Annotated in this window: 50 protein-coding genes (2 of these 50 running past the window's edge); 11 read left to right on the top strand and 39 right to left on the bottom strand. The window is 60.9% G+C overall.

Annotated features, from left to right (window positions below):
- On the bottom strand, positions 1–647 hold the beginning of the coding sequence (locus ACZCWR_RS35445; RefSeq protein WP_487306936.1) for an MFS transporter. The gene continues 715 nt to the left of window position 1, outside the view; 647 of the gene's 1,362 nt are visible here — the first part of the coding sequence; the start codon lies at positions 645–647; its stop codon lies beyond the left edge, outside the window.
- 218 nt (positions 648–865) lie between these two features.
- Between ACZCWR_RS35445 and ACZCWR_RS35440 the strand changes: the two genes are divergently transcribed.
- Positions 866–1,588 carry an alpha/beta fold hydrolase gene (locus ACZCWR_RS35440; protein ID WP_487306935.1) on the top strand — a complete coding sequence of 241 codons (723 nt, stop codon included), beginning with the start codon at positions 866–868 and terminating at the stop codon, positions 1,586–1,588.
- A gap of 836 nt (positions 1,589–2,424) precedes the next feature.
- On the opposite strand, the gene ACZCWR_RS35435 is transcribed toward ACZCWR_RS35440, so the two are convergent.
- Genes ACZCWR_RS35435 through ACZCWR_RS35410 form a run of 6 tightly spaced genes read right to left on the bottom strand, consistent with a single transcriptional unit; the run spans position 2,425 to position 10,558 of the window.
- The gene (locus ACZCWR_RS35435) at positions 2,425–3,366 is read right to left on the bottom strand and encodes a hydroxymethylglutaryl-CoA lyase (protein ID WP_487306934.1); all 942 of its coding nucleotides are present in this window, start codon (positions 3,364–3,366) and stop codon (positions 2,425–2,427) included.
- A 10-nt stretch (positions 3,367–3,376) separates the two neighbouring features.
- Positions 3,377–4,738 carry an MFS transporter gene (locus ACZCWR_RS35430; RefSeq protein ID WP_487306933.1) on the bottom strand — a complete coding sequence of 454 codons (1,362 nt, stop codon included), beginning with the start codon at positions 4,736–4,738 and terminating at the stop codon, positions 3,377–3,379.
- Between the two features lie 48 nt (positions 4,739–4,786).
- Complete coding sequence (locus ACZCWR_RS35425) at positions 4,787–5,599, bottom strand: enoyl-CoA hydratase-related protein (RefSeq protein ID WP_487306932.1); 813 nt, start codon at positions 5,597–5,599, stop codon at positions 4,787–4,789.
- The gene (locus ACZCWR_RS35420) at positions 5,596–6,747 is read right to left on the bottom strand and encodes a CaiB/BaiF CoA transferase family protein (RefSeq protein WP_487306931.1); all 1,152 of its coding nucleotides are present in this window, start codon (positions 6,745–6,747) and stop codon (positions 5,596–5,598) included. The genes ACZCWR_RS35425 and ACZCWR_RS35420 overlap by 4 nt, the downstream gene beginning before the upstream one ends.
- A 14-nt stretch (positions 6,748–6,761) precedes the next feature.
- The gene (locus ACZCWR_RS35415; RefSeq protein WP_487306930.1) at positions 6,762–8,510 is read right to left on the bottom strand and encodes a hydantoinase B/oxoprolinase family protein; all 1,749 of its coding nucleotides are present in this window, start codon (positions 8,508–8,510) and stop codon (positions 6,762–6,764) included.
- Between the two features lie 2 nt (positions 8,511–8,512).
- Positions 8,513–10,558: a hydantoinase/oxoprolinase family protein gene (locus ACZCWR_RS35410; RefSeq protein WP_487306929.1), complete on the bottom strand. Its 2,046-nt coding sequence runs from the start codon at positions 10,556–10,558 to the stop codon at positions 8,513–8,515.
- 181 nt (positions 10,559–10,739) lie between these two features.
- On the opposite strand from ACZCWR_RS35410, the gene ACZCWR_RS35405 reads away from it, so the two are divergent.
- Positions 10,740–11,678 (top strand): LysR family transcriptional regulator, encoded by a 939-nt coding sequence (locus ACZCWR_RS35405; protein ID WP_487306928.1) that lies wholly within the window; start codon positions 10,740–10,742, stop codon positions 11,676–11,678.
- A gap of 836 nt (positions 11,679–12,514) precedes the next feature.
- Here the strand turns inward: ACZCWR_RS35405 and ACZCWR_RS35400 are convergent.
- The 12 genes from ACZCWR_RS35400 to ACZCWR_RS35345 form a co-directional block, all read right to left on the bottom strand.
- Entirely contained in the window at positions 12,515–14,119 is a 1,605-nt protein-coding gene (locus tag ACZCWR_RS35400; protein WP_487306927.1) for an acyl CoA:acetate/3-ketoacid CoA transferase, read from the bottom strand.
- Positions 14,120–14,148: 29 nt separating this feature from the next.
- On the bottom strand, positions 14,149–14,610 hold the full coding sequence (locus tag ACZCWR_RS35395; protein WP_487306926.1) for a MaoC family dehydratase: 462 nt from the start codon (positions 14,608–14,610) through the stop codon (positions 14,149–14,151).
- 23 nt (positions 14,611–14,633) lie between these two features.
- A complete protein-coding gene (locus ACZCWR_RS35390; protein ID WP_487306925.1) occupies positions 14,634–15,479 on the bottom strand; it encodes a sugar phosphate isomerase/epimerase family protein in 846 nt (281 codons plus the stop codon).
- Positions 15,480–15,507: 28 nt separating this feature from the next.
- Entirely contained in the window at positions 15,508–15,996 is a 489-nt protein-coding gene (locus ACZCWR_RS35385; RefSeq protein ID WP_487306924.1) for a MaoC/PaaZ C-terminal domain-containing protein, read from the bottom strand.
- 15 nt (positions 15,997–16,011) lie between these two features.
- On the bottom strand, positions 16,012–16,812 hold the full coding sequence (locus ACZCWR_RS35380) for an IclR family transcriptional regulator (RefSeq protein ID WP_487306923.1): 801 nt from the start codon (positions 16,810–16,812) through the stop codon (positions 16,012–16,014).
- Between the two features lie 46 nt (positions 16,813–16,858).
- Positions 16,859–17,671, bottom strand: coding sequence for a shikimate dehydrogenase family protein (locus ACZCWR_RS35375; protein ID WP_487306922.1), 813 nt, complete (start codon positions 17,669–17,671; stop codon positions 16,859–16,861).
- Positions 17,668–18,504: a fumarylacetoacetate hydrolase family protein gene (locus ACZCWR_RS35370; RefSeq protein ID WP_487306921.1), complete on the bottom strand. Its 837-nt coding sequence runs from the start codon at positions 18,502–18,504 to the stop codon at positions 17,668–17,670. Before ACZCWR_RS35370 ends, ACZCWR_RS35375 begins: the two co-directional genes overlap by 4 nt.
- Complete coding sequence (locus ACZCWR_RS35365; protein ID WP_487306920.1) at positions 18,501–19,190, bottom strand: hypothetical protein; 690 nt, start codon at positions 19,188–19,190, stop codon at positions 18,501–18,503. The genes ACZCWR_RS35370 and ACZCWR_RS35365 overlap by 4 nt, the downstream gene beginning before the upstream one ends.
- The gene (locus ACZCWR_RS35360) at positions 19,177–20,499 is read right to left on the bottom strand and encodes an MFS transporter (protein ID WP_487306919.1); all 1,323 of its coding nucleotides are present in this window, start codon (positions 20,497–20,499) and stop codon (positions 19,177–19,179) included. The genes ACZCWR_RS35365 and ACZCWR_RS35360 overlap by 14 nt, the downstream gene beginning before the upstream one ends.
- 40 nt (positions 20,500–20,539) lie before the next feature.
- Complete coding sequence (locus tag ACZCWR_RS35355) at positions 20,540–22,147, bottom strand: acyl CoA:acetate/3-ketoacid CoA transferase (RefSeq protein WP_487306918.1); 1,608 nt, start codon at positions 22,145–22,147, stop codon at positions 20,540–20,542.
- Positions 22,148–22,310: 163 nt separating this feature from the next.
- Positions 22,311–23,462, bottom strand: a complete 1,152-nt coding sequence (locus ACZCWR_RS35350) for an epoxide hydrolase family protein (protein WP_487306917.1) — start codon at positions 23,460–23,462, stop codon at positions 22,311–22,313.
- A 63-nt stretch (positions 23,463–23,525) separates the two neighbouring features.
- Positions 23,526–24,410: a LysR family transcriptional regulator gene (locus ACZCWR_RS35345; RefSeq protein WP_487306916.1), complete on the bottom strand. Its 885-nt coding sequence runs from the start codon at positions 24,408–24,410 to the stop codon at positions 23,526–23,528.
- Positions 24,411–24,521: 111 nt separating this feature from the next.
- On the opposite strand from ACZCWR_RS35345, the gene ACZCWR_RS35340 reads away from it, so the two are divergent.
- Positions 24,522–25,493 (top strand): alcohol dehydrogenase catalytic domain-containing protein, encoded by a 972-nt coding sequence (locus tag ACZCWR_RS35340; RefSeq protein ID WP_487306915.1) that lies wholly within the window; start codon positions 24,522–24,524, stop codon positions 25,491–25,493.
- Between the two features lie 809 nt (positions 25,494–26,302).
- On the opposite strand, the gene ACZCWR_RS35335 is transcribed toward ACZCWR_RS35340, so the two are convergent.
- Positions 26,303–27,433 carry an IS481 family transposase gene (locus ACZCWR_RS35335; protein WP_487300626.1) on the bottom strand — a complete coding sequence of 377 codons (1,131 nt, stop codon included), beginning with the start codon at positions 27,431–27,433 and terminating at the stop codon, positions 26,303–26,305.
- A gap of 180 nt (positions 27,434–27,613) precedes the next feature.
- Positions 27,614–28,231 (bottom strand): flavin reductase family protein, encoded by a 618-nt coding sequence (locus ACZCWR_RS35330; RefSeq protein ID WP_487306914.1) that lies wholly within the window; start codon positions 28,229–28,231, stop codon positions 27,614–27,616.
- A 165-nt stretch (positions 28,232–28,396) separates the two neighbouring features.
- Between ACZCWR_RS35330 and ACZCWR_RS35325 the strand changes: the two genes are divergently transcribed.
- Positions 28,397–29,506, top strand: a complete 1,110-nt coding sequence (locus tag ACZCWR_RS35325) for an ABC transporter substrate-binding protein (protein WP_487306913.1) — start codon at positions 28,397–28,399, stop codon at positions 29,504–29,506.
- Positions 29,503–30,663 carry a CaiB/BaiF CoA transferase family protein gene (locus ACZCWR_RS35320; RefSeq protein WP_487306912.1) on the top strand — a complete coding sequence of 387 codons (1,161 nt, stop codon included), beginning with the start codon at positions 29,503–29,505 and terminating at the stop codon, positions 30,661–30,663. Before ACZCWR_RS35325 ends, ACZCWR_RS35320 begins: the two co-directional genes overlap by 4 nt.
- Positions 30,664–30,669: 6 nt before the next feature.
- Here ACZCWR_RS35320 and ACZCWR_RS35315 read toward each other — a convergent pair whose 3' ends face one another.
- From ACZCWR_RS35315 to ACZCWR_RS35280, 8 genes are read right to left on the bottom strand one after another with little or no spacing between them, the layout of a single operon-like run.
- A complete protein-coding gene (locus tag ACZCWR_RS35315; RefSeq protein ID WP_487306911.1) occupies positions 30,670–31,737 on the bottom strand; it encodes a Gfo/Idh/MocA family protein in 1,068 nt (355 codons plus the stop codon).
- Positions 31,734–32,915, bottom strand: coding sequence for an extracellular solute-binding protein (locus ACZCWR_RS35310; protein ID WP_487306910.1), 1,182 nt, complete (start codon positions 32,913–32,915; stop codon positions 31,734–31,736). Before ACZCWR_RS35310 ends, ACZCWR_RS35315 begins: the two co-directional genes overlap by 4 nt.
- The gene (locus ACZCWR_RS35305) at positions 32,912–33,757 is read right to left on the bottom strand and encodes an IclR family transcriptional regulator (protein WP_487306909.1); all 846 of its coding nucleotides are present in this window, start codon (positions 33,755–33,757) and stop codon (positions 32,912–32,914) included. Before ACZCWR_RS35305 ends, ACZCWR_RS35310 begins: the two co-directional genes overlap by 4 nt.
- An 18-nt stretch (positions 33,758–33,775) precedes the next feature.
- Entirely contained in the window at positions 33,776–34,987 is a 1,212-nt protein-coding gene (locus ACZCWR_RS35300; RefSeq protein ID WP_487306908.1) for an ABC transporter permease subunit, read from the bottom strand.
- Positions 34,984–36,516, bottom strand: coding sequence for a sugar ABC transporter ATP-binding protein (locus tag ACZCWR_RS35295; RefSeq protein WP_487307106.1), 1,533 nt, complete (start codon positions 36,514–36,516; stop codon positions 34,984–34,986). Before ACZCWR_RS35295 ends, ACZCWR_RS35300 begins: the two co-directional genes overlap by 4 nt.
- Positions 36,510–37,466 (bottom strand): sugar ABC transporter substrate-binding protein, encoded by a 957-nt coding sequence (locus ACZCWR_RS35290; protein ID WP_487306907.1) that lies wholly within the window; start codon positions 37,464–37,466, stop codon positions 36,510–36,512. Before ACZCWR_RS35290 ends, ACZCWR_RS35295 begins: the two co-directional genes overlap by 7 nt.
- 48 nt (positions 37,467–37,514) lie before the next feature.
- On the bottom strand, positions 37,515–37,970 hold the full coding sequence (locus tag ACZCWR_RS35285; RefSeq protein WP_487306906.1) for a MaoC family dehydratase: 456 nt from the start codon (positions 37,968–37,970) through the stop codon (positions 37,515–37,517).
- Complete coding sequence (locus ACZCWR_RS35280) at positions 37,967–39,184, bottom strand: CaiB/BaiF CoA transferase family protein (RefSeq protein ID WP_487306905.1); 1,218 nt, start codon at positions 39,182–39,184, stop codon at positions 37,967–37,969. Before ACZCWR_RS35280 ends, ACZCWR_RS35285 begins: the two co-directional genes overlap by 4 nt.
- Positions 39,185–39,343: 159 nt before the next feature.
- Between ACZCWR_RS35280 and ACZCWR_RS35275 the strand changes: the two genes are divergently transcribed.
- Positions 39,344–40,471, top strand: a complete 1,128-nt coding sequence (locus ACZCWR_RS35275) for a pyridoxal-phosphate-dependent aminotransferase family protein (RefSeq protein ID WP_487306904.1) — start codon at positions 39,344–39,346, stop codon at positions 40,469–40,471.
- Here ACZCWR_RS35275 and ACZCWR_RS35270 read toward each other — a convergent pair whose 3' ends face one another.
- The gene (locus ACZCWR_RS35270; RefSeq protein WP_487306903.1) at positions 40,472–41,224 is read right to left on the bottom strand and encodes a haloacid dehalogenase type II; all 753 of its coding nucleotides are present in this window, start codon (positions 41,222–41,224) and stop codon (positions 40,472–40,474) included.
- 245 nt (positions 41,225–41,469) lie between these two features.
- On the opposite strand from ACZCWR_RS35270, the gene ACZCWR_RS35265 reads away from it, so the two are divergent.
- The 3 genes from ACZCWR_RS35265 to ACZCWR_RS35255 all read left to right on the top strand — a co-directional run bounded on the left by ACZCWR_RS35265 (position 41,470) and on the right by ACZCWR_RS35255 (position 45,051).
- Positions 41,470–42,381 carry a LysR family transcriptional regulator gene (locus tag ACZCWR_RS35265; protein ID WP_487306902.1) on the top strand — a complete coding sequence of 304 codons (912 nt, stop codon included), beginning with the start codon at positions 41,470–41,472 and terminating at the stop codon, positions 42,379–42,381.
- A gap of 150 nt (positions 42,382–42,531) precedes the next feature.
- Positions 42,532–43,854 (top strand): MFS transporter, encoded by a 1,323-nt coding sequence (locus ACZCWR_RS35260; protein ID WP_487306901.1) that lies wholly within the window; start codon positions 42,532–42,534, stop codon positions 43,852–43,854.
- A gap of 39 nt (positions 43,855–43,893) precedes the next feature.
- Complete coding sequence (locus ACZCWR_RS35255; protein WP_487306900.1) at positions 43,894–45,051, top strand: mandelate racemase/muconate lactonizing enzyme family protein; 1,158 nt, start codon at positions 43,894–43,896, stop codon at positions 45,049–45,051.
- A gap of 23 nt (positions 45,052–45,074) precedes the next feature.
- Here the strand turns inward: ACZCWR_RS35255 and ACZCWR_RS35250 are convergent, their stop codons facing one another.
- The 3 genes from ACZCWR_RS35250 to ACZCWR_RS35240 are packed head-to-tail and all read right to left on the bottom strand — an operon-like array spanning position 45,075 to position 48,756.
- A complete protein-coding gene (locus ACZCWR_RS35250) occupies positions 45,075–46,586 on the bottom strand; it encodes an aldehyde dehydrogenase (RefSeq protein ID WP_487306899.1) in 1,512 nt (503 codons plus the stop codon).
- Between the two features lie 18 nt (positions 46,587–46,604).
- On the bottom strand, positions 46,605–47,993 hold the full coding sequence (locus ACZCWR_RS35245; protein WP_487306898.1) for an MFS transporter: 1,389 nt from the start codon (positions 47,991–47,993) through the stop codon (positions 46,605–46,607).
- A 31-nt stretch (positions 47,994–48,024) separates the two neighbouring features.
- A complete protein-coding gene (locus ACZCWR_RS35240; RefSeq protein ID WP_487306897.1) occupies positions 48,025–48,756 on the bottom strand; it encodes an enoyl-CoA hydratase/isomerase family protein in 732 nt (243 codons plus the stop codon).
- Between the two features lie 57 nt (positions 48,757–48,813).
- On the opposite strand from ACZCWR_RS35240, the gene ACZCWR_RS35235 reads away from it, so the two are divergent.
- Positions 48,814–49,575, top strand: a complete 762-nt coding sequence (locus tag ACZCWR_RS35235) for a GntR family transcriptional regulator (protein WP_487306896.1) — start codon at positions 48,814–48,816, stop codon at positions 49,573–49,575.
- Positions 49,576–49,638: 63 nt separating this feature from the next.
- Complete coding sequence (locus ACZCWR_RS35230) at positions 49,639–50,142, top strand: hypothetical protein (RefSeq protein WP_487306895.1); 504 nt, start codon at positions 49,639–49,641, stop codon at positions 50,140–50,142.
- Positions 50,143–50,480: 338 nt separating this feature from the next.
- On the opposite strand, the gene ACZCWR_RS35225 is transcribed toward ACZCWR_RS35230, so the two are convergent.
- The 6 genes from ACZCWR_RS35225 to ACZCWR_RS35200 form a co-directional block, all read right to left on the bottom strand.
- A protein-coding gene (locus ACZCWR_RS35225) for an IS5 family transposase (RefSeq protein ID WP_487306894.1) occupies positions 50,481–51,292 on the bottom strand; the annotation gives its coding sequence in 2 pieces (ribosomal slippage) (positions 50,481–50,953 and positions 50,953–51,292; 813 coding nt in all).
- A gap of 653 nt (positions 51,293–51,945) precedes the next feature.
- Positions 51,946–53,259: an MFS transporter gene (locus ACZCWR_RS35220; RefSeq protein WP_487306893.1), complete on the bottom strand. Its 1,314-nt coding sequence runs from the start codon at positions 53,257–53,259 to the stop codon at positions 51,946–51,948.
- Positions 53,260–53,305: 46 nt separating this feature from the next.
- Positions 53,306–54,490, bottom strand: coding sequence for a porin (locus ACZCWR_RS35215; protein ID WP_487306892.1), 1,185 nt, complete (start codon positions 54,488–54,490; stop codon positions 53,306–53,308).
- A gap of 126 nt (positions 54,491–54,616) precedes the next feature.
- A complete protein-coding gene (locus ACZCWR_RS35210; RefSeq protein WP_487306891.1) occupies positions 54,617–55,480 on the bottom strand; it encodes an isocitrate lyase/PEP mutase family protein in 864 nt (287 codons plus the stop codon).
- Positions 55,481–55,522: 42 nt separating this feature from the next.
- Positions 55,523–56,956 (bottom strand): aldehyde dehydrogenase family protein, encoded by a 1,434-nt coding sequence (locus tag ACZCWR_RS35205; protein ID WP_487307105.1) that lies wholly within the window; start codon positions 56,954–56,956, stop codon positions 55,523–55,525.
- Positions 56,957–57,051: 95 nt separating this feature from the next.
- Positions 57,052–57,671 carry the end of a GMC family oxidoreductase gene (locus ACZCWR_RS35200; RefSeq protein ID WP_487306890.1) on the bottom strand. 1,135 nt of this gene lie beyond the right edge of the window, so 620 of the gene's 1,755 nt are visible here — the last part of the coding sequence; its start codon lies beyond the right edge, outside the window; its stop codon occupies positions 57,052–57,054.

Genomic DNA, 57,671 nt, shown 5'->3' with positions numbered 1-57,671 from the left:
AACAAGGTCACGAGACCGAGCGCCACCGCAGGCAGCGCCTCGACGATATACAGCCATTGCCATCCCGCCATGTTGGCGACGTGCGCGAGTTGCGTCATCGCCCAGCCGGACACGGGACCGCCCACGAGCCCCGCGACAGGAAACCCGACCATGAAGCACGCGATGATGACCCCGCGCCGCTTCTCCGGAAACCACGAACTGAGATAGAAAATCACGCCCGGAAAGAACCCGGCTTCGAAGACGCCGAGCAGCAACCGGACCGCGTAAAACTCATTCACGCTGGTCACGAACGCCGTGCACATGCCGACGATACCCCAGCAAATCATGATGCGCGCAATGGTCTTCTTCGCGCCCATTCGTCTGAGCAGCATGGCGCTCGGCACTTCGAGCAGGCAATACGAAAGAAAGAAGATTCCTGCACCGAGACCATACACGCTATCGCTGAAACCTAACGCGTCCTGCATTTGCAATTTGGCGAATCCCACGTTGATGCGGTCGAGAAACGCCACGACATAGCACGCAAACAGCAACGGCACGATTCGAAGCGTCACGCGCAGATAGAGCGCCCTTTCCTGCGCGCTGGACGTCGCCACATCGAGCGTCTCGCCGGATGCCGCCGGCTCGGGTTCAACAAAGGTCTGATTCACTGATGTCTCCTTCGTTCGATCGCGTCTCTTTCGATCGGCGGCTGCCATGCGGATCGTGGACCGATTCAGTGTAAAGATTCATCGGGCCACGCAGCTAATGAAACCTTCCGATCAGGTGAGACGACTGAGTTATATCGGTGATAACCAGTATCGAAGCGGCGCGGCGCGCATCGGAGAATGCAGCGAACGTAACGCTAACTTAATCGGAGTCCGCATCGATGCATGAATCAACCTTTGTCCTCATTCACGGCGCATGGCATGGTGGATGGTGCTGGCGTTATGTAGCAGATGAACTGCGCGCGCGCGGCCATCGCGCGTTTGCCCCGACGATGACGGGTCTCGGCGAGAAGCGGCATCTGCTGGCGGCGGCGACATCGCTCGATGTTTGCATCGAGGACATTGTGAATCTGATCGAGGCTGAAGAACTTTCGGACGTTGTGATGGTGGGTCACAGCTTCGGCGGACTGGTGGCTTCGGGTGTCGCGGACCGTGTGCCGCAAGCAATACGTTCGCTCGTTTTTCTCGATGCATTGCTTGTCGAGAACGGTCAGGCCGCGTTCGATGTGCTGCCGCCGGATGTTGTGCGCGAGCGCATGGAATCCGTGGCATCGAGTGGTCAGAAGCTCGCCATGCCCGTCAACGGGCTGAAGGGCACTGGCATTCCCGAGGATCATCCGCAAGCGGAATGGGTGCGTCGACGGCTTACGCCGCATCCTTTGGCGAGCTATACCACGCCGCTTGTGTTGCGGCATCCGCTTGGGAATGGGTTGCCGTGTACGTATGTGCATTGCGTGAATCCGTCGTATGAGACGCTTGCGCCTGTGCGCGAACGCGTTAAAGCATTGCCCGGTTGGGACTGGGAGACGATCGATACGGGACACGATGCGATGGTTCTTGCGCCGGATTTGCTCGTGGATTTTTTGGAGCGGATGGGGCGATAGTCGGGCTATCGGGCGGTGTTTTTTTCTTGCGTGCAAAGGGCTGCTTCTGGTTGTGTCTTTATTGCAGTAGCCGCCTCCCCGGCGGGGGGGTAACTTTCTTTGCTGCTGCAAAGAAAGTCACCAAAGAAAGCAGCTTTTTACCCCATGCACGATGGCTGGAGAGTGTTGGTCTGGATTAACGGATGCAGTGGCCGCAATAGGACTTTCCACGCATAACAAGCCGCTTAGGCAACCTCGCGATTGCGTGCTTGAGTAATCAACGCTTAGTGGACCGCATTCATTCATTCGGCCATGCGCTGCGCGCGCCGAGAACGTAAGAACGGAATCCCGCAGCCTATCAGCGCCCAGCCACATCACGCTTCCCCGTAAGATTGCTATTCGGCCCTACCGTGGTTAGTGCTCCGACTAAAAGGTGAATTGCGTTGGTGTGTGCGCTTTGCCCAGAAGCGCTTACCAAGGTAGGACCCAATGGGAGAGGTGCGATGCGGTGTGATGTGGCTGGGCGCTGATACGCTGCGGGATTCCGTTCTAAAGCTCTCGGCGCGCGAAGCGCATGGCCGAAACAATGACTGCGGTCCACTAAGACCAAAGGATTCGAGCGCGAAACCGCCAGGTTGCCTAAGCGGCTCGTTATGCGTGGCAAGTCCTATTGCGGCCACTGCATCGATTAATCCAGACCACCCTCTCCAGCCATCGAGCATGGGGTAAAAAGCTGCTTTCTTTGGTGACTTTCTTTGCAGCAGCAAAGAAAGTTACCCCCCCGCCGGGGAGGCGGCTACTGCATAAACAACACCAACAAGAAAAGCCCCTTGCACGACAAAACAACAACCTAAACCTCACAAAGCCAAAGATGGCTCAGGCATCCGCCGAAACGTCTTCGGCAACCCCGCCCGCGCAATAGCCCCCGTAAAAGGCTCCCCCGGCAGCCAAGCCGCAATCATCTCCCGCACCCCCAACAACTTCCCGATATCAATCCCCGTAGCCATACCCTGCGCCTCCAGCATAAACACCGTATCTTCCGTATTGATATTGCCGGTAGCATTAGGCGCAAACGGACATCCACCAAGACCGCCCAGCGATGCATCAAACGCCCGCACACCTGCATCGAGCGCAGCCATCACATTGGCAAGCCCTAAACCACGCGTATCGTGAAAATGACACGCCACGGGCAGCGCGCCCGCCAGCGCCACAACCTGACGCATCAACGCATACACCTGCGCGGGATTCGCATAACCGACTGTATCCGCGATAGTGATCTCCTGCGCGCCCGCCTCGATCAGCGCCTCCACCAATCCGAGCACGATGCCTTCATCGACCTCGCCCGCAATCGTGCAGCCGAAAGCCGTCGCCACGCCCGCGCCCAACGCAACGCGCCGGTCGAGTTCATCGCGCGCCGCCGCGATCCGCACAAAATCCTCGACCGATTCCGCCGTGCTGCGCCGCACGTTCTTGAGGTTGTGCTCGTTGCTCGCGGACAGCACGTAGTGCACCTTGTTCAAACCGACATCGAAGGCCCGTTGCGCGCCCTTCAGGTTCGGCACCAACGCCGCCGCGCACAGTCCATCGATGGCCAGCGCGCCCGCCGCCACCTCGCTTGCATCGGCGAATTGCGGCACGATCTTCGGCGGCACGAAAGACGTGACTTCGATATCGGTCACGCCCGCATCGACCATGCGCGCGCACCATTCGAGTTTCTGTTCCGCCGTGAGAATGGTGCGCACCATTTGCAGGCCGTCACGCAGACCGACCTCACGAATCTGGATTGCCGCTTCCTTCATTTTTTCTCCTTCAGATGGTGGCATCCGCCACGCGTTCGCCGCCTTCGTTCGCGCGCGTTTCATCGACGAGGACAGCCGACGTGGACGGCGCGAACTTCACCGCCGCGATGGCGCCGAGCACCATCAGACACGCAATCGCGCCGAGTCCGCCCGTCATGCTGTGCGTCATCGTCTTGATCGAGCCGATAATCATCGGGCTGACGAAGCCGCCGAGCAGACCGACGCAGTTGATGACCGCCACGCCACCCGCCGCGCCGCTGCCGCGAATGTAATCCGTCGAAATCGCCCAGATGAGCGGATTCGGCGCGAGAATGCCCGCCGTCGCCACCGACAGCGCAACGAGCGACAACGCGAGATTCCCCGTCGTGAAGCCCGCGACCACGAGCCCCGCCGCACCGAAAATCATCGCGATGGCGCAATGCCAGCGGCGCTCCATCGTGCGATCCGAATGACGGTTCAGCAGGATGAGCGCGACCCAGCTCACGAAGTACGGAATCGCGGAATAGCAGCCGATCTGCAACGCGCTCGACACGCCCGCGCTCTTGATGAGCGTCGGCAGCCAGAAGCCGATGGCGAACACGCCCGCGATCTGCGTGAACCACACGAATCCCATCACGTACACGCGAAAATCTCTGAGCGCGCGCGCGAAGGTGTGCTCCGTGTGCTTGGCCGTCACGCTCGAACTCTTGCGGATATCCGCGAGCACGACGGCCTTTTCGCTTTCCGTGAGCCACTTCGCCTGCTGCGGGCCGTCATCGAGAAAGAAGAACGCGACCACGCCCAGCACGCTCGCTGGCAAGCCTTGCACGATGAACATCCACTGCCAGCCGTGCAGGCCGAAATAGCCGTTGAAGTAGGTCATCAACGCGCCCGACAGCGGCCCGCCGAACAGGCCTGCAATGCCCGTCGCGCACGTGAACAACGCGATGACCTTGGCGCGCCGCTCGACCGGATACCAGCGCGTGAGATAGAAGATCACGCCCGGATACAGTCCCGCTTCGGCCAGCCCGAGCAGAAAGCGCACCGTGTAGAGATGTGAAGGCAGCGTCACGAACGCCGTGCCCGCCGCGATCAATCCCCAGAGAATCATGATGCGCGAGAACGTCCGCTTCACGCCGATACGCGCGAGCAGCAAATTGCTCGGCACTTCCATCAGCACATAGCCGAGAAAAAAGATGCCCGCCCCCACGCTGTACGTGAGATCGCTGAAGCCCACGTCATGCTTCATGTCCAGTTGCGCAATCCCGATGTTGATGCGGTCGAGAAACGCGAACACGTAACACAGGAACAGGAACGGAATAAGCCGCCGCGTGATCTTGCTGTAAGTGGCTTCGGCCTTCGGCATGTCGAAGCTGCCGATGTCAGGGGTCATGTCTGTCTCCTCCGGTGGTCCGGGTGTAGGTATGGGCCGATTCGGCGCTCAGCAGCCCTTGAATCGCGGCGAACGCTTTTCGTTGTACGCGCTGATGCCTTCCAGACGGTCGGCGGTCGGAATCAGCCGGTTATAGGCTTCGATTTCCAGATAAAGCCCGGTACGCAAGTCGCCCTGCATGCCGAGGTCGATCGCCTTCTTCGCCTGCGCCACGGATAGCGGCGCGCTCGTGCAGATGTCGCGAGCGGCGTCGATGGCATCGGCGAGTACGCGCGACGGTTCGCACAAACGATTGACGACGCCCCACGCCAGCGCTTCCTGCGCGGTGAATTTCGCGCCCCGGAAGATCAGTTCCTTCGCGCGCCGCGTGCCGATGGTGCGCGGCAACTGCTGCGTGCCGCCGCCGCCCGGCATGATGCCGCGCTTGACTTCGGTGAAGCCGAACACGGCGTCCCGCGCCGCATACGCGAAATCGCAGGCGAGCAGCAGTTCGAGGCCGCCCGCGACCGCCGCGCCGTTCGCCGCGCAGATGATCGGCACCGGGCAATACGTGATCGCGCGGTTCATCCGCTCGAACAGATAGTGCTGCACGCCGAACTGTTCGTCGCTCATGCCTTCGCGTTCCTTGAGGTCCGCGCCGCCACAAAACGCGCGCTCGCCCGCCCCTGTCAGAACCACGCAGCGATACAACGCCGGGTTCACTTCCAGCGCCCCGAACACGCGGATGATGTCGTGGCCCATCTCCGTGCTGATCGCGTTCGAAACGTTCGGCCGGTTCAGCGTGACGACCAGAATCTCCTGATCGATTTCTTCGAGCGTGAGCGTGCCGGGTGCATCCCCGAGTTGCGATGCAAGTTTCAAGATGTCTCCAATGGCGTCTTGGCCAGTAGATGATTGTGTTCGCCGAGCTTCGGCGTCACGCCGGTATGCGCGGGCCGCGCGCCGCCGAAGGAAATCGGCAGGCCGACCACAGTGGCCGCGCCATCGTCGGTCGTGCGCAAGAGGTCGAGCGCCTTGGTCTGTTCGTGCTCCACGACCTGATCGATGCTTTGAATCGGTCCGCACGGAATCCCGGCTTGGTCGAGCGCATCGAGCCAATGCGCCGTTCCCTGCTTGCGGAACTCGATATGCAAGAGATCGATAAGCTCGACGCGATGACTCACGCGCGCGCCATTGGTCACGAAGCGCGCATCGTCGGCGAGGGCGGGAACAGACAGGACATCGCACAGGCGGCGGAACAAACGGTCGTTGCCTGCAGCGACCATGATCGTGCCATCCGCGCATTCGAACGCCTGATGCGGCACGATCGCCGCCGTCCCCGAGCCCCAGCGTCCCGGCAGCACGCCCGAGGCGAGATAGTCCGCGATCTGCACACCGGCCCAACTGATCGCCGTCTCATACAGCGATACCCCGACGATCTCGCCCTCGCCGCTCGCCTGACGCCGGAACAGCGCGGCAAGCACACCGATAGCCGCCCACAGTCCCGTGCCCATGTCGTTCACCGACACCGGAATGCGCGAGAGCGGTTCGCCCGGTTGCCCGAGAAAACTCATCAGCCCGGACAGCGCCTGCACGAGCGGATCGTAGCCGGGCTTGTCGCGCAGCGGTCCCGCCGTGCCGAACGCGCCGAGATTGCAATAGACGAGCGACGGTTTCATGCGCCGCATCTGCTCGCCGCCGAGGCCGTATTTTTCCGTGCCACCGGCTTTGAGGTTTTGCAGCACGACATCCGCGCGACGCTCGATCAACGTGCGAAGTGCTGCGGCATCGTCCGGATTCGAGAGCGTCATCGCGATGCTTTTCTTGCCGTGGTTCACCGCATGAAACAGCGCGGCCGCGCCATCGACGAACGGCGGGCCCCAGTCGCGCGCATAGTCGCCGCCTTCCGCGCTTTCGATCTTGATGACTTCCGCTCCCAGCGAGCCGAGGATCATGCCCGCATACGGCGCGGCGAGACTGTGGCCGATCTCGATCACGCACACGCCCGCGAGCGGCAACGTCGGGCTCATGGCTGCGCTCGCGCTCATTCGACGCTCACCACGAGCGAGGCATCCGCGCCCGCTTCCGCCGCTGGCTGTGCGCCTTGGCCGTAACGTTGCGATGCGGCTTCCGCGCTGATGTAGCCATCGGCGATATCGGCGGCGATCAGCGACGGTTCGCGCTCGCGCGGATCGCCATAACCGCCGCTTCCGGCTGGTTGCACCGACACGCGGTCGCCGCGATACACCACCGTTTGCCCGCCCTTCGCCGCGACGATGTGTTCGCTGCCATCCGCGCGCTGCACGTTGCATTGAAAGCGCGTGCCCGCCAGGCCGCCGAAGTGGCCCTCGGGCGCGGAACGTCCGCGTTCGCCCGAAACGGTGAAGGTCGCTTCGTCGTACTCGACGCGATACACCCGCTTCGACGTCAACCCGCCGCGCCTGCGACCCGCGCCGCCGCTGTCCGTCACGAGCGACCATTCCTCGACCACCAGCGGCGACGTCGCTTCGATCATCTCAATGGACTGGCTGCCCGCGTTGCCCACATACACGCGCACGCCGCTCACGCCATCCTTTTCCGCGCGCGCGCCCATGCCGCCCGCGTGGACGTCGTGCATGGTGACGAACTCCTGACCCGTCCGGCCGATACGTGCCGCGTCCGTGTCGCGTCCGCTGAAAATGCCCGCGCACGATGCGCAATTGCTTTGCCCCGTGATCCGTCCCGGCACGGCGGGCGCGAGCGCCTTGAGCAGCAGATCGATCACGCGCGGCGAGGTTTCCGTATTCCCCGACACGACCGATGCCGGATAGCGGCAGTTCAGCACGCTGCCCTCGGGCGCGATGATCGTCACCGGCCGATAGCATCCCTGATTGATCGGAATGCCCGGATCGGTCAGCGCCTTGACGGTGAACCACGTGCTGTTGCACGTCACGGACAACGGACAGTTGATGCCGCCACGCACTTGCGCGCCGGTGCCGGTGTAATCGAACGTGATGTGATCGCCCGTCTTCGTGATCTTCACCTTGAGCAGCGGCCGCTCCTGTTTCCAGCCCGGCGCTTCGATGGGATCGAGATATTCCTGCGCTTCGTACACGCCATCGGGAATGCGCGCGATCTCGGCGCGAATCAGTTTTTCCGAGTGATCGAGACTCTGGCTCATCACGTCGCGCAGCGCGTCGGCGCCGTACTTCGCGACCAGATCGCCGATGCGCCGGTCGCCCACAAAAGTGCCCGCGTACTGCGCCTGAATGTCGAGCAGCAATTCGTGCGCGTTGCGGCTGTTGCGCGTGAGCAGGTTGAGCATGTCCTGCACCGGCTCGTCGTTGCGATAGAGAAACACCGGCGGAATGCGGATGCCTTCCGCGAACACGTCCCACGTCGTGACCGTATAACTGCCCGGCGACTGTCCGCCGATGTCCGTCCAGTGCCCGCGCGTCATCACGAAGGCGACGATCTTGCCCTCCGCGAAGACAGGACGCGTGAACTGCACGTCCGGTTGATGATTGCCGCCGCCGACATACGCGTCGTTGCTGACGATGACATCGCCCGGACGCAGGTTGTCGCGCCCGACCGCTTCCACCGAGACGCGCGTGGAGATGACGGCGGAACCGAGCATCGTCGGAATGTCGTTGCCTTGCGCGACGAGTTGCATGTCGGCGTCGAAGATCGCGGCGGACGAGTCGCCGCTCGCGTGCATGAGCGGACTGCCCGCGGTGCGCATCATCGCGATCTTCATTTCACGCGCGACCGCAAAGAGACTGCTGCGGATGATTTCGTAAGTGACGATATCCATGTTCAGGCTGCCAGTTCGATGACGAGGTTCAGATCAGGATCGACGCGCGCGACATGCGACGCCTTGAGCACCGCGCAACTGCTGTGTTCTTCGATGACCGCCGGCCCCTCGATGCTCGCGCCGACCGGAATCTCCATGCGCGCGAAGACCGGCAAGGTGCGCACGCCGCCATCGAAATAGACTTCGCGGGTGCGCACCGGAACGGGCATCGCGCCGTTTTCGCGGCTCGCCACGCCGCCGCGCCAGCCGGTCGTCGTGACGAGTTGCAGGCGCACGTTGGCGACCACCACCGGCTTGTCCTTGCTGATGAAATTCCATTGCCGCTGATGCGCCTGCTCGAAGCTCCCGCCAAGCGCCGCGCGAATGCCCGCTTCCTCGCCCTGCACTTCCACGGTGATGACATCGGGCTGACCGGCGTAGCGGCAATCCGCGAGGCGCACGACTTTCGCGCTGCCTGCATCGACGCCATGACGTTGCAGTTCTTCCATGCCTTGCGCGGTAAGTTCGTCGAGCGCGCGATGCAGCGCGGCGTCGTCGATCATGGCGAGATCGCTTTCGAGCGGGCGCTGATAGTCGTATTGCTGATCCGCGACCGTCATGCCGAATGCGCTGAACAGCCCCGGCAGCGGCGGAATGACGACGCGGCGAATGCCCATCTCGTGCGCCAGATCCACCGCGTGCACCGGCCCCGCGCCGCCGTAGCAGATATACGAGAACTCGCGCGGATCGTAACCGCGCTCCACCGTCATGATGCGGATGGCCTGCGCCATCAGCGCGTTGGCCACCGAACGCACGACCTGCGCCGCTTCCGGCACCGACAAACCGAGCGGTTGCGCGACGACTTCATCCACCACGCGCCACGCGGCCTGCGCATCCAGCTTGAATTCGCCGCCGAGGAAGCTGTCGGGATCGATGTAGCCGAGCACGAGATTGCAATCGGTCACGGTCGGGCGCGTGCCGCCGCGTCCATAGCAGGCGGGACCGGGATCGGCGCCCGCGCTTTCCGGGCCGATGCGCACGCCGCCGCCCGCATCGATCCAGACAATAGAGCCGCCGCCCGCGCCCACCGAATCGATATCGATGCTGGGTGAGCGCACGGTGTACGTATGCAGCAGGCTCTTGTTGCGCAACTCCGGCCGGAATTCGCGGATCAGCGAGACATCGAAGGTCGTGCCGCCCATGTCGCCGAGAATCGCGTTCTTGAGCGCGCTTTTCTCGCAGTTGCGGATGGCCGCGGAAACGCCGCCCGCAGGACCCGATTCGAGCAGGACGATGGGTTTGTCCGCGACCATCGCCGGACTGGCGAGGCCGCCGTTCGACTGCATGAACAGGAACTTGCCCGCGAAGCCGTGCTGCGCGAGCGTGTTCACGAGCCGGCCGATATAGCGGCCGCACACGGGGCCGAGCATCGCATTGATGACGGTCGAACTCGTGCGCTCGTACTCCATCGACTCGGGATTGACTTCGTGCGATGCACAAATGAAGCGGTCCGGCAGCAGACGGCGCAGTGTATCGACGGCCTCGCGTTCGTGCTGCGGATTCACATGCGCGTGCAGGAAACACACCGCGACCGCTTCGATCTCCGAATGACGAATCTGCTCGGCGAGCGCTTCGAGTTCGGCATGATCGAGCGGCGTTTCCAGACTACCGTCGTAACGCAGACGCTCGCTCACTTCGAGCCGCCAGCGCCGCTCGACCAGCGGACGCGGGTTGTCGAACAGCAGGTCGTACAGGTCCGCGCGATCATGCCGCGACACGCGCCGCAGTTCCAGGATGTCGCGGAAACCGCGCGTCGTGACCAGCGCGGTTTTCGCGCCCGTGCCTTCCACGACCATGTTGGTCGCCATGGTCGTGCCGTGGCCGAGAAACGCGACGTCCGCGCTTTTCGTGTTCGACAGCTCCAGTATCTTGAGAAAGCCCTCGATCGTTCCGACGACGCGATCCTTCGGCGTCGTCGGCACCTTGGTCGACCAGATTTGCCCCGAGTGGTCATCCACCATCACGACATCGGTGAAGGTGCCGCCGACGTCGATACCGATTCTTTTCAATTTGCTTCTCTCCGTTGGGGTGCCTGGTTGTCGCCTGCTCATTCGTTTATTCGCCGATTCGGCAATGCGGCTATGATCGAGCCGCGTCGCCCGAGCCGCGACGTCTGAGCCAGTGTAGGGAGAGAAGCGTGTGGCCAGATAATGAAACCTTCGGATCAGGTGACAAGCTGGAGTTATATCGGTGATAACCAGTATCGATGCGATTCTCAGGAGACTGCGCGGCAATCACATTGCCTTGTTGATCGCGCTGGACGACCACGGCTCGCTGCGCAAGGCGGCGCATCAGGTGTCGTTGTCGCAGCCAGCCACGACCAAATCATTGCGCGAGATCGAGTCCCTGTTCGGCGCGGAGTTGTTCGCGCGCTCGCCGCGCGGCATCGTGCCGAACGAACTCGGACGCTGCGTGATTCGCCATGCGCGCGCGGTGCGTTCGGAGATCGGCGCATTGCGCGATGAACTGGCGGCGCTTCAGCGCGGCGGCGGCGGCACGATCGCCGTCGGCGCGGTCATGGGTTCGGTGCCTGTGTGGCTCACACCGGTGTTGCGGCAGTTGCGCGGCGTTCAGCCGGATATCTCGGTGGAAGTGTGGGAGGACAACAGTGCGCGTTTGCTGTCGATGCTCGATCAGCGTCTGCTCGATCTGGTGATCGGACGGCCGAGCATCAGCGTGCATCCCGAGGCTTACGACTTCATTCCGCTGGAAGTGGAGGAAGTGTGCTTCGTGGTCGATGGCGCGGATGACACCGCTCACAAGACGGGCCTTACCCTCGCGGACCTCGGCGAGAATCCGTGGATCGTTCCGCAGGCCGCGTTGCCGATGCGCTCGCTGCTCGAACAGTTGTTCGACGATGCGCAGGTGCCGTTTCCGCGCTATGCGATCGAGACGTCATCGACGTTTGCGACCTTGTCGTTGTTGCGCGCGGGGGCGGGTACGGTTGGGTTGATGCCGTTGAAGGTGGCGCGGTATTTCGAGGAGCATGGGTTGGTGGCGGTGCTTCCGATACGCATTGATAGGACTGGCGCGGCTTATGGGATTGCCACGAGGCGCGGCGCTACGCTTACGCAGCCGGTGCAAAGGTTTATTGAGTTGTGTGTGGTTAAGAGGGATAGCGGGGTGTGAGGTTCTTGGTGTGTTGTGAAAGGGGCTGCTGGTGTTTGTGCTTTTTATTCAGTAGCCGCCTCCCCGGCGGGGGGGTAACTTTCTTTGCTGCTGCAAAGAAAGTCACCAAAGAAAGCAGCTTTTACCCCTCCGCACGCTGGCTGGAAAGTGTTGGTCTGGATTAACGATGCAGTGGCCGCAATAGGATGTCCTTCGGTTGGTTTTAGCGTGTGGGCAACCTCGCGATTACGCGCTCGAATCCTTTGGTCTTAGTGGACCGCATTCATTCTTTCGGCCATGCGCTGCGCGCGCCGAGAGCTTTAGAACGGAACCCCGCAGCCTATCAGCGCCCAGCCACCTCACACTTCCCCGCAAGATTGCTATCCGGTCCTACCTTGGTTAGTGCTCCGACTAAAGATGACTCGCGTTGGTGTGCGTGCTTTGCCCGGAAGCGCTTACCAAGGTAGGGCCCAATGGGAGAGGTGCGATGTGGTGTGATGTGGCTGGGCGCTGATACGCTGCGGGATTCCGTTCTTAAGTTCTCGGCGCGCGCAGCGCATGGCCGAATGAATGAATGCGGTCCACTAAGCGTTGACTCTTTGAGTGCGAAATCGCAAGGTTGCCTAAGCGGCAAGTTATGCGTGGCAAGTCCTATTGCGGCCACTGCATCGATTAATCCAGACCAACCCTCTCCAGCCATCGTGCATGGGGTAAAAAGCTGCTTTCTTTGGTGACTTTCTTTGCAGCAGCAAAGAAAGTTACCCCCCCGCCGGGGAGGCGGCTACTGCAATAAACACACAACCAAGAGAAGCCCCTTGCACGACACAAACAAACCACCCCCCGCCTAATTTCTAGCGTCACCGCCCCGCCCACCACTCCGCCACCCGCGCCGAGCGATACCGCCTACCCCGCGCCTTGATTTCGTCCCGAAGCCCAATCGGCCGCAGATCGAACAAACGCGCGTCCATCGTCTTTAGATCGGAGGAAACCTGCGGACGAAACGCCATCTGCCCAATCACATCACGCTCGAGATCCAAACCCGGCGCAATCTCGATCAATTCCAGCCCGTTATCACCCAGCCGAAACACCGCACGTTCCGTGATGTAAAGCGCCGTCTGCCCACGCTCCCGTGCAAACGCCGCGCTATAACAAACCTGCTCAATCGATTCGACAAACTTCCGATGCTTACCCTCCGCACGAATCACAGTCTTCCCGCTTTCCCACGCAACATCCAACCCACCCGCCGTCAGCGTGCCGCTAAACACCACACACTTAGCGTTCTGACTGATATTGATGAACCCACCCACGCCAATGATCTTGTCGCCAAACCGGCTGATATTCACATTCCCATGCGCATCCACTTCGGCGAAAGACAGAAACGCAAGATCGAGCCCGCCGCCATCGTAAAAGTCGAACTGCGAGGGCTGCTCGATCATCGCGGAAAAATTCTGACCGCCACCGGAATCGCGCCCAGTCAGCGGCGCACCACCGATGATGCCTTGCTCGTTCGTGAGCACCACATCGTCCAGCAAGCCTTCCTCTGCGGCGATAGTCGAAAGTCCCGTCGAAACGCCCGCTCCAAGATTGCACACCGCGCCCGGATACAGTTCGAGCGCCGCGCGCCGCACGATCACCTTGCGCGGCCCGAACGGCAACGGACGAATCTCGGACAGCGGCACGCGCAGTTCGCCCGCATAACTCGGGTCGTAGGGCGTGGCATAGGTCTGCGGCTGCTCCGGCACGACCACCACGAAGTCCACCAGAATGCCGGGAATTTTCACTTGCTTGGGCGGCAACGTCTCGCGCCGTGCGAGCCGCTTGACCTGCACGATGACGACGCCACCCGCGCGCCGCGTCGCCTGCGCCATGGCGAGCATCTCGCCGAGCACGGCTTCTTCTTCCATCGTCACGTTGCCGTCTTCGTCGGCGGTCGTGCCGCGCACGAAGGTGACGTTCAGCGGCAAAGGCTTGAAACGCAAATACTCTTCGCCGTCGAGCGTGAGCACTTCGACAAACTCGGGCGGCGTGCAAGGGCTTTGCCGCGCGCCCTGCTGACGCGGATCGACAAACGTATGCAGCCCGGTCTTCGTGATAAGCCCCGGACGCCCCGCCGCCATGTCGCGCATGAGTTGCGACATCACGCCTTGAGGCAGCGTGTAGGCCTCGATTTCGTCGGCAGCGGCCATCGAGACGAGGCCCGGTGAATCGACCAACGCGCTCGTGATCGCGCGGCGCAGCAGGCCTTTATGCGCGAGATGGCTCGCACCGAGCGCGGCCCGGTCGCCCACGCCGACGATGCTCATCGACGTGATGCCGCGTGGCGTGCCCTGTTCCAGAAAACGTGTTTCGAGCGCGGCGAGCAATGCATCCGGCACGGCATGGCCGCCGCCCGAACCGCTGATGAGAACCGTATCGCCGTCGCGTACGAACGTGGCCGCTTCGGATGCCGAAATGATCTGCATGATGTCGTCTTCGCGTTAAAAGAGGGACTTCAGACCGTCTTGAGCTTCTTGGCCCAGCGCATCACATGCTCGCCCACCGCGACCAACTCACCGCGCTGATTGAACACCTCATTCTTCGCAATGCTACGGCCTTTCTCCTTATCCACTGTGATGACTTCATACACCACCGTGATGGTATCGCCCAGACTCACCGGCTTGAGAAAGCGCAGCTTGTCGTAGCCTGACGATACCGGGAAGTCGCTCAGATTGTCCCGGTGAATCACATGCTCGATGGAAAGCGTCGATGCCGTGGACATATAACCCACCATCAACGCGCCATGCGCAATGCGTCCGCCGAGATTCGATTTTTCGCGCGCGTATTGCTCGTTGACATGCGTCGGACTGAAGTCACCCGTGATGCCTGCAAACAGCATGACATCCGTTTCCGACACGGTCTTGCCGAAGGTATAGCGCTGACCGACTTCCACGAAGTCGAGGCCCGATTGCTCCATCTCTTGTCTCCTGTTTATAAGATTCAGACTGCGGTCCGATAGCGCGCCATGCAGGTATCGAGCACCTCATCGCCATCGCGTTGCCACCAGTCGGCGCTCGAAAAAATCTCCACTTCCGTGTAGCCATTAAAGCCCGTTGCTTCGATCAAACCGCGCAGACGCGCAATGTCGATGACACCATCGCCCATCATGCCGCGATCGTTGAGCATGTCGCGCGTGGGCACGAGCCAGTCGCACACGTGGAACGCGAGAATGCGTTCGCGTCCCGCGCGGGCAATCTGCGCGTCGAGTTTCGGGTCCCACCACACGTGATAGCAATCCACCGCGACGCCGAGCGCGCCGCTGCGAGCGGGATCGAGTTCGTCGCACAGATCGAGCGCTTGCTCCAGCGTGTTGATGCACGCGCGGTCAGCCGCATACATGGGATGCAGCGGTTCGATGGCGAGCGGCATGTTCAACGTCTTCGCGTAATCGAGCAAGCTCGCGATGCCATCGCGAACCTGCTCACGCGCACCGACAAGATCGCGACTCGATGGCGGCAACCCGCCCGCGACGATCACGACGCCAGGCGCATTCAGTTCGCGTGCGAAGTCGAGCACGCGCCGGTTGTGCTCGCTCAACGCAGCACGCTCCGTCTCGCTCGAAACGGGAAACAACCCGGCACGGCAGTATCCGCATAACGCGACATCCCAATCGCGCAGCAGTTGCCGTGTGCGTGCAAGACCCGTTCGTTCCACATCGTCATGCCACGGGGCAATCGCACGAATGCCGCGCCGTCCGCACGCCTCGATGATGCGCTCAAGCGGCCATTGTCTGAGCGTCGCGGTATTGATCGCCAAAAACTCCGGATGCTTCGACAGATCGCGCATGCGTGGTCCTTTTAGTTCGGGTTGCGATTTATTCGACGGACGCGGGCATCATCATTTGCGTTTCGCCTTCCTGCACGGTTTCGCCGCGCTGGTTGAGCACCTTGAGCCGCATCGTGACGATGCCGCGATCCTCGCGCTTCTTCGTGAGCCGCTTGGCGAGCACTTCGATATCGACATGAATACGGTCGCCGATCATGAGCGGCGCGCGAAACGACCAGTTCCAGCCGAGCGTCGCGATGCCTTTGAGCAGGACCGGGCACCGCGTCTTCAGGCCATCCGCGAGCGACAGGCCGAGCAGACCGTGTGCAATGCGTTGCGGAAAGCCCGCTTCCTGCGCGGCCATGTCATCCACATGAATGTCGTAGTGATCGCCCGATACGCCCGCGAAGTTGACCACGTGCGTCTCCGTCACCGTGACGCCTGCGGTCAGGTAGTAATCGCCGACTCCGATATCGTTCAGTCCGTACAGGCCCGGTTTGAGCAAACGGCGTTCGACTGCGGATTCCGTTTCAGCCATTTCGTGTCTCCTTTTTCAAGTCGCGCGACTCAGCGCGGAAGCGGGCGGCATCGCGAAAGCGCGTGCGTTCACTTCCGACAGCGATGCAGCCGCGCGCATCAACAACGGTGCAAGTTCCTGCATGCGCTTGGTCGTCATGCGAAACGATGGCCCCGCAATCGTCAGCACGCCGAGCGGCTCCTGCTTTTCGCCCTTGATGAGCGCGGCCATCGCTGCGGTGTTGACTTCGAAGCTGTTGCTCACCATCGCCCAACCCGCGTTGCGGGCGCGTCGTACCTGCTTGAACACTTCTTCGAGCGTGCGCGGTGCATTCGCGCCGTATTCATCGACGTGGGCGAAGCCTGCCTTGGTCACGCGGCGCGTGACTTCATCGTCCGGCATGGTGCCGAGCCACACGATGCCCGACGCCGTGCAGAAGATCGGCGCTTCCAGCCCGCTGTCCGGGTCGTAGCGCAAACCCGCGCGCGTGCCGAGCGATTTCGACACCCACACGAGGCGCTCGTTATCGATCAGACCGAGGCGCGACAACTCGCCGGACACGCTTGCGAGTTCGTCCATCAGCGGCCGCGCGAGATCGATGAGATCGTTCTTCGACACGAACCGGATGCCGAGCGACACCGCCTTGAGCGACAGGCAGTACTGTCCCATTTCGCGGGTCTGATACACATAGCCCATGTCGATGAGCGTCGTGAGCAGCCGATGCGTGGCGCTATGGGGAATATCGAGCGTCTCGGAAAGACGGCTCAGTTGCATGCCGTTGCGATCCGACGATAGCAATTCGAGGATGGCCATGCCACGTTCCAGTGCGACGCTCATACGTGTTACCTGTTGAAGATGAGTTGATTGACCAGGCGCGAACGCTTCACACCCGATGCCCGAAAAATTCCAAGATTGCGCGGGCCTGACCTTCGATCATGCGCTTGCCGCCAATCGTCACGATGCCGCGCGTTTGAGCCTCGCGCATGAGCGGCGTGACGTCAGGCTTCGGCACGATATCGAACAGCACGTGCGATGCACCCATGCCCGCGAGTTCGAGCGGCAGCGGATCGTCGGGGCGCATGCCGAGCGGCGTCGCGTGGATAACGATATCGTGGCCGTCGAAAGCGGCGGGCGCTATCGTGCAGCGGCAATCGGGCGCTATGTCGCGCACGGCTTGCGCGACTTCCTGCGCACGTGCGTGATCGATGTCGCTTAACGCGAGTTCGCGCACGCCGTGCTGCGCCAGCGCAATGGCAATCGCGCGGCCCGCGCCGCCGGTGCCGACCAGCAACACGCGCTTCGACTTCGGCGCGTGGCCGTGGTCCTTCAGCGCGCGCACCAAACCCGCGCCGTCGAACATATCGCCTTCCCATGTGCCTTCCTTCGAACGGCGCATGGCGTTGACTGCGCCTGCTGCGCGCGCGCCCGGCAGCATGTGATCGACCAGCGCCGTTGCATCGACCTTGAACGGCACGGTCAGCACGATGCCTTGCAAGTTCTCGATCGACATCAGGGAGCGCATGGTCTCGGCGAAACGCGCACGCGGCACGTGCAACGGCACCAGCAAAGCATCGATGCCCGCCTGCGCGAACAACGCGTTGATGACCTGCGGCGAGCGCACTTGCGCCACCGGATCGCCGACTATTGCATAGAGCGCGGTGGCACCCGACACCGGAATCGAATCGATCTCGCTCATGCGACACGCTGCGTCTGCACGCCCAGACCTTCGACCGAAAGCCGCACCGAATCCCCGTGCTTCAGATAGCGCTCCGGCTTCATGCCGAGCCCGACGCCAGGCGGCGTGCCCGTCGTGATGACATCGCCCGGCAGCAAGATCATGAACTCGCTCAGATACGAAACGATCTTGCTGATCGGGAAAATCATGTCGGATGTGTCGCTGTTCTGCACGCGCTCTCCGTTGACTTCCAGCCAGAGCGGCAAGCGCTGCGGATCGGGGATTTCATCGGCGGTGACGAGATACGGACCGAGCGGACCGAACGACGGCGCGCACTTGCCCTTCATCCACTGACCGCCGCGTTCCAGTTGAAACGCGCGCTCCGATACATCGTTGCACACGCAATAGCCGAACACATACGACAACGCTTCGGCTTCGCTCACGTAATGCGCGCGCTTGCCGATGACGAGCGCCAGTTCCACTTCCCAATCCGTCTTGATCGAACCGCGCGGCAACACGATATCGTCGTCCGGCCCGACGATGCAACTCGGCGCTTTCGCAAACAAGATCGGTTCGGCGGGCAGCGGCGCGTTCGTTTCCTTCGCGTGCTCGACGTAGTTCAGGCCGATCGCAAGAAAATTTCCCGGCGCGCCGATGCACGGACCGAAGCGCGTGCCCTTCGGTACTTCGGGCAGCGTCGTCAAATCCACGCCGGTCAACTTGGCCGCAAGATCCGCTGCAATGTTCGCCGGATCGATATCGCCGATAACGCGCGACAGATCGCGGTGCGTGCCTTTTGCATCGACGATGCCGGGTTTCTCCGCGCCCGCCGGTCCAAATCGAAACAGTTTCATGCGATGTCTCTCTCTTCGTGATTGAGGCTGTATTCCAGCCGATAGGTGCCGCGCAGCAACGCACGCACGCCGGTTTTCATGAGCGCTTCGTCGGACAGTGCTTCACGCGCGAGTGACGCGAGCGTCGCTTCGTCGGCGGCTTCGATCAGCAACACGCCGTCGATCTGCGCATCGGGCTGGCCGCGCAGTTCGAGTTCGCGCGTGGGCTTCGTTTCGCGTTGCACGCCATCGAGCACGTGCGCACCGACCAAAGGCGTGCGCGTTGGCAGGTTCTTTAGCAGCGTCACAAGCTCATCGATGCATTCATCGCGCGCAGCGGGAAAACTCACGCGGATGGTCTGCATCCACGCGCCTTCGCCCTTGCCCTGCGTGTGCGCAACATGGCACATGGTGCGCGACGTGTCGATGAAGGTCGCGACGACCTTGGTGGTCCACGGCGTCGGATTGTCGAGCCGGTCGCGATAGACCGGCGATTCGAGCGCGTCGAGCGTATCCGTTTCGTAGAAGTTGAAGTAGCGCGGGCTGGTCACATTCACTTCGCTCGCCACATAACGGCGGCCGCGCAAAAAGCCGGGCAGGCCGACACGTTCGGGCATGTGCTCCGATACGTGCCACGCGAGGAATTCGGCATCGCCGCCCGGCTGGATGCCATTCCAGAATGCGAGTGCGGCTTTACCAAGCATCACGGCGCATGCCCTCCGTTTGCTGCGCGGGCGCATCGTCCTGCGTGCCCGCTTCTTCGATGGAAACGCCGCGTGTTTCGCGCGTCGCGAGAAAGAGGATCGTCACGCCGACCACATCGCCCAGCAGCGTGTAGAAGAACATGCCGTGCGGCAGCGCGACCTTGAAGTAATCGAGCGAGGCCAACACGATGAATGGCGCGATACCGCCACCGATCACGCCGATGTTGTACATCAGCCCGACGCCGGTCGCGCGCACGTTGGACGGTAAATTCTCCGCAAGAATGGTCGGATAGATGCCCGATGCGCCGACGATCCAGAAGCCGCTCAGGAACGCGAACACGCAGCCGAGCGCGACCGACACCGGCGCGAGATTGACGAGCGCGAGCACGCAGGCGCAGCCGATGGCGAGCATCAATGCAATGGCCTTTCTGCGGCCGATGTGTTCCGCGATAAAGCCCGAGCAGAAGAAGCCGCAGATTTGCCCCACCGCGCCCGCGCTCGTAATCAGGCTCACCGATGATGCCGGCATATGCAGCTCACGCAGATACGTCGCCAGCAAACCCTGCAGCGGCCACGACCCGAACTGAAGCAGAAACTGCACGAGACTCAGCCTGAAGACCAGACCGCGATGCTCGCGAAACAAGGTCATGGCAGGCGAGCCCTGCTTCGAAACCAGCCCTTTCGCGCGCGCCTTGAGCCACACCGGCGACTCCGGCACGAAGCGCCAGATGAACAATCCGACCAGCAGCCCCGGCACGATGCCCGCGAAGAACAGCGGACGCCAGCCGAAGTGCGGATAGATGAGCCCGTATAACGTCGCGGCCAGCACGCTGCCGAAGCCCCAGCCCGTATCCAGAATGCCGATGCCGATGGCGCGATACTTCTCCGGCCAGACTTCCGCGATCATCGTGGAGCCGAGCGTGAGGATCGGCGCCATGCCGAAACCGAGCAGCAGGCGGAACACGAGCACCGCCGCAAAGCTCCACGCCAGCCCCGTGAAGGCCGCGCCTGCGGTGAACCATGCGAGCGCGATCAGCATCGGTATCTTGCGTCCGATACGATCGCTCAGGTTCCCGAACAACATGCCGCCCAGCCAGCGCACGCCGAACGTCGCGAGAATCAGCAACGACGCCGTGTGCAGCGTCACATCGAAGGTCTTCGAAATGTCGATCAGCACGAAGGTTATAAGCAGAAAATCCACCGCGTCGAGCGCCCACAGGCACCACGCGCCGATGAGCGTCAACCACTGCGCCCGGTTGATTTCCTGATACCAGCGACGCCTGTTTCCAGACGCCGAAACGGGTTGGTTCACGTGTGTCTCCTTCCTGATTTATTTATGACCCTGGAGCAATTCAGCGACTTTGCTGCACCAGCGCGCGCACTTTCGGATGCACGGGAATCGGCTCTTTTTCGAGTCGTGTTCTGAGACCGAGAGACGCATCCGAGAAGACTTCGGCGGGCATGGTCCTGAGGTCCGCCGCGACTTCGACATCGAAGGGAATGCGGGCGAGCACGTCTTTTTGAAGGTCGATGCCCGGTGCAATCTCGACGAGGCGCAAGCCGTCCTGAGTCAACGAGAACACCGCGCGCTCGGTGACGTACAACACCGTTTGACCGCCCACGCGCGCGTTCTTCGAACTGAACGAAATCTGCTGAAGGCTCTCGACAAACTTCGAGTGACGCCCTTCTTCCACGATCTTCAGTTGCCCGTTCTCCACCGCGACCTTCAGACCGCCCGCGGTGAACGATCCGCCGAAAACCATCTTTCTGGCGTTCTGACTGATGTTGATGAACCCGCCCACGCCAACCAGCCGGTCCGCGAAACGCGTGATGTTGACGTTGCCGGTCCGATCGATCTCGACGCACGACAGAAACGCCACGTCGATGCCGCCGCCATCGTAGAAATCGAACTGATACGGCTGATCGACGATGGCCGCGTAATTGCGCGCGGCGCCTGCATCGAGTCCGTTGGCGGGCGCGCCGCCGATCAAGCCTTGTTCGTTGGTGAGCGTCACGAGATCGAGCACGTCTTCGCGCGCCGCCACGAGGCCGATTCCCGTGCAGACGCCCGAGCCGATATTGCAGACCGCGCCGCGCGTGAGTTCGAGCGCCGCACGGCGCGCGATCACGCCGCGTTCGTCGAGCGGCAAGGCGGGGAACGTAGCGAGCGGCGTCTTCATTTCGCCCGCGAAGGACGGGTCGTAGAAGGTCTGATAGGTCTGCATCTGCTGCGGCTCGACCACCACGAAATCGACGAGATTGCCGGGAATCTTGACGGTCTTGGCCGGCAAGGTGCCGCGCCGTGCAAGACGCTTGACCTGCACGATCACCACGCCGCCGCAGCGCCGCACGGCCTGCGCCATCGAGAGCATTTCGCCGAAGATGGCTTCGTGTTCCAGCGAGATGTTGCCGTCTTCATCGGCGGTGGTGCCGCGCAATAACGCGACATCGGCCTTGAACGACTTGTAGAACAGCCATTCGCGGCCATCGCGCTCGACTAGTTCAACAAGATCTTCTGTCGCAAGCGTGCTTTGCTTGCCGCCTTGATGTCGCGGATCGACGAACGTGTTCAGCCCGACGTGCGTGGTGAGTCCCGGCCGCCCGCCCGCTATTTCGCGGATGAGCTGCGACAGCACGCCCTGCGGCAACGTGTAAGCCTCGATGAGATTCGCCAACGCCAGTTTGGCGATGGGCGGCGCATCCACGACCGTGCCGCAGACCACGCGTTTAAGCAGCCCTTCGTGTGCGAAATGGCTTGCGCCGAGTTCATCGCCACGATTGCCCAGCCCGACCGGATGGACCGCCGTGATCTTGCGCGGCGCGCCCTCTTCTTTGAATCGCGCTTCGATGGCGGCGAGCAACGATTCCGGCACCGCCATGCCGGAGCCGGAGCCCGTAATGAGCACCGTGTCGCCATCGCCGATCAATTGCGCGGCCTGCCGCGCTGTTCCCAGTTGCATGAGCCTTGTCTCCGTCTGATCTTTTATGTTTTGGAAAATCTTTCCAGAAAGTGTTTTCAGATTACTCGGGATGCGCGTTGTCGTCAACGGCAAAGGGGCATCGCGCGCGGCGGGTCAGCCGCGCGCGAATCTAAGAGGTGAAATGGGATTTGACGTTCAGCGTCTAGTCACGACGCAGCGGACGAAAGAACGCCCGGATATCTTCGACCAACAATTCCGGTTGTTCCAAAGCCGCGAAGTGGCCGCCGCGCGGCATCGCATTCCAGCTTTGCACGTTGTAGACGCGTTCGACCCACGAGCGCGGCGGCATCGGCAATTCGTGGGGAAATACCGCGACACCGAGCGGCGTCGTGACTTGTTCGGATGGACCGAAGGTGAGCGGACGCAACCGGTTCTCCTTGTAGATTCGGAACGATGCATCGAGCATATGGCCGAACCAGTAGATGGAGATATCGGTGAGCAGTTGGTCCATCGTGAAGACGCGTTCGACATCGCCGCCGCAATCGCTCCATGCGCGAAATTTTTCTGCGATCCATGCGGCGAGACCGATGGGGGAATCGGTCATCGCGTACGACAAGGTTTGTGGCTTGGTGCTTTGCAGTGCCGCGTAAGCGCCTTCTGCGCTCGACCACGCACCAACAGTGTCGAGATAGGCTTGTTCTTCATCGCTTATCGAATCGGTGTCTAAGTTCGGTCTGAAGCTGCCGGGAATGTAATTCACATGCGCGCCGATGATCCGCTCGGGAAACCGCCGCGCAAGCCACATCGACGTGGTTGAACCAATATCGCCGCCTTGCGCGCCGAAGCGTTCGTAGCCCAGCCCGTTCATCAGTTCGAGCCACAGTGCCGAGACGCCATGCGCGCCTAATCCGGCACGCGTCGGCGCTGCGGAGAAACCGAAGCCGGGCAGCGAAGGCACGACGACGTGAAACGCATCCGCCGCATCGCCGCCATGCGATGCCGGGTCCGTCAGCAGCGGAAGCACACGTTCCATTTCGATGAACGAGCCCGGCCATCCGTGAGTCAGCACGAGCGGCATCGGCGCGGGTCCGGTTCCTTTCTGATGGATGAAATGAATGTCGCATCCATCGATCGTCGCCTTGAATTGCGGCATGCGATTGAGCCGCGCTTCGTGCTCGCGCCAATCGAAGTCGTTCAGCCAATAGTCCCGTAATCGGCGGATGAAGCCGAGGTTCGCGCCATCGTCCCATGTGTCTTGATCGAACGCCGCGGGAAAACGCGTGTTACGCAGACGCAGCTTCAGGTCGTCGAGATCGTCCACGGGAATATTTATTTCGAACGGCTGAAGATTCATGATTGCGCCTCCGGTTAGCGTGAAATTTATCACTCTGCGCGAACGGGCGTTGTCACTGAACATTTACGATGCGAACGCCGTGTGCAAATAATCCATGAGCAACTTGACGCGTACCGGCACACGCTTGCTCGCTGGATGAACAAGGTAAGTCGGCACGGATTCACGCTGAAACTTAGGCAATAGCATCTGCACTTCGCCGTTGGCGATCTCCGGTGCGACCACCCAAACCGGCACCTGTGCGATGCCGAGTCCGCACAGAATGGCTGCGCGAATCTGTTCGGCGTCGCCTGTCATGAACGGACCGCGCGGCAAGTAGGCAATCGAATCGCTGCCCTTGCCGAACATCCACGGACGGCGTTCGCGTCCATGTGCGAAGACCACGCAGTCGTGTGCATCGAGGTCTTCGATCTTCGATGGCATCGCGTGCGTCGCGAGATAAGCGCGACTTGCGACCAGCACGAACGGCGAGTCGCACAGCTTGCGCGCGATCATCGACGAATCCTGCATGCGGCCGTGACGAATCGCGAGATCGATTCCATCGCCGATCAGATCGACCTGACGCTCGGACACGGACATCTGAATTTCGACGTCTGGATAGCGCTGGAAAAACTCGGGTAGTAATGGCGTGATGCACAAGCGGCCATGCGCGGGCGACGTGCTCAGACGAATCAAACCGCGCGGCGATTGCTGCCGGTCGCCGACCGACGACTCGGCGATATCGAAATCATCCAGCAAGGTTTTCGCGGATGCGTAGAACGCTTGACCCGCTTCCGTCACGCTGACTTGCCGCGACGTGCGCGTGAGCAGTTGCGCGCCGAGATAGCGTTCGAGCGCATGAATTTGCTTGCTGACGGCGGGCTGGCCCATGCCTTCGGCGCGCGCCACCGCCGTGAAGCTGCCGCTTTCGACCAGCCGGACAAAGAGCCGCATTGCGTCGAGTCGGTCCATGCTTTTCCCTTCGATCGATTCTTGGATGGAATCAATGGTATGCCGCGTGCGAGCGTTTTCGCAATGGATCGGAATGGTTAAGGTTGAACCTTCCATCCACGGAGCAAGACCATGAAAGCGATTTGCGTAACCGCCACGCGCGATCTGGAAGTGCGCGAAGTGCCCACGCCGACCGATGCGGCTGCGGGCCATGTGTTGATCGAAATGGCGGGATCTGCGATCAATCACGGCGACAAGACGTTCCTCAAACGGCCTGCATCGGTGGGCGCGGCGCTGCCACCGGTTCGATACGATGTGTGGGGTGCATCGGGTGCAGGAACGGTCGTGGCGATTGGGGAAGGCGTGCCGTCGAAGTATCTTGGGAGGAAGGTGGCCGTGTACCGTTCGCTTGGGCGCAGCGAGGAAAGCGTCGGGCTATGGTCGGAGTTTGCTCAGATGCCTTATACCAACTGCCTGATCTTGCCGGAGCATGTTTCGGCGCTGGATTACAGCGGTTCGCTGGTGAATGTGATGACGGCTTATGCGTTCATCGAGGAGAGCATCGCGGCGGGGCATCGGGGAATCGTTGTCACGGCGGGGAATTCGGCGACGGGTAACGCGATGGCCGCGCTTGCGCATCGACGTGGCTTGCGCGCGATCATTCTCGTTCGCACGGAAGCAGCGCGGGGTGCGTTGCACGCCGCAGGTATCGAGCATGTGATCGTGAGTGGCGAAGGATTTGCCGAACTCGGTGGCACAGCAGTATTCGATGGCGTCGGCGGGCAGTTGCTCAGCGAAGTGGCAAACGCGTTGCCAGTCAACTCTACGATCCGTTGCTATGGCTTTCTGGATGCAGCATCGCCGCTGTCGATTCCGACTTCATTGATCATGATGAAGAATCTTGTCATTCGGCGCTTTAGTAACTTCGAAAGCGCGACCGTCAGGGATAAGGCGAAACTTGATGCGGCGTTGAACGCGCTTGAACCGATCATTGATGATCCGTTGTTCAGGACGCGTATCGGTGAGGCATTTGGCTATGAGCATATTGATGCGGCGATGGATTATGAAGGGTTTAACGGCGCGAAGGCTGTTTTAAGCGCTTGAACGAACCGTTCAGGTGTTGCATTTGTTTTGTTGTGTTGGCTTGCAAGGGGCTTCTCTTGTTTGTGTCTTTATTGCAGTAGCCGCCTCCCCGGCGGGGGGGTAACTTTCTTTGCTGCTGCAAAGAAAGTCACCAAAGAAAGCAGCTTTTTACCCCATGCACGCTGGCTGGATAGTGTTGGTCTGGATTAACCGATGCAGTGGCCGCAATAGGACTTTCCACGCATAACTTGCCGCTCAGGCAACCTTGCGATTGCGCGCTCGAATCCTTGAGTCTCAGTGGACCGCATTCATTCATTCGGCCATGCGCTTCGCGCGCCGAGGACGTAAGAACGGAATCCCGCAGCGTATGAGTGCCCAGTCACATCACACCGCATCGCACCTCTCCCATTGGGCCCTACCTCGGTAAGCGCTTCTAGGCAAAGCGCGCACACCAACGCAAGTCGCCTTTAGTCGGAGCACTAACCAAGGTAGGACCGAATAGCAATCTTGCGGGAAAGCGTGAGGTGGCTGGGCGCTTATAGGCTGCGGGGTTCCGTTCTTACGTTCTCGGCGCGCGCAGCGCATGGCCGAAAGCATGAATGCGGTCCACTAAGACTCAAGGATTCGACCGCGAAATCGCCAGGTTGCCCATGTGCTTAAGCAACCGAAGAAAGTCCTATTGCGGCCACTGCATCGTTAATTCAGACCACACTTTCCAGCCAGCGTGCGGAGGGGTAAAAGCTGCTTTCTTTGGTGACTTTCTTTGCAGCAGTGTATAGACCGGAGACATGGTTGACAGATGTACGAGGACATCGTTGACAGTTTTATGGTCAGGCTTTTTCGCTCCTCAGGTCAAGTGTCATGATCCGATGATGGGCAAACCAGACGTCAAATACCCCGTCTTCACCCGGCTTTGCACGAGCCGCAACCGGCAGCCCATAAAGCGCGTTGGATAGCTTGATGCGTCGTCCTTCGAAGTCCACGCGCCCACCCGATCTGACCTTCATCACCACGTCGTCCGGGCTGTACTCGATCTCCGGCAGGACGGAGGGATACGCGCGCGAGCTTGCCCGATAACGGCTCTCGGGGGTGGCCATGCCGATTGCCTCGTGCGGCCGCTCGCAGTTATAGACGATGCGCCAGCGCTCAAACACCGTCTGCACGCGCTCCAGGTTCTCATAGCATCGCCCGTTCAGGACTTCGGCCTTCAGGGTGCGGTGAAACCGTTCCTCCTTGCCATTGGTCTGCGGGTGATAGGGCCGGCTGTAGCTGATGCCGATGTCCAGCCGGATCAGCCACACCGCCAGTTCGGTGAGTTGCCCCGGACTGCTGGGCGAGCCCCACGGCGCACCATTGTCGGTGTTGATGCGCGCAGGCAAGCCATACCGTGCGAACGCCTCGCACAGCCCCGCCTGCACGGCTGCGGTGTCGGTCGGGCCACAGGCACGCAGCAGGATATTGAAGCGCGAATGGTCATCGAGCACGGTCAGCGGACTGCAGCGCTGCTTGTCCAGCGTCTCGAAGTGTCCCTTGAAATCCATCTGCCAGAGCGCGTTGGGCTGCGCGTGCTCAAAGCGCTTCCAGGGCTCGCTCCGCGCCGACTCGGCCGGCAGGATGAGTTGGTGCCGATGCAGGATCGAAGTCACGGTGCTGGGGTGCGGCACCCCTTCAAAGCCCAGATCCTGAAGGCGTCGGCTGATTTTGCGTCCGCCCCAGCACGGATGGGCCAGACGCAGTCGAACCACTTCCTGCTCGATAGCCTCAGAACTCTTCGAAGGACTGCTGGCGGGACGGCGCGAGCGATCGGCCAGCGCCTGTTCGCCCCGCTTGAGCCATTTGTAGCCGGTCTGCCGGCTGATGTTGAAGCGCTCGCACAACTCCGTCATCGTGAGGGTGTGTTGAGTGGCCAAATGAACGAATTCTTGTCGCAGGCTCATCGTGTCTTTTATGTTCCAAGTCATGGTCGGCACCGGGGTTTCAGTACCCGAAAGTGTCAACCATGTCCTCGTACGTTTGTCAGCGATGTCTCCCGTCTATACACAGCAGCAAAGAAAGTTACCCCCCCGCCGGGGAGGCGGCTACTGCATAAACAACACAAAAACCAGCAGCCCCTTGCCCGACACAAACAAACCAAACAAACCTCAAGCCCGAAACGTCTTCCCAAGCTCCCGCCCCGCAAGCCTAAAGTAATGCCGAAAGTTATAAATCAACGGCGACCACTTCTCCGGATCAATATGCCTCCCATCCCTGACAAAAGCCTCATCGGCATGCATCCGAACGATCTCGACTTCCGCCGCGACGCCCCCACCGAGCGCTTCCAGCTTCTCCCCGCCCATGCGATGAATATGACGAACACGCGCTTCGAGCTGCATCGGGCATTCGGCGACGCGCGCCGGCTTCACCAGTTCGCTTGCCAAAGGCGAAAAATCGCCGGCTTCGAACTTGTCCCTCTCGAAGTGAAACTGCTTCGCCTTGAGGTCAGGCACCGGGTCTTTGCCGGTGAGCGGCGCGAGTTCCTCAACCTGCCGCCATAGATCAGGAGAAGGAATATTGATCACGCATTCAGGATGCCGAGCCAGATTCTCCGCCGTCTTGGTTTCATCGAGCAGGCCGAGCATCATGGTCCAGCCGAGCGCCCAGAAGGACGAGATGGGCGCGAGGTTCGTCGATTCATCTTCGTTGCACGAACTAACGAGCGCCACCGGCGTGCCGAAGTACAAGATCTTCGGTTCGATCGTTTGAAACGCGTTCTGATCCATGTTTCCTCCCTAGCGTTGAAAACAGTATGCGAGCGTTTCCGGCGCGACGTTTCGTTGCGCGCCGAAGTATCGAACGCTCACTACGGAAAACCCTGATCGACACGTCTGTCATACCACCGCCATCATTGCACCTATGAACGCTTCATTCACCTAGGTAACTCAACGATGACGGTCGTCCTCAAAGGCATGACTTGGGATCACCCGCGCGGCTACGATCCGCTCGCGGCGTGCTCCGCCGAATGGCACGCGCGCACGGGCGTGAAGATCGAATGGGACCGCCGCTCGCTGCAGGACTTCGAATCCTTTCCCGTCGATGAACTCGCGCGCCGTTACGATCTCATCGTGATCGATCATCCGCATGTCGGTCAGGTTACGCGAGAGGGCTGTCTGCGACCGTTCGAAGATGCATCGCTCGGCAATATCGAAGCGGGCACGGTCGGGGCATCGTATGCGAGTTATCGCTGGGAAGGCCGTCAATGGGCCTTGCCCATCGATGCCGCGACGCAAGTGCTCGCCTGGCGACGCGACCGCCTCGACGCGCCGCCGCGCACGTGGGACGACGTGCTGCAACTCGCGCGCGCCGGACGCGTTGCATTGCCGCTGCGCGCGCCTCATGCGCTGATGTGCCTTTACACGTTGAGCGCGCAACTCGGCGCGCCGGGAACGGTCGATGGTCCCGATCTGTTCGACCGCGACATCGCCGCGCGTGCGTTCGATTTTTTGCGCGACCTCACGCGCCACGTCGATCCCCGTTGCTTCGACGATGACCCCATCGCCATCTACGAACGCATGGCGCAACCCGATGCATCCATCGATTGCGTGCCGCTGATCTACGGTTACGTGAACTACGCATGGCGCGATTTCCGGCCGGTGCGCATTGCGTTCGCGGACATGCCGGTGTTCGGGCACGATGCACCGATGGGTTCGGCGCTGGGCGGCACGGGCATCGCGGTATCGGCGCGCGGTGCGCATCAGGACGAGGCGCAGGCGTTCGCGCTCTGGGTGGCGAGCGGCGAAGCGCAACGCGGACCGTTCGCGGCCGCAGGCGGTCAACCGGGCCACGCGGCGGCATGGGAAGACGACACCGTGAACGAATCTGCCGGTGATTTTTATCGCGCGACGCGCGCCACGCTCGAAGTCGCATGGGTCCGGCCTCGGCACGATGGCTACATGTCGTATCAGCAAACCGCATCGGCGCGGCTCGATCGCGGCTTGCGCGAGAACGAACCCGCGCACAGCGTCATCGATGCGCTCAACGCGTTGTATCGCGCATGAGCACGCCGAACCCGCGCGCGCCGCTCGAAGGTCTGCTCGTGCTCGATGTCGCGCAATTTCTGTCGGGACCGTCTGCGGCGTTGCGGCTCGCGGATCTCGGCGCGCGCGTCATCAAAGTGGAGCGGCCGGGAACGGGCGATATCTGCCGCACGCTTTATCTGACCGATACGGACATCGCAGGCGATTCGACGCTGTTCCATGCGATCAACCGCAACAAGGAAAGCATCGCGCTCGACCTGAAGGATGCACGCGATCTCGCGGCGCTCAAAGGCCTGATCGCGCGCGCGGATGTGATGATCCAGAACTTCCGGCCCGGCGTGATCGAACGCCTCGGGCTTGGCTATGACGCCACGCGCGCGCTCAATCCACGGCTCGTTCACGCAAGCATTTCGGGCTATGGCGAAACAGGACCGTGGGCGGGCATGCCGGGTCAGGATTTACTCGCGCAGTCGGTGTCGGGCATTGCGTGGCTCAACGGCAACGAAGGCGACGGGCCGGTGCCGCTGGGTTTGTCCATCGCTGATATTCAGGCGGGGCATATTCTCACCGAAGGCATTCTCGCCGCGCTCGTGCAGCGCGGCATGACCGGTGAAGGCGCGCGCGTGGAAACGAGCTTGCTGGAAGCGCTCATCGACTTGCAATTCGAAATGCTGACGACCTATCTGAACGATGGCCGTCGCGCACCGCAACGCGCGGAATATCGCAATGCGAACGTCTATCTGGCCGCGCCCTACGGCATGTATCCGACCGCAGACGGCTACCTCGCTTTAGCGATGATGCCGCTCGCGCAACTCGCGCAAACGCTGCCCATGCCCGCGCTCGCCAACTTCACCACGAACGATGCCTTCACGCGCCGCGATGAAATCAAGCGGCTCATCGCGGCAGAACTCGTACAGCAATCCACGGCTTATTGGCTCGCGCGCCTGCGTCCCGCCGATGTCTGGTGCGCCGAAGTGCTCGACTGGCGGCGTCTGCTTGAAAGCGAAGCGTTCGAACGGCTTGGCATGCTGCAATCGGTAGAACGCCGGAACAGCGCCGCCGTGTTGACCACGCGCGGGCCGTTGCGAATCGATGGTCAGCGGGCCGTCAGCCGTCGCGGCGCACCGCGCGTCGGAGAAGACACCGAAAAAGTGCTCAAGGAATTCGGCTTGCGCTAACTTGCGCTAACTTCCGCTATCGGGAATCGGCTCCCCTGCTTTCGACTCGCTGCGATAGCACGCTTCGACCAGCGCCATCGTGCGCCACGCGTCCGCGACATCGGAGACGAGCGCGGCATCCTCGCCGCTTACATAGCGCTGCACATTCGCCATCGTGCCGATGAACGCATGCGGAAACCACACGCCCTGCAACGCAATCTGCGACCACGCGCCGCCGCGCGCGCAGAACCACAACTCGTCCGGCTCGCCTTTCGGATAATCGAGCAACGCGCCGAGTTTCACCACGAGCACGCCGTCCAGCCCTTCGAAGCGAAAGCCCGCATCCTGAAACCGCGTGCCGAAGTCGTGGTGATGATTGATCGACAGCGTGCATCGCAATGACTCGCTGTAATCGAGGATCGCGCTGGTGCGTGTATCGGCGAGACCGCTGCCGGGATACGTGTAGCCGCGCGCCATCACACCGCGCGGCTCGCCGACGAGCGCGCGGATCAGGTCGAGATAGTGAATCGAATGGGACACCACTTCCACGCGCTTATCCGCTTTCAGATGCGGAAAGAGATGCCACGGCGTGGCGAGGTTCAGATGCACTTCGACATCGACGAGCTTGCCGAGCAAGCCTTGGTGAATGGCGTCGCGCACGGCGAGCATCATCGGTGCGAAGCGAAGCTGGAAGTTGACGGCTGCTTTTAAACGCTTCGTCTCGCAGAGTGTGCGCAGATGCGTGGCCTGGTCGAGATCGAGGCCAAAGGGTTTTTGCAGAAGCACCGCTGAACCATCGCGCATCTTCTCAACGATGGAGGCATGCACGGCGGCGGGCGCGGCGACATCGAACACCACGTCTTCCGCATCCAATGCCTGTTCGAGCGATGCATAAACGTGCGGAATCGACCACGTTTGCGCCAGTTCTTCGGCACGCGCGGTATCGAGATCGAACACGCCTCGTACTTCGAAACCCGCTTCGCGATACGCGGGCAAATGCGCATCTCTCGCGATGCCGCCCGCGCCGATCAGCACGATAGGCTTCGGCCGAGCGGGCATGGGCCACGCTTGCTGCAAGGTGTCGAGTGAGGTCATCGCATGATCTCCTCGATGCGTGCTTGCGCTTCGGCGAGCAGAACATCGGAGGGTTTGTCGCCTGCGAGCATCGCGTCGATCACATGGGAGATGTCGGCGAGCCGCGCGTGACGCGGCAACTCACGCGCCTCGCGATGCAGCACTTCGAGTTGATGAAAGAACGGGATGCGCCGGTTCACTTCTTCATCGCGCCACGTCGATATGCGCGTGCCGATGGCGCCTTCGAGCGTGATGAGTTTATCCATCGGCGCGCTCGCGCAATGGCGCATGAAACGCCAGACGAGATCCTTATGACGCGAGCCGGAAGCCATCGCGAGCATCCAGAACACGTTGAGCGACACGCTTGTGCCATGAGCGCCGCGTGGAATCGGCGCGACGGCCACGCGCCCCGCGACGCGGCTCTCCGCCGCCGTTTGCGCGTAGGCCGCGAAACCGAACCAATTGACCATCATGGCGACCTCGCCAGCGGCGAACATCAGGCCGGAACGCACGCTGTCGAGTGCTTGCGGATCGGGCGCGATGGCAGCGTTATCGCGCGCAAGCGTGCGGATGAAATCGAGCGCATCGCGCGCGGCTTCGCTCGGAAGGCACGGCGCACCGTCTTTCGTGAAAAGCTCGCCGCCGCGTGTCCAGACGTGAATGCAGAAATCATAGAAGCCGTTATGACCATCGGGAAAAAGCGCGAGCGCGGTTCCGTGCATGTTCGCTTCGGGCGCATGCAAACGACGCGCCGTCGTCACGAATTCATCCCACGTCGAAGGCGGTTCCAGTCCCGCTGCGTCGAACAGATCGCGGCGATAGATCAGGCATTCCGGGCCATCGTGATAAGGCATGCCCCACAAGCCATCGGCGAAACTTTGCAGACCGAGCAGTGAAGGACTCCACGCCTGCGGAAAATCCGCAATCGGCGCGCGCGCCTGAAACGGCAGGAGATTCTCGACCAGCCCGAGCGCCACGACTTCCGCGATCCAGTCCGTCGACAAAAACGCCAGATCCCACGCGCCGCTCGCCAGTTCGCGGCGTTGAACCAGCGCATCGTGCAGCGGATTCAGATCCATTGCTTCGATCTCGATGCGCGCATCCTCACCCGTCGTCGCGATGAAATCCTCGAACTGCCTGACGATGCCGCTCTCGAACGGCCCGAACTGCCGCACCGCGACGCGCAATGTAATGGTCAAGTGGAGTCTCCCTTCAGAATGCCCGCCGATGCACCGATCGCCTGCGCGCATGCCTGCAACGCGGGCAGCACATCGGCAAGCGTTGGCCCTTCGCCTTTGCGCCGCAGCGTCGCCAGCACGAGCGCCGCCTTCACGCGCGATTGCGGCGAGCCCACCAGCACACCCAGATCGATGCCGCTCTCGAACCACTCGCCCTCGCTCCACTCGTAACCCTGTTCGCGGATGCGTCCGAGCCGCTCGCGCAAGTTCTGACGCCCGGCGGCAGACAACTGCTTATGCGCCGCATCGCGTTTGAGGAGCGCGGCGGCTTCATCGTCGGGAAGATTGGCGAGCAGCACGCGTCCCGATGTAGTGCCCGCCACCGAATGCAGCGTGCCGACTTCCACCGATAATCTGAACGGCTTCGGGCTTTCTTCCTGCGCGATGACCATGACCTGATCGCCATGCAGCATCGACAGATGCAGCGATTCGCGCAACTGCGCGGCCAGCGCGCGCATGTGCGGCTCGGCCACGCGCAGCAGCCCTTCGTAAGGCGAATGCGTGCGGCTCAGTTCGAACAGTTTGAGCGTGAGCGCGTAAGCGTTCGAACCGGAATCGCGCCACAAATAACCGCGCGATTCCAGACACGTGAGCATGCGAAATAGTTCGGGTGGCTGACGATTCAACGCGCGCGCAAGTTGAGCGCGCGTCATCGGCACGCCTTCCGCCGCGAGATATTCGAGGATGTCGAGCGCCTTTTCGACCGCCGGCACCGAGTAATTCGGCTTGCCGGATGAGGCTTGCGGTTCGCCCTCGTCGAGTTCGTCGGCAAGGTCGATGGCGATGGCTTTGGTGCGAGGCATGGAGAGTCCCTTGACGTGTCAGCGTGTCCGGGCGCGACGGCGGGAACCTCCCACGGTATAGATCGCGGCGGCTGTCACGACGACCGTGCCTTCGATCACGCCCTGGTAGTTCGCGCCGAGGTTCAGGATATTGAACCCGTTCGTGAGCGTGAACAGCAGCAGCGCGCCGACCAGCGTCTTGATGACGCTGCCCGCGCCGCCATACAGCGACGTGCCGCCCAGAATGGCCGATGCGATCACCGTGAGTTCCGCGCCTTGCAGTGCCGTGGGATTGATCGCGCCGAGCCGGCTGCCGAACAGAATGCCGCCGAAGCCCGCCGCCGCGCTGCAAAGAATGAATCCGGCCATTTTATAGCGCCCGACGTTGATGCCGGAAAGACGCGCGGCTTCCGCATTGCCGCCGACTGCGTAGAGACGTCGCCCCGTGTTGGTGAAGGTCAGCACGAACCACACGAGCGCCGTGAAAATAGCCATGTAGATGACCGGCTTCGCCACCGCGAGCCGCGCGCCGAAGATCCAGCCGAGCGCCAGAATGATCACGCCCGCCGCCAGCATGCCGAACGCGGCGGGCGCGGTGTTGCCGAGTGTGCGCGCCGCGCGTCTCGCACGCATGACGAGCAGCAAGCCCGCCGCCATCAAAACAATGCCGAGCACGACGAAGAACCCGCCGAGCGGCACGCGCCCCGACTCGAACACGCGCATCGCGGCGATGGCATCGACGGATTCGACGGACAGCGACCGCCCATCCGTCACGATCAGCACGACGCCGCGAATCGCCGTCAACGTGCCCAGCGTGACGATGAACGCATTGATGCCGAGCCACTGCACGATCGCGCCGTTGACCACGCCCGCGAACACGGCGACGAGCATCGCGACCAGTGCGGCGGGCACGAAGCCGATGGAATCCGCGAGACCGATCATCACCGCTGCGGAAAGCGCCGCGACGGACGCCACCGACAGATCGAAGTTGCCGGTGATGAGGATCACGGTCATCGCCACCGCCATGATCGCGATAAGCGACGACTGATACAGCACGTTCGTCACGTTGACAATGCTGAGGTAATTCGGCCGTCCCGTGTACGCCGTGACGGCGGACAGCACGAGCACCAGCAGAACGAGCGCGTAATACACGCCCATCTCACGCAGACCGAAGATGCGCCGCCAGTCCGCGCCCGCTTTCGGCACGCGCTCGGGCGCGACGGAATGGCCTTTCGAGGTCGAAACGTTCATGTTTGCCCGCCTGATGTCACTGCCTGCGCGCCATGACCGCCCGCCAGCAGAATGAGTTCGTGCTCGGAAGTGGCCTGCGCCGCTTGTTCGGCGATGCATCGGCCATCGCGCATGACGAGAATGCGCTCGCTCACCGCGAGCAGTTCCTCGAACTCCGACGACACGACGATCACCGCCTTGCCTGCCGCCGCGAGTTCGCGCACCAGCAAAAGAATGTCGGTTTTCGCGCCGATGTCGATGCCTGCCGTGGGTTCGTCGAGCAGGAAGATTTTCACGTCGCTGAACAGCCATTTCGCGATGGTGACTTTCTGCGCGTTACCGCCCGACAGTTCGGTGACGAGTTCATCGGGCGATTGCGCCTTGATTTGCAGACGCCGGATGGCCTCCGCGCCGCGCGCGGTTTCGCGTTCGCGCACCGGCAGCCAGCGCCGCCACGACACGCCTTCGAGCGCGGGCAGCGTGGTGTTGCGCCAGATTTCGAACAGCGGCACGAGACCCTGGCGCATGCGATCTTCCGGCACGAGTGCAATGCCCGCATCGACCGCCGCGCCCGTCGAACGGCGAATCGCGCGGCCGCTCACGCGCACTTCGCCGGTGGCGTCTGCATCCGCGCCGAAGATGGCGTGCAGCAATTCGCTGCGGCCCGAACCGAGCAGTCCCGCAATGCCCACGACTTCACCCGCCGCTACTTTCATGGATAAAGGCGCGAGTTTGCCGGGCGATGCGAGTTCGTTCAGTTCGAGCAGCACGGGCGCGCTCGCGGCACGCGGCGGCGGCGAGGCACGTTCCAGCGCGACGATCTCGCGCCCGGCAATTGCTTCCGCGATCCGCGATTCATCGAGTTCGGCGGTGTCGGCATGCATCACCGCGACGCCATCGCGCAGCACGGTGACGCAATCGGTCAGCGCGATCACTTCATCGAGAAAATGCGAGACGAAGAGAATCGCCTTGCCTTCCACGCGCGACAAATGCCGCACGGTTCGATACACGATCTCGCGTTCTTCATTGGCGAGCGACGCGGTGGGCTCGTCCATCACGATCAGTTCCGCGCCGGTGCCGAGCGCCTGAAAAATCGCGACCATCTGACGTTCGCCGATGGAAAGCTCGCTGACGAGCGCATGCGCATTCAGCCGGTAGCCCACGCGTTCGCAAAGCTCGTCGAAGCGCGCGTGATAAATGGCATCGCGCCGCCAGCGGCCGGCATCGCCGAGAAACACGTTTTCGAGCACCGAAAGCGTCGGCACCAGCGGAATATGCTGATGGATGGTCGCGACGCCCATCGCATTCGCTTCTTTCGGACTCGCCCATTGCACTGCTTCGCCGCGCCAGACAATGCGCCCGCCCGATGCGGGAAACGCGCCCGAGAGAATCTTGATGAGCGTCGATTTGCCCGCGCCGTTCGCACCGAGCAGGCCGTGCACCTGGCCGCGTTCGACATCGAGATCGACACCGCGCAGCGCGACGGTGCCGTTCGGAAAGACCTTCTCGACGCGCTCGAAACGCAGCAACGCGTCCGTCGCCATCACCATTGCGGCACGCAACTCGCGAGATTCGCCTTCGTGATGGGCGGCGTATCGTAGGCGACGAAAACGGCCTTCTTCACGTCCTTCTTCGTGACCGTGCCGTAAAGCGCGTCGAATGCGAGCTTGCCGATTTCTTCCGGTTTGTAGCAGACCGTGCCGGTCACGTCGCCGACCTTGATCGCGTTGATGGCCAGCTTCGAGCCGCCCATGCCGATCAGCTTCGCGCTGGAACTGCCGCTGCGCACGGCAAGCGCGCAACCGACCACCATGTCATCGGATTGCGCGAAAAACAGATCGACATCGGGATGCGAAGCCAGAATGTTCTGGCAGGTCGATTCGCCTTTCTCCGAAGTCCAGTCACCCGGTTGCGAAGCGACGATCTCGTACTTCACGCCCGCCTTATCGAGCCCTTGCTTGAAACCTTCCGTGCGTTGCGAAACTTCGGCAAAGCCCGCCGAACCTTCGACGATGGCGATCTTCGCGGGCTTCCCCTTCGGCAGCATCGATGCAGCCATTTCGCCCGCACGCGCGCCTGCGGTCACTTCGTCCTGCGTGACGAGCGCGGTCAGTTTTTCGTAGACCTGCTTGATGGGCCGCTTGTGCGGATCGCCGATTTCGGACGCCACGCCGACAGTCGGAATATCGCGCGCGACGGCGCGATCCACCCAGCCCTGCGCGACGGTCGAATCGAGCGGCATGATCGCGATGCCATCGACCTTTTGCGCGATCAGGTCGTCGATATCGTTGGCCTGCTTTTGCACGTTGCCCTTGGCATCGAGCACGACGGTTTTGACGCCCGCCGCTTTTGCCGCGTTCTCGAAGCCCTTCGCAATCGCCGCCGCGAACGGATAACTCAAACCCACGCTCGAATAGCCGAGGGTGATGTCCTTCGCACTCGCCGCACCGGACGCGCAAACGAGCGCAATCGCGCCCAGCGTCCCAAGAACCTTCCGCATGATGTCTCCGTGTTTGTTATGCGGGTTCGTGGCCCGCTGTTGGGATCACTATTCGTTTGCAGGCGTGCGTCTCTCCACCAGATACAGGTGATCGCAGACCAGCACCGTGTCGCCATGCTGATTCGCGATGTCGATCCGCTCCACCACCACGCCATGCGTCGCGCGCTTCGGATGCGCGCGCTTTTCCGTGATGCTCGCCGTGACCGTGATCGTGTCGCCGATGAACACCGGCTTGACGAAGCGCACGCGGTCATAGCCCGTGGACATCGCGCGCGGATTGATCGTGCTCGCCGTCATGCCGATGCCCACGCTGAACACGAGCGTGCCGTGCGCGATGCGTTGCTTGAAGTCCTGCGTGGCGCACCACTCCGCGTCCATGTGATGCGGAAAGAAGTCGCCGGTCTGTCCCGCATGCATGACCACATCGGTTTCGGTGATGGTGCGGCCGAAGGTGCGGCGCGAGAAGCCGATCTCGTAGTCCTCGAAGAACTGTTCCTGAATCACGTCGCCGCCTCCTTGCCGTCGAGCGCGAATTGCGCGGCGATCTCGCAGGTATGTTCGCCGAGCGCGGGCGCGGCGCGCGGCGATCTCAACACCGCGCCGTCGATGCGAATCGGGCAGCGCAAGGTGGTGAGCGCGTCGCCCGCCGAGGTGACGACGCGTTGTGTCATGTCGAGCGCCGCGAAGCCCGGATGCTCGATCAGTTCTTCGTAGTTCTGCACGCGCGCGCACCAGATGTCGGCGGGTTCGAGCTTGCTCAACCATTCATCGACCGCGTGTGTGCGCAGATGATCGCGCAACACGGCCTTGATATCGTCGCGGCGCGAAAAGGCGATTTCGGGATCGGCGAAGGCATCGAGCGCCGGACAGTTGAGCAGGCGGGCCAATTGCGCGATGGGCGCCATCGCGAGGGCGAGATGGCCATCGGATGCTTCGAAGATGCCGTAAGGCGCGGCGCCATACACGCTTGCATTGTTGATCGCCGAACGACGCGGCAGCGCGCCGTCGCCGCGAAGATAGACGGTTAGTTGCTCGAACTGAACATCGAGAATGGATTCGAGCAGGCTGACTTCGACGCTCGAACCGCGCCCGGTTACGCCTCGGCGTACCAGCGCGGCCAGCACGCCTTGAGCGAGATGCGCGCCGGTCACGATGTCCGCAATCGACACGCCGACCGGCACCGGACCTTGCGTGGCATCGCCGGACAGCCACGTAATGCCCGACAGCGATTGCGCGAGCAAGTCCTGACCCGGCTTGTCGCGCCACGGACCCGCTTCGCCATAACCCGTGACGTTCGCGTACACGATGCGCGGATTCAATGCCCGAACGATGTCGTAGCCGAGCCCCAGCCGTTCCATCACGCCGGGACGAAAATTGTGGATCAGCACATCCGCGCGAGACACGAGTGCCTTGACGCGTTCGAGGTCCGCCGGCTGCTTGAGATCGGCCGCGAAGCTGCGCTTGTTTCGGTTGATCGTATGAAAGAGCACGCTGTCGTCGCCCATGCGCTGATCCGCGATGCTCAACTGGCGGCACAGATCGCCGCCCTGCGGACGCTCGATCTTGATGACGTCCGCGCCCAGGTCCGCCAGCCGCAACGCACAGGACGGTCCCGCCAGAAACTGGCTGAAATCGACGACCAGCAGGCCTTCGAGCGGCATCGGATCGGATGAACCGGGCGCTTGGGAGGCGTCGGCAGAAGAAGTTTGTTCGTTCATGAGAAAACTATATGTTTGCAGATGAACGAACTCAATCTAGGGATTTCCCGTGGCAAGGCTCCGGTCGTCGAGGCGACTTCGATTGCAGGCTATCCTTGTACAAGCGCCGCCCATCCAGCGGCTTCCGATTTTTTCGTTTGTCCAATGCAGGAGAGCAACGTGCCAGGATTACTTCCCGATGTCGATCGCGATGGGCTTCTCGAATACTCGGTGGTGTACACCGACCGCTCGCTCAATCACATGTCGCAGCGCTATCAGGGCGTCATGCGCGATATTTCCGCCACGCTCAAGAACGTCTATCACGCGAAAGCGGCCATCATCGTGCCGGGTAGCGGGACGTTCGGCATGGAAGCCGTCGCCCGGCAGTTCGCGACGAATGCGAAGTGTCTGGTCATTCGCAATGGCTGGTTCAGTTTCCGCTGGTCGCAAATTTTCGACATGGGCAGCATTCCTTCCGAGGCGATCGTGTTGAAGGCGCGTCCGGTCGAAGATGGAAGACAGGCGGCCTATGCGCCGCCGCCGGTCGAAGAAGTTGTGGCGGCAATCCGCGAACATAAGCCGGATCTGGTGTTCGCGCCGCACGTTGAAACCGCCGCCGGGATCATCTTGCCGGATGCGTATTTGCGCGCGGTGTCGGACGCGGTTCACTCGGTCGGCGGCATGTTCGTGCTGGATTGCATCGCATCGGGAACGGTGTGGACGGACATGGAAGCGTGCGGCATCGACGTGCTGATCAGCGCGCCGCAAAAGGGATGGAGCGCGTCGCCCTGCTGCGCAATGGTCATGCTCAGTCCGCTCGCGCGCGAAAGAATCGATGCCACGACCAGCACCAGCTTCGCGTGCGATCTGCGCAAGTGGCTGCAAATCATGGAAGCGTATGAGAACGGCGGCTTCGCCTATCACGCGACGATGCCCACCGACAGCCTCACGACACTGCGCGATGTCATGAAGGAAACCGAGGCATACGGCTTCGAGAAAGTGAAGGCGGAACAACTCGAACTCGGCACGCGCATTCGCTCGCTGCTGGCTGAAAAAGGCTTCAGGAGCGTAGCCGCGAAAGGCTTCGAAGCACCGGGCGTCGTGGTCTGCTACACCGACGACGACGGCATTCGCTCAGGCAAGAAATTCGCCGATGCAGGCGTGCAAGTCGCAGCCGGTGTTCCGCTGCAATGCGACGAGCCTGCGGATTTCAAGACGTTTCGAATGGGTTTATTCGGCTTGGACAAACTGCACGATGGCGATGCCGCGGTGACGCGATTCGCCAAGGCGCTGAACGAGATTCTTTGATCACGCGCCGAGCACGTCCGCAATGCGCACGAGGCTCGGCTCTGTCAGGTCATAGAACGTTTCCGGCGTGAGATCGACTTTGCCGTGCGGGCCGAGTTCGAGCGGCCTTGGAAGAAACGCCACGCTGAAGCCGAATTTCTTGGCGGCCGCGAGATCGTATTTATGCGCAGCCACCAGCAGAATTTCATTCGGACGCAGATTCAACGATTGCGTCGCCAGCGCGTAGACGTTTGGATCGGGCTTGGCGGACTTGACCAGTTCAGCGGTCAATATGCAATCGAACGGCAGCTTGCCGTGTTTGGCGATATGAACCACGGACGCCATGCTTCCATTGGATAAGGTCGATAACGTGTAGCGATGCCGCAAGCGCTCCAGTCCCGGTCTCGTGTCGGGCCAGGGTTCGAGTTCGTACCATAACTGATTCAACTGATCCCGGTCGTCCGGCGTGAGCCGCGATTGCCAGTCGTATGACGCCAGAACCTTGTCCAAGGCATCGCGATAAATGACATCGTTGGAACGCCAAGGCATGGTGCCCGCTATGACCTGATCCAACTCCCTTCGCCATTGCGCACGCCATTGATCGAGCAAGTGGTTCCAGTCGACATCGATTCCACGCGCCTGAGTGAATTTCGCGCCTTGCCGCGTGATCGTTCCGTAGGAATCCACGAGCGTACCCACGGTATCGAAAACAATTGCTTTGATGCCTTGCGGATTGAACTTCGATGCCGTTTGTTCTTTAGGCGGCTTCTGCAAATCCTCGGTCCGCCAGAGGCGCAATGAACGTTGCGCCCACTGCCTTGACGAAAGTCCGTCTGTTTAAACTCGACATACGCTCTCCACGATTCATGGCTTTGTCGATCATAAGCAAGCGGTCTTCGGTTGAGAAATTCGAATATCAGATAGCCCATGCAGAATTTGCATCGGCTCGATGTCAGAGCCTTTAGTTGTAGCTCGCGGATAACGCACGTATGCTGAACGAATGATGACAAGGTAAAGCTATGGAACTGACCTGGCTCGAAGATTTTCTAGCGCTCAACGCGACCATGAATTTTTCCAAGGCTGCCTTGTCGCGCAACGTGACCCAATCCACCTTTAGCCGTCGCATTCAAAATCTGGAAAGCTGGATTGGCGCGCCGCTGGTCGATCGAAGCACCTTTCCCGCTTCACTGACCGAAGCGGGTAAAGCCTTTCGTGTCACGGCTGAAGAGATTGTCCAGTCGATATACCGTGAGAGAGACCAGTGCAAAGGAATTGCACGTCCACGGCGAACGTTTCTTTCCCTGGCCATGCTTCATAGCCTCGCGCTGAGTTTTTATCCTCAATGGCTGCGCGTATTGGAAAAGGCGCTGGGACCGCTCCGGTCGCGCGTGCTCTGCGCGAACATACACGACTGCGTTCAATCCTTGACCGAAGAGAATTGCGACATTCTTCTTTGTTATTCCTATCCCACCGCGCCTGTTCTGCTGGATGGCGCGCGCTATCCATCACTAAGATTGGCCGAGGAACGGCTGATTCCGGTCTCTCTCGCTCAAGCCGACGGACGGCCGTTGCATGATCTTTCGCAAACCGGCGGCAAACCTATTCCCTATCTCGGCTATGAAAGTTACGCTTCCTTCGCGGGAATGGTGAACTGCATTTTCTCTTCGCAATCCGAGTCGCCTTCTCTCGATCTTTGCTATCAAAGTGCTCATGCGGCGGCGCTCAAGGCAATGGCAATGGATGGTCACGGCGTCGCGTGGCTGCCCAACTCTTTGGTCAAGCCCGAACTCGATAGCGGGCGGCTCGCAGTCGCCGGGGCGGACGATTGGACACTGGGGATAGACATCATCGCGTATCGCGCCATTCAGGGAACCAGCCGGGAAATCGAACGTGTGTGGGCGCATCTGACATCCACGCAAATGACCGATTGAGCGTGTATCGACGTTACGCATGACGGATGCAAAACTTGCACTTCCGGTCGAACCGCCAACGCTATATTCTGAAGCCCTAGTTGAGAACAAGACGTTCTGCACGCAGACCTTGCGTGCAATCGTGGCGTCGACGAAGCCAGGGAAATAACAATGGAAGGTCTAAAGCCGATTGCCGCCTTGCCAGATTTATCTCAGCAGGAATCCCTCGAGAAAAACACAATCAGGCGCATCTTCTGGCGAATCATTCCAATCGTCGTACTGGCTTATATCATCTCGATGATCGATCGGTCGAATATCGCCATTGCCGCGTTTCAAATGAATGAGGATCTCAAACTGGACCCTGCGCGGTACGGTCTTGCGGCGGGCATTTTCTTTATCCCCTATTGCCTGCTCGAAGTCCCGAGCAGTGTGATGCTGGTCCGCTACGGTGCGCGACGCTGGATTGCGCGCATCATGGTTTCGTGGGGCGTGGTGTGTATCGCCATGGCGTTTGTTAAGGGTCCGTACTCGCTTTACGCGGTGCGCTTCTTATTGGGCGCCGCCGAAGCCGGATTCTTTCCATGCGTGATCTTTTATTTGTCGCTCTGGTTTCCTGCGCGATATCGCGGAAAAATGTATGCGATTTTCAGCATGGCTTTGCCCATCGCTAACTTCATAGGTTCGCCGCTCGCTGCGGGGCTGCTCGGTTTAGATGGCTTCTTAGCATTACGCGGATGGCAATGGTTGTTCATCATCGAAGCCATTCCCGCCATTTTGTTCGGTTTCCTCTTTTTCGCCGTGATGGTGGATGGACCCGATCAGGCGTCGTGGCTCTCCTCCGAACAACGCGCCTGGCTGACCTCGGCACTCGCTCGCGATGAACAACGCTCGCGGCCCATGGAGTCATCGTCGGGATGGCGTTTTCTGTGGAGCCCTTATGTGCTCGCGCTGGCACTCGTGTTTTCCGGAAGCGCAGGCGCCACCGTCGCGCTCGGACTCTGGATGCCGCAGATTTTGAAGAGCTTCGGCATGTCCAACATGAATGCCGCGCTTTTGAACATGCTGCCTTACGTGGCGGCCTGCGCCACGATGCTTTGGTGGGGATCGGCGTCCGACCGCTCCGACCGGCTGCTGCGAACCGTATTGCCGCTCATTCTGATCGGTATCAGTCTCGTTGCAACGGTGTTCGTTCACTCTCTTGTCGCGTCGATGATCCTGCTCTCGCTCGGGCTGGTCGGAACCTACGCGCTCAAGGGCCCGTTCTGGGCGCTCGTCAGCGACTGGACGCCCGCCCCCCGCGCCGCGACGACGATCGCCCAGATCAATGCCATCAGCAATCTTGCCGGGTTCGGCGCGACTTATCTGTTGGGCATCATCAAAGGCGCGACCGGCAGCTTTTCACTCGCCTGTTTGCCGCTTGCGGCGCTCGCCATCGTTTCTGCGGTCACGCTGTTGATCCTTAAACGCATGAATGGCCAGCGAACCATAGCGTGACGCCCGCCGGTTCTGTGTACCTACTCTCTCGGAGACTTTATGAAGATCACGTCCGTCACCCCTTTATTCATCGATCGATTTCTGTTCGTTAGGATCACGACGGATAAAGGATTCTCTGGAATCGGCGAATCAGGCGCATGGGGCCATCTGGAAGCCAGTGCCGAAGCGGTCAAGAAATTCGGAGAGTATCTGATCGGAAAAGATCCCCGGAGAATCGAGCATCACTGGAACGTGATGCATCGCTTTCAGCATTTCACGGGCGCGGCGATCAGCGGCGCGATATCGGCCATCGACGTGGCGCTGTGGGACATCAAGGGAAAGCAACTCGGTGTTCCGGTCTACGAACTGCTTGGCGGCGCGATGCGCGACAAGGTCAGACTGTATGCGCACTGCAAAGGGCGCACGGTAGAAACGCTGGTCGAGCGCGCTAAAAAGCTGGTTGCCGATGGTTTTACCGCTTTGGGTTATCTGAATCCTTTGCTCGAAGAAGGGGTTCAGGATAGCTGGTTCAAATCGTATAGCAGCAAGATGAGAGGCGCGGTCGACGCCATCCGTCAGGTACGGGAAGCCGTTGGACCTGCCATCGATATTTGCGTGGAAATTCACTCGCGCATGCGGCCCGCCGAAGCGATTGCTTTCGGCCGCGCAATCGAACGCTTCACGCCCATGTACATTGAAGATCCGATCCCGCCGCACAATATCGATGCCACGGCCCACGTGGCTGACCATATGCCTGTGCCTGTCGCGACTGGTGAGCGCTTCATCACGATCCAGCAGTTTCAGATGCTCCTCGCCCGCCGAGGCGCGGAGTATGTTCGCCCTTGTATTTCCGTTTGCGGCGGCATCACGGCAGGGAAAAAGATTGCCGCGCTGGCAGAAGCGCACGGCGTGGACGTGATTTATCACAACCCGCTATCGCCGGTTAATCTATCCGCCTGTCTGCATCTGGATGCGGCCATTCCAAACTTCGCCATACAAGAATATCCGCTCGACTCGATCGAATTCGAGGGAATCGAAGGTCTACGTGGCAGCCAGGTCGTGCCGGGTCTTGCTGCTCCCGAGAAAGGCTTTATCGCTATTCCCAACGCACCGGGATTAGGCATCGATTTGCCGGAAGACGCGGCGCAACGGTTTCCCGCGCGGAACAAACCCGTCGCCATGCGCGCGCATTACGACGGGTCGGTCGTGGAGGAATAAGGCAGGCAATTACGTCTTATCGATCAATTCAGCCGCTTCAACTCGCCATCGTCCGCATACCAATCCACCGTCTTGCCGCTGGTATTGACCGTGACGGCGCGCGGCTCGCTGAATTGATCGAACGATTCGATGCCCGTCTCGCGCCCCACGCCGCTATTCTTGAAGCCACCCCACGGCGACGCCGGATCGAGCCGGTGATGATCGTTCACCCACACCATGCCGAATTCCAGCTTCGACGCCACGCGATGCGCCCGCGCGACATCCTGCGTCCACACCGATGCAGCAAGCCCGAACTGTGTCGCATTGGCGATGCGAATGGCATCCGCTTCGTCCTCGAACGGCATCACGACCGTCACCGGCCCGAACACCTCGTCCTGACCGATTTCCGATTGCGGCGGCACGTCGTACATCACGGTCGGCTCGATGAAGAACCCGGCCTTTAGCGCTTGCGGCACGCCGCCGCCCGTCAACAACTTCGCGCCCGATTGCTTCGCGCGTTCCAGCATGGCGAGGATGCGCTGACGCGAACGATCGGAAATCACCGGGCCGAGTTGCGTCTTCGCATCGGTCGGATCGCCGACGCGGATACGCGCCGCCTTCGCGCGGAAGCGTTCGAGGAATTCCGCGTACATCGACTTCTGCACGAGAATGCGCGCACCGCACACGCACGTTTGTCCCGCACCGATGAACGCCGCGAAGGCCGCGCCGTTCACCGCACGTTCCATGTCGAAATCGTCGAACAGCAGCACGGCGCCCTTGCCGCCGAGTTCGAGCGTGGTCAGCGCGAAATTGCGCGCGGCCGCTTCGCCGATCGACCGCCCCACTTCCGTGCCGCCAGTGAACACGACCTTGCGAATCAGCGGATGGCTCGCGAGCGCCGCGCCCGCTTCTCGCCCTTCGCCGTTGACCACGTTGACGACGCCCTTCGGCACACCCGCTTCGTCGAGCAGGCGAACCAGCCGCACGGTCGTCAAAGGCGTTTGCTCGGATGCCTTGATGACGACGCTGTTGCCCGTCGCAAGCGCGGGCGCGAGACTCTTGGACAGAATCATCAGCGGATGATTGAACGATGTCATCAACGCGACGACACCGAGCGGCACGCGCTGCGTATAGCAAAGATACGGACCTTCGATCGGAATGACATCGCTGCGGCGCGTGAGCGCCAGCGCCGCGAAATAGCGGTAAAACTGCGGCAAACGTGAAATCTGCGCGCGCGTCTCCGAAATCGGCCGGCCGTTGTTGAGCGTTTCGAGTTTGTAGAATTGTTCGAGGTCGGCTTCGAACAGATCGGCGAAACGATTGAGAATGCGCGCGCGTTGATGGATCGGCATATCGCGCCACGCGCCGCTGTCGAACGCGCGATGACCCGCCTGCACCGCGCGATCCACATCGCTTGCCGTGGCAGCAGCCAAGGTGCCGATCACGCCACCGGTTGCAGGATTGACAATATCCATCGTGCGGCCGCTTTCGGCATCGGTCCATTCGCCGTCGATGAAAAGCTGCGCGTCGAGATGATTCGGGTTCACTGTGTCCATGTGTAATCCTGAGTTTATTTATTTCGAAGGCGATGCGTGCGCGTGGTGCGCGTCGTGTGTGTCGGGGGCATCGGGCTGAAGGTCTTCGAGGCGTTCGCCGGTCGGCTCCACGCCCAGCCACGCAACCACGATGATTTGAATAGTTAGTAATCCGATCATCATCGCGAGCACACCGACCACGCCGTGTTGCGCGAACAGCGCCACCACGATGAAGGGTGTCACGATGGTCGCGCCACGTCCCAGCGTGTTGCAGATGCCCGATGCGCGCAGGCGCACCGGCGTCGGGAAAAGCTCGGGCACATACACGGCGAACAGCAGCGCCACGAGCACGTAGATCGGAATGGTGAGCAAGAGGCCGATCACCGGCAGCAACAGCGGATTCGACACGAACGGATAGATCGCGCCGAACACGATGGCCGCGAACGATGCACCGATGATGGTCGGCTTGCGTCCCCATGCGTCTGCCGTCAACGCGCCGATGCCGCTGCCGATGGGCGCGCCGAGCGACATTACGAGCGCAAAGCCGAACGACTTCGCGATGCTCATGCCCTGATGCACGAAGAACGTGGGCAGCCACGTGACGAAGCCATACAGCAGCGTGTTGATGACCACGAGCGTCACGCAGCCGACGATCATGCGCGGCAGCATGGCGCCGGAAAACAGCGAGCCGAACGACATGGGCGCGGCATTCGTCGCTTTCGTCATGAGCGCTTGCGGCAGCGGTTCGCCGTCGCGCGCTTGCATCACTTCCGCTTCGATGCGCGTTATGATCGCTTCGGCTTCGTCGTTGCGGCCAACCGATTCGAGCCAGCGCGGCGACTCCGGCAACGACTTGCGCGCGTACCACACACCGAGCGCGCCGAATCCGCCGAGGACGAACATCGCGCGCCAGCCGAACGACGGAATCAGCAACAGGCCGATCAGGCCCGCGACCGGCAAGCCCGACACGACGAACACGGCCATCAACCCTTGCAGCTTGCCGCGTTTTGTCGGCGGCACGAATTCCGTCAGTGTCGAATAACCGACGACGTTTTCCGCGCCGAGGCCCAGGCCCATCACGAAGCGGCACGCGATCAGCACACTCATGTTGGGCGCGAGCGCCGCGCCGAGCGATGCGAGACCGAAGATCGCGAGATTCGCCTGATACGTGAAACGACGCCCGAAGCGGTCGCCGAGAAAGCCGGTGCCGAGCGAGCCGAGCATCATGCCGAGAAAGGTCAGCGACACGAACAGCGCGTTCTGCGCGAGCGTCGAAAAGCCGGTTTGCAGCGTGGCGCCGAGCACCGTGGATGCCACGTAGATATCGAAGCCATCGAAGAACATGCCGATACCGATCAGCCACATGATGCGGCGATGAAACGGCGACATCGGCAAGCGGTCGAGCCGCGGGCCTGCGTTGACGTACATGGTTGTCTCCTCCTTGTCGTCTTGTTCCGGCTTATCGGCCTTGCATCAGTCTCAACGAACTGACTGTCAGCATGTCGGTCGCGGCACGGAAGTTTTCTTCGATGCTGCTTTCCTGCGCGGTGGTGAAGAAGGCTTTGCAATCGCGCGCGCCGGTTTCATCGAGTGCGAGGATGCGTTTTGTGAGCGTGTCGGCTTCCGCTTGCAACGCGTCGCGCTCGCAGATGCGCGTGATAAGGCCTGCGCGCAAGGCTTCGTCGGGCGTGATGGCATCGCCGAACAGGACCATGGGAAACAAGGCTTTCGGTAATGCATAGTTGCCCGCGTAAGCCATGATCGCGGCAGGCGGCAGGCCCTTGCGCATCTCGGGAAACGCGAGCTTTGCGTTCGATGCGACCAGCGTGAAATCGCACAACATCGCCAGGCCAAGGCCGAAACCCATTGCATCGCCCTGCACTTGCGCGATCGAAATGAGCGACGTGTTGCGCACGAGCCGCTTCATCTCAATGAGGCGCGCCACTTCCTTGCGGATCGATACCGCATCCGTGCCCGCGCGCTCGCAGCCCGTGCAGAACGTATCGCCCGCCGCACGGATGCGCAGCACGCGCGCCGCCGGTTCGAGCGCTTCGGCACGCAGCGCGGCGGACATGGCATCGAACATGGCTGCGGAGATTTCGTTGCCGCACTCCGCACGATTCAGCGTGAAGGTCAGCACGCCTGGCGTTCTGTCGATTAAAACGGGTTGCGGCAACGGGTCTCGATCCATGACGTCTCCTTGTGTATAATCTGTATACAGCGTATTCAAAAAGTCATCGAGGTGTCAATGCCTGCCGCAAAAATCGCTCGTAAGTCCAAGGCAAACCGTGCTGTGGCGGTCGCGCCTACTTTGGAAGACATCGCGGAGCGCTATCACACGCGCCTGCGTGCGCTGGATGCTTCCAGCGATTCTCTGAGCGAAGGCGTGGTCGTTCCCGCGCTGCGCGAGGCGATCGTGGAAGGCGTGTTGACGCCGGGAAGCCGGCTGTCCGAAGTTCAGGTTGCCAAGCAACTGAACGTGAGCCGAACGCCCATGCGCGAAGCATTCGCGCAGCTCGAACGCGAAGGTCTGGTGAATATCGTTCCGCGCGTCGGCGCCTTCGTGCGCGCGGTGAGCCTGCGCGATGTCGAGGAAATCTATACCGTGCGCGCGGCGCTCGAATGCCTCGCCGTGCAGCTCGCATCGGAGCGCATCACGCCATTGGGCACGGCGCAACTCGACGACGTGATCGCGGCCATGCAGGCAAGCGTAGAGATGGATGACCCATCCGCTTACGTCGATGCGCTCGACCGCTATTACGCGATTGTCATGACTATCGCCGACAACCGCACGTTGCAGGAGAATCATGCGGCGCTCATCGGTCCCGTGCGGCGCTTGCGTCGTATTGCGATGGCGCGTGGCGGGCGCATGCGCGCATCGTTCGATATGGCGAAGAAGATACGTAACGCCATCGTCGCGCGTTCGCCGAAGGTTCATGACCTGATGCGCGAGCAATTGCGCGGCGCGTGTGCGGCGGCGATCGATGTTCTCGAAAGCGCGGCTGAGTGAAAGTAGTCGGTAGGCGGTCCGAAAGCAGCGTGTATCATCACCTGCAAATAACGAGGACCCACGATGAAGTCACTGCTGCGATTCTTTACCATCATCCATGCGTTGATGGCTGTTCTTTTCACGTGCGCGGCCTTGATGTTGATTGGCATTGCGGCGCGTATTGGGTCGACTGCGTTCGTGGGACATTGGGATGAAGCGAGCGCGCTGACGATTATCGAGGCGCTGGGCGTGCTGGCCGGCGCTGTGGTTGCCATGCAGATCGCTGAAACCATCGTGGAAGAAGAGGTCATCCGCGAGGCTGACGTAAGCGCACCGACGCGCGTACGGCGGTTTGTGTCGCGGTTTCTGGTGGTGGTGGTCGTGGCGCTTGCAATCGAAGGCCTTGTGGCGACTTTCAAGGCGTTGCATCAGGATCCGTCGCAACTCTGGTATGCGAGTGGGTTGATTGCTTCGACAGGTTTGTTGCTGGCTTGTTGGGGGGTGTTCGTTCACTTGAACCGGTCGGCGGAAGAGTTGGAGCCGGAAGCGATGGAAGATGCGAAGCGGGAAGATGGGAAGGTGCAGTAGTTTTAGATGGGGGCGTTTGGATTTTGTTGTTCTTTCTTGCAACGGGCTTCTCTTGTTTGTGCTGTTTATTCAGTAGCCGCCTCCCCGGCGGGGGGGTAACTTTCTTTGCTGCTGCAAAGAAAGTCACCAAAGAAAGCAGCTTTTTACCCCATGCACGATGGCTGGAAAGGGTTGGTCTGGATTAAACGATGCAGTGGCCGCAATAGGACTTGCCACGCATAACGAGTCGCTTAGGCAACCTGACGATTACGCGCTCCAACTCTCTAGTCTAAGTGGACCGCATTCATTCCTTCGGCCATGCGCTTCGCGCGCCGAGAACCTAAGAAGCTGTTGCGAAATTAATTAAAGCAAGATTTAAGGCGCGTCCAGCAAATCAAAGCGCAAGCTAACGCGAGGAAAGCCTCGTGAACATGAGCATAACGTTCATAGCGAATCTTCAGGCGTCGAAACGAGTGGAGCCACGCAATCGAGCGCTCGACTTGCCAACGTGTTTTGCCAAGTCCGCTGCCATGGGGCGAGCCGATTTTTGCGAGCACTGGCGTGATGCCACGTTCACGCAAGCGTTGCCGATGCGGCTCGGAACTGTAGCCCCGGTCGCCCTGAACGATGTGCGGCTTGCGCAGGGGACGGCCCCTTTTGCCGCGGATAGGTGGAATGGCCTGGACCAGTGCATCGAGCTGCGTAATGTCGTTGCGGTTTGCGCCGGTCAGGATGACCGCGAGCGGGATGCCTTGCGCGTCGACGATGAGGTGGTGCTTGCTGCCGAGCTTGCGCCGGTCCGTGGGATTCGGGCCAGTTTTTTTCCCGCCAGCATGGCGCGAATTGACGAGCTGTCGACGATGGCACGCGTTAAATCGATTTCGCCGCGGCGGCGCAGTTCGGCCAGCAACGTCTCGTGGATACGCTGCCAGACACCGGCCTTCTGCCATGCGACGAGCCGTCGCCAGCAAGCTGTTCCTGAGCCGCAACCCATTTCCTGCGGCAACAGATTCCAGGCAATGCCCGAGCGCAGCACGAACACAATGCCAGTCAGCACTGCTCGGTCTGGCGTCGGCTTGCGGCCCGCGTACTGGCGATTGCGCGGCGCCTGCCTGGGCAGAAGCGGTTCGATGAGCGACCACAATTGGTCGTCTATAAGTTCTTTAGGCATTGTTTCCTGTCAGGCAAAACAAGACAGGAAGTTAACATCAAATCAGAAAAGTTAACAGACCCGATATTTAATTTTGCAACAGCTTCTAAGAACGGAATCCCGCAGCGTATAGGTGCCCAGCCACCTCAAGCCGCACCGCAAGATTGCTATTCGGCCCTACCTCGATTCGTGCTTCCGGCTAAAAGCACATGGCCAGATAAGACAAACTCACTGACCCGCTATTCAGGCATTAAGTGTCACGTTGTTGTTTCCTTTTTTCATGGAGCACCAATCGAGGTAAGGCCCAATGGGATGGGTGCGATGTGGCTCGATGTGGCTGGGCACTAATTCGCTGCGGGATTCCGTTCTTCGGTTCTCGGCGCGCGTAGCGCATGGCCGAAAGTATGAATGCGGTCCACTAAGCGTTCGTTATTCGAGCGCGTAATCGCCAGGTTGCCTAAGCGGCAAGTTATGCGTTCATAGTTCTATTGCGGCCACTGCATCCGTTAATCCAGACCAACCCTCTCCAGCCAGCGTGCATGGGGTAAAAAGCTGCTTTCTTTGGTGACTTTCTTTGCAGCAGCAAAGAAAGTTACCCCCCCGCCGGGGAGGCGGCTACTGCAATAAAAGCCCAAACAACAGCAGCCCCTTGCAAGAAAAAGCCACACCGTAAATCATCTAACCCGAGCTTCCTCCAACGCCACCTCGTGCGGCACAAACCCCAGCAACACAGTCGAAATCAATAAAGAAGTCGCAAGCGCCAAAAGCGCATAAGTGAAATTGCCAAAGTGAAGGTTAAGCCATCCCACCATATAAGTTCCGGCAAACCCCGCCAGATTCGAAAACGCCGTAATAAAAGCAATTCCCGACGCCGCACCCGGCCCACGCAAGATCGCCTGAGGAATGGGATAAAACACCGCCGAATAACAATAAATGCCCACCATGCCTATCGTGATCGATAGCATCGAAAGCACAGGTTGTCTGAACAACGCGCTTCCAACCAATCCCGCCGCGCCGACCAAGTTGGCGATCATGGCATGTCGCCGTCTATGCCGGGTACGGTCCGAATGGGCGCCCCACGCCAACATGGCTCCCGCGCCCAACAACGCGGGCACCGCCATCGCCCAGCCAACCTCGTCGCTCGGCAAACCCAGCTTGCCGACCACCTGAGGAAGCCACAGCGCGGCGCTGTAAAGACCGATTGCCCAAAAGAAATGCAGCAGCGCAAGCAGGATGACACGCCGGTCCTGCAACGCCGCCCGCAGAGAACGCGAATGCCGCCGATCATCGGGATGCTCTTCCGCACGAAGCCTTTCGAGCAGCAAGGCTTTCTCCTCGGCGGTCAGCCAGCTTGCGCTGGCGGGCGTACTCGACATCGTGCACCACGTCACGATACCGAGCAGCACCGCCGGAATCCCACCGATGATGAACGTCCAGCGCCACGGTGCCAAACCGCCCATATCGCCGATCGACAACATCACCGATGCCAAGGGGCCGCCGATCACGACCGAGATCGGCAGCGCCATGGTGAAGAGCGCCGTTGTCTTCGCCCGATGATCCGACGGAAACCAATACGTCATATACAACAGAATGCCCGGGAAGAACCCCGCCTCGGCCAAACCGAGTAAAAAACGCATGACATAGAAGCTCGTCTCACCGGCGATAAAGGCGCTTGCCATGGTGACGATGCCCCACGTAATCATGATTCGAGCCAGCCAACGGCGCGCGCCATAGCGCTCAAGCAGAATATTGCTCGGTATCTCCAGCGAAACGTAACTCAGAAAGAACAAGCCTGCGCCGAATGCATAGCCTGTTGGCGACAGGTGAAGATCTTCATTCATGCGCAGCGAAACGAAGCTCAACAGCGTCCGGTCGAGAAAGGAAATGACAAAGCCAAGAAACACGATGGGAATGATGCGCCAGTAAATCTTGCGCAAAATAGGCGCCAATAGCGTGTCTCCGCTCTCGATCGATGAACTGATTTGCACAGCCTCTCCTGTCGATATCTCATTCATGAATCAGATGCATTGTCGATCAAAAACGATGCGCCACGCCGATCCCGATCGCAATCTGGCTGCGCGACGTCGAAGGCGCGCTGTTGAGCCCGTCGCCGATGGTCGGCGTCGCATTGATGATATTGCCCGCGCCGCTCGTGCCGAGTGTCTTTCCGTTGGCACGCTGATAGACTTCGAGCGCGTAAAACTCAGTGCGCTTGCTAAGACTATAGAACTGCGCCAGATTGAATTGCTGGTACTGCGCGTTGCTCGTGATTCCGTTCGCCTGAGTCGCTCTCGTATAACTGTAGCCCGCAGCCACATCGACCGGCGTCAAAGGGCGCCAGTGCAGAACGATACCGCCCGTATTGAAGATTGCCGTGTCACGAAAGGCGGAATTGACGCCCGGTATGTACTGCACGTTCGAATAGCTCAAGCCCAAATCCCAGTTCGGCAGAAACTTGATATTGCTCGTCACGGCCACGCGCTGTTGCGCCTGATTGGTCTGGTATCCATTGTTCAGCGACGATATACCGGGCTGACCGCCGCTCGTCGTGGTCGAATCGGCGCCCCACGCGCCACCGCCTAACGTCGAGTTATTGATGCGCTGAAAGCCCGCCCCAATGGCAAAGAAGCTGTTCACGTACTGCGCGCCCGCGCTCCATGTCGAACCTCGGTTGAAGCTGCCCGGAACGCCGCCCAATGAATAGGAGCCGCCGAAGGAAAAGCCGCCGAAACTCGGTGAGATGTACTGGAGTGAGTTATTGGCGCGATAGACGAGGTCCATCGAATCGAGGTCGCCCGGGTGGGCGCCATAGAAGCCCGTGATCCATGCCGTCGGTCCATACGGTCCCACGAAGAAATAGTAAGCGGTGTATTGCCGCCCCACGGTGAAGGTGCCGTATGCCGCATTGGTCAAGCCGACGAACGCTTGCCGGCCGAACATCGCGCCGCTGTATTGTTGCGCGCCGGTTGCACTGTTGAAGCCCGATTCGAGCGTGAAGATCGTCTTGGTGCCGCCGCCGAGGTCTTCGACGCCACGAAAGCCGAACCGGTTACCGAAAGCAACGCCATTGATGACGCTGACTTTCGAGCGGCCGCCCGAGTTGGAACCGAGTGTACCGGCGCTGCTTTGATAACCGATGCCGGTATCGATAATCCCGTATAGCGTGACGCTGCTCTGCGCGCAAGCCTCGCCTGAAATTTGCACTATCGCGGCGGCCATCAGAGCCATTCTCACTGTATGAGCGATCTTGTTTTTCACGTCGTCTCCTGAATTTACTTATTTAGTCATGCTATTTGATGTGGGCGAGCCTAAAGCCGCATCGAATCCTGAACGATGTTTAGCGCTTCACCGATAGCGCTCTTCCAGCTCGTCGTAAAAGGGCTTATTGACAAGGCGCTGGCGTTCGAGGAATGGCGTCACGATGTTTTTGTCTTCCGTGAGAATGCCATCGTGCTTCAGTACATCCAGCGCGCGGTTCATGCCGGTCACCGCTCCCTGCAAGGCAGCGTTGGCGTACAGCACCAGCGAGAATCCCATTGCGCCGAATTCCTTCGCAGTAAGCGCCGGTGTTTTTCCGCCGATGACGATGTTGATCAGAAGCGGCTTGTCGAGCAGCTTCGGAAGGCGCCGGATATCGACCTCTGCTTCGACGGCCTCGACAAAAAGAATGTCCGCGCCCGCTTCGCCATACATTTGCGCGCGTTCGACCGCGGCTTCGAAGCCTTCGACGGCGGCCGAATCAGTTCGCCCGATGATGAGCAGGTTATCGTCCTTGCGCGCATCGACCGCAGCCTTGATCTTCGACAGCATCTCGCTCGTCTCGATCACGCCTTTTCCATTGAAGTGGCCGCATTTCTTAGGGAATACCTGATCCTCCATCTGCAAGGCATCGGCGCCTGCGCGTTCGAGTCGTTGTACCGTGTGATACGTGTTGACCGGATTGCCAAAGCCCGTGTCCATATCCACGATCACGGGTACATCGACGACATCGCGAATCCGCTGCGTGTTCTCTGCGATCTCGTGCAATCCCATGAACGAGAGATCGGGCAATCCGAGGTTCATGTTCGTCACGCCTGCGCCGGTAATATAGACGGCCTCGAAACCTGCATTGACGATGCAGCTCGCGCTCATGGCGTTGAACGCGCCGGGGACGACCAGCCCACGCCGCTCATCGACAATACGCCGCAGGGTTTTTTTTGTATCACTCATGTCATGTAGCCCATCAAAGAAGATTGTTTGAATCGCACTGTGTTAGGACGTCTTGAGCCAGACAGCCTTGAGATTGAGATACTCGTCGATGTGATGCACGCTGCTCTCGCGCCCGTACCCGCTGCTCTTGTAGCCGCCGAACGGCATGGCCGGGTCCATCTCGCCATAACAATTCACCCAGACCGTTCCAGAGCGTAGTTTCTTCGCCAGAGCGTGAGCGCGGCCGACATCGCGCGTCCATACTCCGCTGCCCAGACCAAAGGGTGTATCGTTCGCACGTCGAATCACTTCGTTCAGATCGGTGAAGGGAATGGCTGAAATGACCGGTCCGAAGATCTCTTCTTTCGCAATGCGCATGCTGTCGTTCACATCGCCGAACACTGTCGGCGCGACGTAGTAGCCACCCTCGAAGGCTTCGCCTCGCAAGCGATCTCCGCCGGACAACACGCTGGCGCCCTCGTTTCTACCGGCATCCAGATAAGCCGAGACGCGCTCGAATTGCCGTCTTGAAACCAGTGGGCCGATTTGCGTTGCCGGATCGACGCCCGCACCGACCTTGAGCGCCTTGCCGAACGCGGCCACGCGCGCGGTGAATTCCTCGTAGACGGATTGCTCGACAAAGAGGCGCGTGCCTGCACTGCACACCTGCCCCGAATTGCCGAAGACGGACATGGAAGCGCCTTGCACCGCCTGATCGAGATCGGCATCGGCGAATACGATGTCGGGCGATTTCCCGCCCAGTTCGAGCGATACGCGCTTGATGTTGCTTGCCGATGCCTCGATGATCTTCTGCGCGGTCGGCAACGACCCGGTAAAGGCGATCTTGTCGACGCCGGCATGGCGCGCGAGTGCATCGCCTGCACGCGCGCCGTAGCCCGTCACGACGTTGATGACGCCCGCAGGAATGCCCGCTTCGAGACACAGTTCGGCAATGCGCAGCGGCGTGAGCGATGCATCTTCGGCAGGCTTGAGCACCAGCGTGCAACCGGTCGCGAGCACGGGGCCGAGCTTCCAGATCGTGGCGGTCAGCGGCGAGTTCCAGGGAATGATGGCGCCCACCACGCCCACGGGCTCTTTGGCGATATACGTGAAATATTCGCCCGGAAACGAATTTTCAACGGTGTCGCCGTTGATCATCGTTGCTTGCCCGGCATAGAAGCGCAGCATACCGATCGCGCGACGGCGATAACCGCGAACACGAGAGATCGGCACGCCCATGTCGAGCGTGTCGAGCATGGCAAGCTCATCGAAATGAAGGTCGATGAGTTCAGCGAGTTTGAGCAGCAAGGCTTGCCGCTCGAACGGTTTGACACGCGACCACGCGCCTTCGAAGGCATCGCGGGCCGCGCACACGGCGCGGTCGATATCCTCGGCATCGCCTTCCTGTAGCTTGGCGAGCACTTCGCCGGTAGCGGGGTTGAGCGTATCGAAGGTCTTGCCCGACGCCGCCGTAGCCCATTCGCCACCGATCAGCATGCGTTTGACCGGCGGCGCTTCTGCTCGTGTCAGCCCGGAACCGGAAGCGCTCGACGTTTCGCTATCCGAAGCATTCGCACCGTTGCGCGACGAACTCATTTCATCTCTCCATGAACGACGGTCTTGATTTCGGCGATGCCAGCGCGCGACTTCATCAAGTCCGCAATACGCTCGGCCACCATGATGGTCGGAATGTTCAGATTGGTCGTGGGAATCTCGGGCATCACGGACGCATCCGCGACATAAAGATTTTCGCTGCCCAACACCATGCCGCGATGGTCGGTGACGGCGTTGCGGTCATCGGGCCGGCCCATCCGGCAAGTCCCGCATGGATGCCAGATTCCGGTGACCGCGCGGCGAACATACGTGCTCAGTGCGCGCTCGTCGCGCAACAGGTCTTCGATAGTGACGCCACCGGTGACGAAGCGGCTGATGATCTGCCGCCGCGCCCACGCCGACGAATCCATGATGCGCGCCGCAATCTCCGTCTTGATGCGATTGGACGCGTTGATCTTCCCGAGCTTTTTGATCTTGTCGGAAAAGCCGACCGTGAATGGATCGAGCGCGACGCGCGGCACATCGCCGGTCGCCAGCAGCGCGGCCATGTACCGGAACGAGTCCACCATGCGCTGCAGATCGCGTTCATCGCCAAGCCAGTTGAAGTCCACCGCGGGGCTGTCGCCGGAGTCTTTCGCGGACAACCGGACCGTGCCCG

It is taken from the genome of Caballeronia sp. A2-2 (genome assembly GCF_057612605.2).
The sequence above is the reverse complement of the archived record's forward strand: the minus strand, read 5'-3'. Positions and strand labels throughout refer to the sequence as shown.

Coding starts and splice junctions, on each gene's coding strand:
- ACZCWR_RS35430 (WP_487306933.1), bottom strand. CDS start 4,738: ATGACCCCTGACATCGGCAGCTTCGACATGCCGAAGGCCGAAGCCACT.
- ACZCWR_RS35215 (WP_487306892.1), bottom strand. CDS start 54,490: ATGGCCGCCGCGATAGTGCAAATTTCAGGCGAGGCTTGCGCGCAGAGC.
- ACZCWR_RS35390 (WP_487306925.1), bottom strand. CDS start 15,479: ATGCGCGATCTGTCGAAGCATCCGGAGTTTTTGGCGATCAATACCGCG.
- ACZCWR_RS35260 (WP_487306901.1), top strand. CDS start 42,532: ATGGAAGGTCTAAAGCCGATTGCCGCCTTGCCAGATTTATCTCAGCAG.
- ACZCWR_RS35355 (WP_487306918.1), bottom strand. CDS start 22,147: ATGCAACTGGGAACAGCGCGGCAGGCCGCGCAATTGATCGGCGATGGC.
- ACZCWR_RS35350 (WP_487306917.1), bottom strand. CDS start 23,462: ATGAATCTTCAGCCGTTCGAAATAAATATTCCCGTGGACGATCTCGAC.
- ACZCWR_RS35265 (WP_487306902.1), top strand. CDS start 41,470: ATGGAACTGACCTGGCTCGAAGATTTTCTAGCGCTCAACGCGACCATG.
- ACZCWR_RS35290 (WP_487306907.1), bottom strand. CDS start 37,466: ATGCGGAAGGTTCTTGGGACGCTGGGCGCGATTGCGCTCGTTTGCGCG.
- ACZCWR_RS35375 (WP_487306922.1), bottom strand. CDS start 17,671: ATGAGCGAGATCGATTCGATTCCGGTGTCGGGTGCCACCGCGCTCTAT.
- ACZCWR_RS35440 (WP_487306935.1), top strand. CDS start 866: ATGCATGAATCAACCTTTGTCCTCATTCACGGCGCATGGCATGGTGGA.
- ACZCWR_RS35300 (WP_487306908.1), bottom strand. CDS start 34,987: ATGAACGTTTCGACCTCGAAAGGCCATTCCGTCGCGCCCGAGCGCGTG.
- ACZCWR_RS35205 (WP_487307105.1), bottom strand. CDS start 56,956: ATGCTGATCGGTGGCGAATGGGCTACGGCGGCGTCGGGCAAGACCTTC.
- ACZCWR_RS35415 (WP_487306930.1), bottom strand. CDS start 8,510: ATGGATATCGTCACTTACGAAATCATCCGCAGCAGTCTCTTTGCGGTC.
- ACZCWR_RS35380 (WP_487306923.1), bottom strand. CDS start 16,812: ATGAGCGTCGCACTGGAACGTGGCATGGCCATCCTCGAATTGCTATCG.
- ACZCWR_RS35320 (WP_487306912.1), top strand. CDS start 29,503: ATGAGCACGCCGAACCCGCGCGCGCCGCTCGAAGGTCTGCTCGTGCTC.
- ACZCWR_RS35235 (WP_487306896.1), top strand. CDS start 48,814: ATGCCTGCCGCAAAAATCGCTCGTAAGTCCAAGGCAAACCGTGCTGTG.
- ACZCWR_RS35395 (WP_487306926.1), bottom strand. CDS start 14,610: ATGGAGCAATCGGGCCTCGACTTCGTGGAAGTCGGTCAGCGCTATACC.
- ACZCWR_RS35370 (WP_487306921.1), bottom strand. CDS start 18,504: ATGAAACTGTTTCGATTTGGACCGGCGGGCGCGGAGAAACCCGGCATC.
- ACZCWR_RS35240 (WP_487306897.1), bottom strand. CDS start 48,756: ATGGATCGAGACCCGTTGCCGCAACCCGTTTTAATCGACAGAACGCCA.
- ACZCWR_RS35345 (WP_487306916.1), bottom strand. CDS start 24,410: ATGGACCGACTCGACGCAATGCGGCTCTTTGTCCGGCTGGTCGAAAGC.
- ACZCWR_RS35420 (WP_487306931.1), bottom strand. CDS start 6,747: ATGAGCCCGACGTTGCCGCTCGCGGGCGTGTGCGTGATCGAGATCGGC.
- ACZCWR_RS35280 (WP_487306905.1), bottom strand. CDS start 39,184: ATGAACGAACAAACTTCTTCTGCCGACGCCTCCCAAGCGCCCGGTTCA.
- ACZCWR_RS35315 (WP_487306911.1), bottom strand. CDS start 31,737: ATGACCTCACTCGACACCTTGCAGCAAGCGTGGCCCATGCCCGCTCGG.
- ACZCWR_RS35340 (WP_487306915.1), top strand. CDS start 24,522: ATGAAAGCGATTTGCGTAACCGCCACGCGCGATCTGGAAGTGCGCGAA.
- ACZCWR_RS35335 (WP_487300626.1), bottom strand. CDS start 27,433: ATGACTTGGAACATAAAAGACACGATGAGCCTGCGACAAGAATTCGTT.
- ACZCWR_RS35400 (WP_487306927.1), bottom strand. CDS start 14,119: ATGCAGATCATTTCGGCATCCGAAGCGGCCACGTTCGTACGCGACGGC.
- ACZCWR_RS35245 (WP_487306898.1), bottom strand. CDS start 47,993: ATGTACGTCAACGCAGGCCCGCGGCTCGACCGCTTGCCGATGTCGCCG.
- ACZCWR_RS35255 (WP_487306900.1), top strand. CDS start 43,894: ATGAAGATCACGTCCGTCACCCCTTTATTCATCGATCGATTTCTGTTC.
- ACZCWR_RS35330 (WP_487306914.1), bottom strand. CDS start 28,231: ATGGATCAGAACGCGTTTCAAACGATCGAACCGAAGATCTTGTACTTC.
- ACZCWR_RS35305 (WP_487306909.1), bottom strand. CDS start 33,757: ATGCCTCGCACCAAAGCCATCGCCATCGACCTTGCCGACGAACTCGAC.
- ACZCWR_RS35210 (WP_487306891.1), bottom strand. CDS start 55,480: ATGAGTGATACAAAAAAAACCCTGCGGCGTATTGTCGATGAGCGGCGT.
- ACZCWR_RS35250 (WP_487306899.1), bottom strand. CDS start 46,586: ATGGACACAGTGAACCCGAATCATCTCGACGCGCAGCTTTTCATCGAC.
- ACZCWR_RS35295 (WP_487307106.1), bottom strand. CDS start 36,516: ATGGTGATGGCGACGGACGCGTTGCTGCGTTTCGAGCGCGTCGAGAAG.
- ACZCWR_RS35325 (WP_487306913.1), top strand. CDS start 28,397: ATGACGGTCGTCCTCAAAGGCATGACTTGGGATCACCCGCGCGGCTAC.
- ACZCWR_RS35435 (WP_487306934.1), bottom strand. CDS start 3,366: ATGAAGGAAGCGGCAATCCAGATTCGTGAGGTCGGTCTGCGTGACGGC.
- ACZCWR_RS35230 (WP_487306895.1), top strand. CDS start 49,639: ATGAAGTCACTGCTGCGATTCTTTACCATCATCCATGCGTTGATGGCT.
- ACZCWR_RS35385 (WP_487306924.1), bottom strand. CDS start 15,996: ATGGCTGAAACGGAATCCGCAGTCGAACGCCGTTTGCTCAAACCGGGC.